The sequence below is a fragment of the Citrobacter sp. Cpo037 genome, from assembly GCF_030332945.1.
Lineage (GTDB): Bacteria > Pseudomonadota > Gammaproteobacteria > Enterobacterales > Enterobacteriaceae > Citrobacter > Citrobacter portucalensis.
Genome location: NZ_JAOWGW010000055.1, coordinates 57,672 through 115,342 on the forward strand (window position 1 = coordinate 57,672; position 57,671 = coordinate 115,342).

At 52.5% G+C, this 57,671-nt stretch carries 53 protein-coding genes, 1 other RNA gene, 1 pseudogene and 1 other annotated feature (2 of these 56 cut by a window edge); of the genes and pseudogenes, 20 read left to right on the forward strand and 35 right to left on the reverse strand.

What is annotated here, in order from left to right:
• Window positions 1-1,437, reverse strand: the 5' portion of a protein-coding gene (gene ushA / locus OGX94_RS10075) for a bifunctional UDP-sugar hydrolase/5'-nucleotidase UshA (RefSeq protein ID WP_003831055.1). It extends 216 nt beyond the left edge of the window; only the first 1,437 of its 1,653 coding nucleotides appear in the window; the start codon lies at window positions 1,435-1,437; its stop codon lies beyond the left edge, outside the window.
• A 174-nt stretch (window positions 1,438-1,611) separates the two neighbouring features.
• On the opposite strand from ushA, the gene fsr reads away from it, so the two are divergent.
• Window positions 1,612-2,832, forward strand: a complete 1,221-nt coding sequence (gene fsr / locus OGX94_RS10080) for a fosmidomycin MFS transporter (protein ID WP_003021788.1) — start codon at window positions 1,612-1,614, stop codon at window positions 2,830-2,832.
• Window positions 2,833-3,057: 225 nt separating this feature from the next.
• Entirely contained in the window at window positions 3,058-4,737 is a 1,680-nt protein-coding gene (ybaL, locus tag OGX94_RS10085) for a YbaL family putative K(+) efflux transporter (protein WP_003021783.1), read from the forward strand.
• Window positions 4,738-4,782: 45 nt separating this feature from the next.
• Here the strand turns inward: ybaL and gsk are convergent, their stop codons facing one another.
• Window positions 4,783-6,087, reverse strand: a complete 1,305-nt coding sequence (gsk, locus tag OGX94_RS10090; RefSeq protein WP_257661425.1) for an inosine/guanosine kinase — start codon at window positions 6,085-6,087, stop codon at window positions 4,783-4,785.
• Between the two features lie 152 nt (window positions 6,088-6,239).
• Here gsk and aes point away from each other — a divergent pair, with 152 nt between their 5' ends.
• Complete coding sequence (aes, locus tag OGX94_RS10095) at window positions 6,240-7,199, forward strand: acetyl esterase (protein ID WP_257661424.1); 960 nt, start codon at window positions 6,240-6,242, stop codon at window positions 7,197-7,199.
• On the opposite strand, the gene hemH is transcribed toward aes, so the two are convergent.
• From hemH to OGX94_RS10135, 8 genes are all read right to left on the reverse strand, one after another.
• Complete coding sequence (hemH, locus tag OGX94_RS10100; protein WP_257661423.1) at window positions 7,196-8,158, reverse strand: ferrochelatase; 963 nt, start codon at window positions 8,156-8,158, stop codon at window positions 7,196-7,198. The genes aes and hemH overlap by 4 nt on opposite strands.
• Before the next feature lie 162 nt (window positions 8,159-8,320).
• Window positions 8,321-8,965, reverse strand: coding sequence for an adenylate kinase (adk, locus tag OGX94_RS10105; protein WP_003021773.1), 645 nt, complete (start codon window positions 8,963-8,965; stop codon window positions 8,321-8,323).
• Window positions 8,966-9,196: 231 nt separating this feature from the next.
• Window positions 9,197-11,071 carry a molecular chaperone HtpG gene (gene htpG / locus OGX94_RS10110; RefSeq protein WP_032942554.1) on the reverse strand — a complete coding sequence of 625 codons (1,875 nt, stop codon included), beginning with the start codon at window positions 11,069-11,071 and terminating at the stop codon, window positions 9,197-9,199.
• A gap of 110 nt (window positions 11,072-11,181) precedes the next feature.
• Window positions 11,182-11,787, reverse strand: coding sequence for a recombination mediator RecR (gene recR, locus OGX94_RS10115; RefSeq protein ID WP_286569152.1), 606 nt, complete (start codon window positions 11,785-11,787; stop codon window positions 11,182-11,184).
• On the reverse strand, window positions 11,787-12,116 hold the full coding sequence (locus tag OGX94_RS10120) for a YbaB/EbfC family nucleoid-associated protein (protein WP_003021764.1): 330 nt from the start codon (window positions 12,114-12,116) through the stop codon (window positions 11,787-11,789). The genes recR and OGX94_RS10120 overlap by 1 nt, the downstream gene beginning before the upstream one ends.
• Before the next feature lie 57 nt (window positions 12,117-12,173).
• Window positions 12,174-14,102 (reverse strand): DNA polymerase III subunit gamma/tau, encoded by a 1,929-nt coding sequence (gene dnaX, locus OGX94_RS10125; protein ID WP_257661422.1) that lies wholly within the window; start codon window positions 14,100-14,102, stop codon window positions 12,174-12,176.
• Window positions 12,777-12,841, reverse strand: a sequence feature (DnaX frameshifting element). (Overlaps the previous gene by 65 nt.)
• A gap of 117 nt (window positions 14,103-14,219) precedes the next feature.
• Complete coding sequence (gene apt / locus OGX94_RS10130) at window positions 14,220-14,771, reverse strand: adenine phosphoribosyltransferase (protein ID WP_003021759.1); 552 nt, start codon at window positions 14,769-14,771, stop codon at window positions 14,220-14,222.
• 193 nt (window positions 14,772-14,964) lie between these two features.
• A complete protein-coding gene (locus OGX94_RS10135) occupies window positions 14,965-15,342 on the reverse strand; it encodes a DUF454 family protein (protein WP_032934350.1) in 378 nt (125 codons plus the stop codon).
• Window positions 15,343-15,411: 69 nt separating this feature from the next.
• Here OGX94_RS10135 and priC point away from each other — a divergent pair, with 69 nt between their 5' ends.
• Both priC and rsmS read left to right on the forward strand, forming a co-directional pair.
• Window positions 15,412-15,939, forward strand: coding sequence for a primosomal replication protein N'' (gene priC / locus OGX94_RS10140; RefSeq protein ID WP_286569155.1), 528 nt, complete (start codon window positions 15,412-15,414; stop codon window positions 15,937-15,939).
• Window positions 15,940-15,953: 14 nt separating this feature from the next.
• On the forward strand, window positions 15,954-16,115 hold the full coding sequence (gene rsmS, locus OGX94_RS10145) for a pleiotropic regulatory protein RsmS (protein ID WP_003021750.1): 162 nt from the start codon (window positions 15,954-15,956) through the stop codon (window positions 16,113-16,115).
• A 75-nt stretch (window positions 16,116-16,190) separates the two neighbouring features.
• On the opposite strand, the gene mscK is transcribed toward rsmS, so the two are convergent.
• Together mscK and acrR are read right to left on the reverse strand one after the other, a co-directional pair.
• Entirely contained in the window at window positions 16,191-19,556 is a 3,366-nt protein-coding gene (gene mscK, locus OGX94_RS10150; protein ID WP_126318998.1) for a mechanosensitive channel MscK, read from the reverse strand.
• Between the two features lie 128 nt (window positions 19,557-19,684).
• The gene (acrR, locus tag OGX94_RS10155; RefSeq protein ID WP_003831045.1) at window positions 19,685-20,335 is read right to left on the reverse strand and encodes a multidrug efflux transporter transcriptional repressor AcrR; all 651 of its coding nucleotides are present in this window, start codon (window positions 20,333-20,335) and stop codon (window positions 19,685-19,687) included.
• A 141-nt stretch (window positions 20,336-20,476) separates the two neighbouring features.
• Here acrR and acrA point away from each other — a divergent pair, with 141 nt between their 5' ends.
• From acrA to OGX94_RS10185, 6 genes are all read left to right on the forward strand, one after another.
• Complete coding sequence (gene acrA / locus OGX94_RS10160; protein ID WP_003831044.1) at window positions 20,477-21,670, forward strand: multidrug efflux RND transporter periplasmic adaptor subunit AcrA; 1,194 nt, start codon at window positions 20,477-20,479, stop codon at window positions 21,668-21,670.
• Between the two features lie 22 nt (window positions 21,671-21,692).
• Window positions 21,693-24,842, forward strand: a complete 3,150-nt coding sequence (gene acrB, locus OGX94_RS10165) for an efflux RND transporter permease AcrB (RefSeq protein WP_063941319.1) — start codon at window positions 21,693-21,695, stop codon at window positions 24,840-24,842.
• 488 nt (window positions 24,843-25,330) lie between these two features.
• Window positions 25,331-25,705 (forward strand): Hha toxicity modulator TomB, encoded by a 375-nt coding sequence (gene tomB / locus OGX94_RS10170; RefSeq protein WP_003021733.1) that lies wholly within the window; start codon window positions 25,331-25,333, stop codon window positions 25,703-25,705.
• A 27-nt stretch (window positions 25,706-25,732) separates the two neighbouring features.
• Window positions 25,733-25,951 carry a hemolysin expression-modulating protein Hha gene (hha, locus tag OGX94_RS10175; protein ID WP_002892050.1) on the forward strand — a complete coding sequence of 73 codons (219 nt, stop codon included), beginning with the start codon at window positions 25,733-25,735 and terminating at the stop codon, window positions 25,949-25,951.
• A 181-nt stretch (window positions 25,952-26,132) separates the two neighbouring features.
• Window positions 26,133-26,684, forward strand: coding sequence for a maltose O-acetyltransferase (gene maa / locus OGX94_RS10180; RefSeq protein ID WP_149334992.1), 552 nt, complete (start codon window positions 26,133-26,135; stop codon window positions 26,682-26,684).
• A gap of 116 nt (window positions 26,685-26,800) precedes the next feature.
• A complete protein-coding gene (locus tag OGX94_RS10185; RefSeq protein WP_063941318.1) occupies window positions 26,801-27,271 on the forward strand; it encodes a YlaC family protein in 471 nt (156 codons plus the stop codon).
• A 78-nt stretch (window positions 27,272-27,349) separates the two neighbouring features.
• Here the strand turns inward: OGX94_RS10185 and ykgO are convergent, their stop codons facing one another.
• Both ykgO and OGX94_RS10195 read right to left on the reverse strand, forming a co-directional pair.
• Complete coding sequence (ykgO, locus tag OGX94_RS10190; protein ID WP_005125190.1) at window positions 27,350-27,490, reverse strand: type B 50S ribosomal protein L36; 141 nt, start codon at window positions 27,488-27,490, stop codon at window positions 27,350-27,352.
• Between the two features lies 1 nt (window position 27,491).
• Entirely contained in the window at window positions 27,492-27,752 is a 261-nt protein-coding gene (locus OGX94_RS10195) for a type B 50S ribosomal protein L31 (protein ID WP_003831037.1), read from the reverse strand.
• 188 nt (window positions 27,753-27,940) lie between these two features.
• Between OGX94_RS10195 and pdeB the strand changes: the two genes are divergently transcribed.
• Entirely contained in the window at window positions 27,941-29,494 is a 1,554-nt protein-coding gene (gene pdeB / locus OGX94_RS10200; RefSeq protein ID WP_003831035.1) for a cyclic di-3',5'-guanosine monophosphate phosphodiesterase PdeB, read from the forward strand.
• 51 nt (window positions 29,495-29,545) lie between these two features.
• Here pdeB and OGX94_RS10205 read toward each other — a convergent pair whose 3' ends face one another.
• Together OGX94_RS10205 and yczE are read right to left on the reverse strand one after the other, a co-directional pair.
• Complete coding sequence (locus OGX94_RS10205; RefSeq protein ID WP_003831033.1) at window positions 29,546-29,899, reverse strand: DUF1428 domain-containing protein; 354 nt, start codon at window positions 29,897-29,899, stop codon at window positions 29,546-29,548.
• A 64-nt stretch (window positions 29,900-29,963) separates the two neighbouring features.
• The gene (gene yczE, locus OGX94_RS10210) at window positions 29,964-30,593 is read right to left on the reverse strand and encodes a membrane protein YczE (RefSeq protein ID WP_003831032.1); all 630 of its coding nucleotides are present in this window, start codon (window positions 30,591-30,593) and stop codon (window positions 29,964-29,966) included.
• Between the two features lie 87 nt (window positions 30,594-30,680).
• Between yczE and yczR the strand changes: the two genes are divergently transcribed.
• Entirely contained in the window at window positions 30,681-32,108 is a 1,428-nt protein-coding gene (gene yczR, locus OGX94_RS10215; RefSeq protein ID WP_003831031.1) for a MocR-like transcription factor YczR, read from the forward strand.
• A 59-nt stretch (window positions 32,109-32,167) separates the two neighbouring features.
• Here yczR and OGX94_RS10220 read toward each other — a convergent pair whose 3' ends face one another.
• The 3 genes from OGX94_RS10220 to ffs all read right to left on the reverse strand — a co-directional run bounded on the left by OGX94_RS10220 (window position 32,168) and on the right by ffs (window position 32,929).
• Complete coding sequence (locus tag OGX94_RS10220; protein ID WP_003831030.1) at window positions 32,168-32,386, reverse strand: hypothetical protein; 219 nt, start codon at window positions 32,384-32,386, stop codon at window positions 32,168-32,170.
• A complete protein-coding gene (locus OGX94_RS10225) occupies window positions 32,383-32,634 on the reverse strand; it encodes a hypothetical protein (RefSeq protein ID WP_003831029.1) in 252 nt (83 codons plus the stop codon). The genes OGX94_RS10220 and OGX94_RS10225 overlap by 4 nt, the downstream gene beginning before the upstream one ends.
• Before the next feature lie 198 nt (window positions 32,635-32,832).
• An RNA gene (gene ffs, locus OGX94_RS10230) (signal recognition particle sRNA small type) lies at window positions 32,833-32,929 on the reverse strand.
• Window positions 32,930-33,091: 162 nt separating this feature from the next.
• Here ffs and OGX94_RS10235 point away from each other — a divergent pair.
• A complete protein-coding gene (locus OGX94_RS10235) occupies window positions 33,092-33,403 on the forward strand; it encodes an MGMT family protein (protein WP_003831028.1) in 312 nt (103 codons plus the stop codon).
• 31 nt (window positions 33,404-33,434) lie between these two features.
• On the opposite strand, the gene OGX94_RS10240 is transcribed toward OGX94_RS10235, so the two are convergent.
• Window positions 33,435-34,004, reverse strand: coding sequence for a YbaY family lipoprotein (locus OGX94_RS10240; RefSeq protein ID WP_003021666.1), 570 nt, complete (start codon window positions 34,002-34,004; stop codon window positions 33,435-33,437).
• A 212-nt stretch (window positions 34,005-34,216) separates the two neighbouring features.
• Here OGX94_RS10240 and tesB point away from each other — a divergent pair, with 212 nt between their 5' ends.
• Window positions 34,217-35,077 (forward strand): acyl-CoA thioesterase II, encoded by an 861-nt coding sequence (gene tesB, locus OGX94_RS10245; RefSeq protein WP_003831027.1) that lies wholly within the window; start codon window positions 34,217-34,219, stop codon window positions 35,075-35,077.
• 50 nt (window positions 35,078-35,127) lie between these two features.
• Here the strand turns inward: tesB and amtB are convergent, their stop codons facing one another.
• The 5 genes from amtB to decR form a co-directional block, all read right to left on the reverse strand.
• Window positions 35,128-36,414, reverse strand: a complete 1,287-nt coding sequence (gene amtB / locus OGX94_RS10250) for an ammonium transporter AmtB (RefSeq protein WP_257661421.1) — start codon at window positions 36,412-36,414, stop codon at window positions 35,128-35,130.
• 31 nt (window positions 36,415-36,445) lie between these two features.
• A complete protein-coding gene (gene glnK, locus OGX94_RS10255; RefSeq protein WP_003021657.1) occupies window positions 36,446-36,784 on the reverse strand; it encodes a P-II family nitrogen regulator in 339 nt (112 codons plus the stop codon).
• Between the two features lie 248 nt (window positions 36,785-37,032).
• Window positions 37,033-38,811 (reverse strand): SmdB family multidrug efflux ABC transporter permease/ATP-binding protein, encoded by a 1,779-nt coding sequence (locus OGX94_RS10260; RefSeq protein WP_008783952.1) that lies wholly within the window; start codon window positions 38,809-38,811, stop codon window positions 37,033-37,035.
• Window positions 38,804-40,576 (reverse strand): SmdA family multidrug ABC transporter permease/ATP-binding protein, encoded by a 1,773-nt coding sequence (locus OGX94_RS10265; RefSeq protein WP_126319017.1) that lies wholly within the window; start codon window positions 40,574-40,576, stop codon window positions 38,804-38,806. Before OGX94_RS10265 ends, OGX94_RS10260 begins: the two co-directional genes overlap by 8 nt.
• Window positions 40,577-40,620: 44 nt before the next feature.
• Window positions 40,621-41,079 (reverse strand): DNA-binding transcriptional regulator DecR, encoded by a 459-nt coding sequence (decR, locus tag OGX94_RS10270; protein WP_003831023.1) that lies wholly within the window; start codon window positions 41,077-41,079, stop codon window positions 40,621-40,623.
• Between the two features lie 116 nt (window positions 41,080-41,195).
• Here decR and OGX94_RS10275 point away from each other — a divergent pair, with 116 nt between their 5' ends.
• Window positions 41,196-42,251 carry a PLP-dependent cysteine synthase family protein gene (locus OGX94_RS10275; protein WP_122984023.1) on the forward strand — a complete coding sequence of 352 codons (1,056 nt, stop codon included), beginning with the start codon at window positions 41,196-41,198 and terminating at the stop codon, window positions 42,249-42,251.
• Window positions 42,252-42,301: 50 nt separating this feature from the next.
• Here the strand turns inward: OGX94_RS10275 and cof are convergent, their stop codons facing one another.
• The gene (gene cof / locus OGX94_RS10280; RefSeq protein ID WP_048235970.1) at window positions 42,302-43,120 is read right to left on the reverse strand and encodes an HMP-PP phosphatase; all 819 of its coding nucleotides are present in this window, start codon (window positions 43,118-43,120) and stop codon (window positions 42,302-42,304) included.
• Between the two features lie 144 nt (window positions 43,121-43,264).
• Between cof and OGX94_RS10285 the strand changes: the two are divergent.
• Both OGX94_RS10285 and queC read left to right on the forward strand, forming a co-directional pair.
• Window positions 43,265-44,959 (forward strand): annotated as a pseudogene (locus OGX94_RS10285) (SgrR family transcriptional regulator); the annotation flags it as partial.
• Window positions 44,960-45,030: 71 nt separating this feature from the next.
• A complete protein-coding gene (gene queC / locus OGX94_RS10290) occupies window positions 45,031-45,726 on the forward strand; it encodes a 7-cyano-7-deazaguanine synthase QueC (RefSeq protein WP_257661420.1) in 696 nt (231 codons plus the stop codon).
• A gap of 105 nt (window positions 45,727-45,831) precedes the next feature.
• Here the strand turns inward: queC and fadM are convergent, their stop codons facing one another.
• From fadM to bolA, 9 genes are all read right to left on the reverse strand, one after another.
• Window positions 45,832-46,230: a long-chain acyl-CoA thioesterase FadM gene (gene fadM / locus OGX94_RS10295; protein ID WP_003021636.1), complete on the reverse strand. Its 399-nt coding sequence runs from the start codon at window positions 46,228-46,230 to the stop codon at window positions 45,832-45,834.
• A gap of 106 nt (window positions 46,231-46,336) precedes the next feature.
• The gene (locus OGX94_RS10300) at window positions 46,337-46,711 is read right to left on the reverse strand and encodes a helix-hairpin-helix domain-containing protein (protein WP_003831017.1); all 375 of its coding nucleotides are present in this window, start codon (window positions 46,709-46,711) and stop codon (window positions 46,337-46,339) included.
• 147 nt (window positions 46,712-46,858) lie between these two features.
• Window positions 46,859-48,733: a peptidylprolyl isomerase gene (gene ppiD / locus OGX94_RS10305; protein ID WP_257661419.1), complete on the reverse strand. Its 1,875-nt coding sequence runs from the start codon at window positions 48,731-48,733 to the stop codon at window positions 46,859-46,861.
• Window positions 48,734-49,001: 268 nt separating this feature from the next.
• A complete protein-coding gene (gene hupB, locus OGX94_RS10310; protein ID WP_219352570.1) occupies window positions 49,002-49,292 on the reverse strand; it encodes a nucleoid-associated protein HU-beta in 291 nt (96 codons plus the stop codon).
• A gap of 190 nt (window positions 49,293-49,482) precedes the next feature.
• Entirely contained in the window at window positions 49,483-51,837 is a 2,355-nt protein-coding gene (gene lon, locus OGX94_RS10315) for an endopeptidase La (RefSeq protein ID WP_003831014.1), read from the reverse strand.
• 184 nt (window positions 51,838-52,021) lie between these two features.
• Window positions 52,022-53,296: an ATP-dependent protease ATP-binding subunit ClpX gene (gene clpX / locus OGX94_RS10320; protein WP_003831013.1), complete on the reverse strand. Its 1,275-nt coding sequence runs from the start codon at window positions 53,294-53,296 to the stop codon at window positions 52,022-52,024.
• Window positions 53,297-53,422: 126 nt separating this feature from the next.
• On the reverse strand, window positions 53,423-54,046 hold the full coding sequence (gene clpP / locus OGX94_RS10325; protein WP_003021624.1) for an ATP-dependent Clp endopeptidase proteolytic subunit ClpP: 624 nt from the start codon (window positions 54,044-54,046) through the stop codon (window positions 53,423-53,425).
• A gap of 247 nt (window positions 54,047-54,293) precedes the next feature.
• Entirely contained in the window at window positions 54,294-55,592 is a 1,299-nt protein-coding gene (gene tig / locus OGX94_RS10330; protein ID WP_257661418.1) for a trigger factor, read from the reverse strand.
• Window positions 55,593-55,936: 344 nt separating this feature from the next.
• On the reverse strand, window positions 55,937-56,254 hold the full coding sequence (gene bolA / locus OGX94_RS10335) for a transcriptional regulator BolA (protein ID WP_003021619.1): 318 nt from the start codon (window positions 56,252-56,254) through the stop codon (window positions 55,937-55,939).
• Between the two features lie 306 nt (window positions 56,255-56,560).
• On the opposite strand from bolA, the gene OGX94_RS10340 reads away from it, so the two are divergent.
• Together OGX94_RS10340 and ampG are read left to right on the forward strand one after the other, a co-directional pair.
• On the forward strand, window positions 56,561-57,139 hold the full coding sequence (locus OGX94_RS10340) for a lipoprotein (protein ID WP_003831011.1): 579 nt from the start codon (window positions 56,561-56,563) through the stop codon (window positions 57,137-57,139).
• Between the two features lie 44 nt (window positions 57,140-57,183).
• Window positions 57,184-57,671 carry the beginning of a muropeptide MFS transporter AmpG gene (gene ampG, locus OGX94_RS10345; protein ID WP_257661417.1) on the forward strand. It continues 988 nt past the right edge of the window, so only the first 488 of its 1,476 coding nucleotides appear in the window; it begins with the start codon at window positions 57,184-57,186; its stop codon lies off the right edge, out of view.

Here is a 57,671-nt window from a genome sequence, read left to right on the forward strand (position 1 = left end):
TTTCAAATCGTTAAGCTTGCCATCTTTCGCCACAAAGCTGACATTAGCAAACTGCGGATAGGCCCCGGAGTCCGGCTTCATTTGTGCTACAGCGGTCAGATAGTCAATCACTTCTTTCCCACTCATGTCTGCATACACCACGATGTTTCCGAACGGCTGTACTTTCAGCACGCTCTTATAAGTGATATCGCCACCTTCGATGGAATCACGGATGCCGCCGCCGCTCATCACGCCAAAATCAGCGCTGGTTCGCGCCATTTGCGCAGCCAGCAGTAAATGTCCCATGTTGGTCTGCACGAAACGGACTTTGCTTCGGTCGCCTTCGAGGCGCGCATTGACGCTACCGATTTTCACGTCGAGCTGCGCTTTACCTTTATTCTGGAACGGCGTCAGCAGCGAAAGCATTTGCTGATTTTCAGCTATTTCCGGGGTGTAGAGTACGCGCTCACTTTTACCGTTGTCCCAGGTCACTTTTTTCTTCAGGTTGACGGGGATGAGCTGGTAGTTAACCATTTTCATTTCGCCGTTACGGAACTCAAAGTCAGCCCGGCCCACATATTTCCCCCACTCGTGCGCCTGCACAATCCAGATCCCATTTTGCTTGTCTGGCGCACACGGCGTACCCGGTACGTAATCAACCTGCTTCTTGTTCTCTGAAGCCATACACACCGGATCCTGCGAGTGACCACCGACAATCATCGCCAACGATCCCGCCGGCAGGCTACGCGCCATTTCGACATCGCCAGGGGCGTTCGAGCCGTGGTTGCCGTTGTCATAATGTCCCATATGGGTGGTTGCGATAATGATGTCTGGCTTTTCACCCATATTCAGTTCCTGAATAACCAGTTTGGCTTCATCAGCAGGTTTACGGAACTCAATATCGGTAAAGAACTCGGGGTTGCCTATTTTCGCCGTATCGTCAGTAGTCAAACCGAGTACGGCAATTTTTAAATCCTGGCGCTTAAAGATAGCCCACGGCTTAAACAAACGCTCGCCGGTGCTTTTCTGATAGATATTGGCCGAGAGAAACGGGAATTTGGACCATTTTTCCTGCTGGCGCAGTACGGTCATGGGATTATCAAACTCGTGGTTTCCGACCGCCATCGCATCATAGCCAATCAGGTTCATCCCGCGAAAATCAGGTTCCGCATCCTGCAGATCGGACTCCGGTACGCCGGTATTAATGTCGCCACCGGAAAGCAACAGTACGCTGCCCCCTTCCTCAGCTACCTCTTTACGAATACCGTCCACCAGCGTTTTTTGTGCCGCCAGTCCGTATTCTCCGTATTCGCTGCGCCAGAAGTGACCGTGATGATCGTTGGTATGCAAAATGGTAATTTTGTAGGTTTTATCTTTTTCGTACGCTTGTGCAGGCTGACCTGCCAGCGTAAATGCGGCTAATAACGCCAGCGCCACGCCCCGTTTTAAAAACTTCATATTTCTCTCCCTGAGCCAAAATCAACGACTGAAATTACAATGATATGAAATAATAGTCGAAAATGTTTTCAGAAATGAGACTTCCTTCAAACACCTTCCGCAGGTATGTTAGTCAGGTAATAATAACAAAATAGATTACCCTCATAATCGCAACCCAAACAGAAGTGACTTTCTATGGCAATAAGTGAACCAACCCAGCCTGTGGCTGGCGCGTCAGCGTCGGTTGCTAAAGCACGCACCTCATTTGGCATTTTAGGAGCGATCAGCCTCTCCCATTTGCTAAACGATATGATTCAGTCGCTGATTCTGGCGATTTATCCGCTATTGCAGTCAGAGTTCTCGCTAACGTTCATGCAGATCGGGATGATCACCCTAACCTTCCAGCTTGCTTCTTCGCTGCTGCAACCGGTGGTGGGTTACTGGACGGACAAATACCCGATGCCGTGGTCGCTGCCCATTGGGATGTGCTTCACGCTGAGCGGACTTGTTTTGCTAGCCATGGCCGGCAGCTTCCATATGGTGCTGCTCGCCGCGGCGCTGGTTGGCACCGGCTCTTCGGTATTTCATCCGGAATCGTCCCGCGTGGCACGCATGGCCTCCGGCGGTCGTCACGGCCTGGCACAGTCAATTTTCCAGGTTGGCGGCAACTTCGGCAGCTCTCTGGGACCTTTGCTGGCAGCTGTCATCATCGCGCCATATGGTAAGGGTAATGTAGCCTGGTTTGTTCTGGCTGCGTTATTAGCGATTGTCGTCCTGGCACAAATCAGCCGTTGGTACGCTGCGCAGCATCGGATGAGTAAAGGAAAACCGAAAGTCGCCATCGTAAATCCGTTACCGCGCAATAAAGTGGTGCTGGCGGTAAGCATCCTGCTGGTGCTGATTTTCTCCAAATACTTCTATATGGCGAGCATCAGCAGCTATTACACCTTTTATCTGATGCAAAAATTCGGATTATCGGTACAAAACGCCCAGTTTCACCTGTTTGCCTTCCTGTTTGCCGTCGCGGCCGGGACGGTGATTGGCGGACCATTGGGCGATAAAATTGGCAGAAAATATGTTATTTGGGGGTCTATCCTCGGCGTTGCGCCATTTACCCTCGTTTTACCCTACGCAACGCTGGAATGGACCGGGATTTTAACCGTGATCATTGGTTTTATCCTCGCATCGGCGTTTTCTGCTATTTTGGTCTACGCACAGGAACTGCTTCCTGGGCGTATCGGCATGGTTTCTGGGCTATTTTTCGGTTTTGCCTTTGGCATGGGCGGCTTGGGAGCCGCGGTGCTAGGGCTGATAGCCGACCATACCAGCATCGATTTGGTCTACAAAATATGTGCTTTCCTGCCACTTCTGGGGATACTGACCATATTCTTACCTGATAACCGACACAAAGCCTGATTTTCTGACGGCCAAAAGTAAATTTTGGCCGTCATTACTTGCAGTAGCCATCAGCCTTTACCTCTCACATATCACCGTACTTTTCCGATCCGTGCTTTTTTGCGCGTAAAATCCCGTTTTCTTCAAAATTCAATAATTATTCATAAACATAAACATTAAAATTGTCATAAACTATTACTCGTAGTTTGGGTTTTTAGGATCATCACAGCAACCAAAGGAGACGGAATGCATCACGCCACCCCGCTTATCACCACCATTGTCGGCGGCCTTGTGCTCGCTTTTATATTAGGCATGATTGCCAATAAACTGCGTATTTCTCCTCTGGTGGGATATCTGTTAGCGGGCGTTCTGGCCGGTCCATTTACACCTGGTTTTGTTGCTGATACTAAGCTCGCGCCTGAGCTGGCCGAGCTTGGCGTTATTCTGCTGATGTTTGGCGTGGGGCTACACTTTTCGTTGAAGGATTTGATGGCGGTAAAGTCTATCGCCATTCCCGGCGCGATTGCCCAGATAGCAGTGGCAACGCTGCTGGGTATGGCGCTTTCAGCCGTATTAGGCTGGTCGCTGATGGTGGGGATCGTGTTTGGTCTGTGTCTTTCAACCGCCAGTACCGTGGTGCTATTGCGTGCACTTGAAGAACGACAGCTCATTGACAGCCAGCGCGGGCAAATTGCCATTGGCTGGCTGATTGTCGAAGATCTGATGATGGTGCTGACGCTGGTTCTCCTGCCAGCCGTCGCCGGGATGCTGGAAAAAGAAGACGTCGGTTTCGCCTCGCTGGCCGTCGATATGGGCATTACCATCGGCAAGGTGGTGGCGTTTATCGCGATTATGATGCTGGTGGGTCGTCGCCTGGTACCGTGGATTATGGCCCGCAGCGCCGCAACCGGTTCACGCGAACTGTTTACCCTCTCAGTCCTCGCCCTCGCCTTAGGCATTGCCTTTGGCGCAGTAGAGCTGTTCGATGTCTCCTTTGCGCTGGGCGCGTTCTTCGCCGGTATGGTGCTGAATGAATCTGAACTAAGCCACCGTGCGGCGCATGATACTCTGCCGCTGCGCGATGCGTTCGCCGTGCTGTTCTTCGTCTCCGTCGGGATGCTGTTCGATCCGTTAGTTCTGATCCAGCAGCCGTTGGCGGTACTGGGCACGCTGGCGATTATCATCTTTGGTAAATCCCTTGCCGCCTATTTCCTGGTGCGCCTGTTTGGTCACTCCCAACGCACGGCGCTCACTATTGCCACCAGCCTGGCGCAGATTGGTGAATTTGCCTTTATTCTGGCGGGTCTGGGAATGGCGTTAAACCTGCTGCCGCAGGCCGGACAGAATCTGGTACTGGCGGGGGCAATCCTGTCCATCATGCTCAACCCGGTGCTGTTCGCGGTGTTAGAAAAATATCTCGCCAAAACAGAAACGCTGGAAGAGCAGACGCTGGAAGAGGCTATCGAAGAAGAGAAGCAAATTCCGGTGGATATCTGCAATCACGCCCTGCTGGTTGGCTTTGGTCGCGTCGGTAGCCTGCTGGGTGAGAAATTGATGGCTGCGGGGATCCCGCTGGTGGTGATCGAAACCTCACGTACCCGGGTGGATGAACTGCGCGAGCGTGGGATCCGCGCGGTACTGGGAAATGCCGCCAACGAAGAGATTATGAATCTGGCGCATCTGGATTGCGCGCGCTGGCTGCTGCTGACCATTCCCAATGGTTATGAAGCAGGTGAAATTGTCGCTTCCGCACGTGAGAAATGCCCGTCGATTGAGATTATCGCCCGCGCGCATTATGACGATGAGGTGGAATATATTACCGAACGCGGCGCCAACCAGGTCGTCATGGGTGAGCGTGAAATCGCCCGTACCATGCTGGAGCTGATTGAAACGCCGCCTGCAGGTGAAGTTGCTACGGCCAGTTAGTGTCCGTGCCGGATAGCGTTATCGCTTATCCGGCCTATGCAAGATTTAACGGTCCCAGTACGACTCTTCCAGACTGTCTTCACGTTCCGGCAAACCGCGCGTCAGGCGCGGTGAATGCTGGTTCAGCACCTGATAACTCACGCGATTAGCATATTTACACACCTGGGCTAACGACGAATAGGTCAGCCAGGTGAACTTGTGCTTGCTGGAGTTAGGCACGTTGCTGCGGTGATAGCTGTTGGCGGTAATATCATGCAGCAATGCCGCCAGCGCGCCATCACCTGCGCCGTTGGTGTTCATTATCTTTTCAGGTCCGCCCATATACGGTGCGATGTGCGAATACACACGCAGCGGATTGGTACAGTCTTTATGGCGCATGGCGCGGCTGAATTCGTACTGGTTAAATTCGGCAATAGCACCGGGCAGCAGCGGATGCTGGGTTTTACGTTTGACTTCTTCTTCCGTAAAGCCCGCCATATACAGACCCGCCGGACCCGCCGTGCACAGCACCAGATCCACCCAATCCAGCGCCTTGTCAGATGCCAGCAGCGGATCGTTCTCGCCAGTCAGCGCTTCAGCCTCTTCTTCATTCATCGCCAGAATAGAGACATGCTCTTTCAGGAATGCCTGCCACCACTGCGGGTTATCGGCAATGACGAATTTGGTGCCCAGGGTCAGAACCACCGGCACATTGTGTTTTTTGGCATATTCAATCGCCTTCATGGTCGCTTCCGGCATCGGCTCACCCGGCTCGCAGCGCACCAGATAAGACGTCAGCACCAGCGCGGATGCTCCGGCAATCACCGATTCAGGGATGCTATCCGCCCGTAGCTTATTCATATGCCCAGGGCTGATTGCGAAGGTACGCTCACCTGACTCGCCAATCAGCGTAAAGCAGCGGCCAATCGGTCCGTTAACGCCTTGCAGGTAATTCAGGTCGGTACGGCTGGAGGTATTGCATAAATAGCGGTACGCATAGCTGCCAATCTCGATATTGCTGCACATCACGCCCAGCAGCACCGAGCGATCATCCGCCAGCACAGAGTAGTTGTGCATCGTGTTACCGATAGTACCGCCCGCAAACTGATGGGTGATCAAATTTTCACGCACCAGTTCCTGGTAGAGCGCTTCTGCGACATCATCGGCAATCACCAGAGAATGCCCGGCGCTTAATCCATAACGTTTTACAAAGTCATCATCCACTTTGGCTTCAATATCCACCAGCGTCTGGTCGATGCCCACCACCCAGGCTGCGCTGGTTTCATTTTCTGGCTGAGTTTGTTGCAGCAACGGATCGCGCGCGCTGACGGGAAAATAGTGTTTGGATTTGCGTTTACCGGGAAATTTCATGGTCGATTTTACGGGTGGTTAACTGAGCGATGCATGGTAGCACATTCCCTGCCACGCATGCGATGCGGCGCTAAGTTTCAATATCAGACGGTGAGATCGCAGTTTAAACGGGATTAATTTCTACAATAACTCACCTTCACAAGGAGCGTTTTATGAAGCCGGAAAACAAGATCCCCGTACTCGACAGAATTTCGGATGAAATGAAAAGCGTGGTGAATTTTCATCGCGACGATCTGTCGCCGTGGCCCGCTGCAGATGACTTCGTGGCCCAGCGCCAGCACTACATTCATGAACGGCAGCTGTGGAATGCCGATGCCCCAGAGATGAATACCCGCGAATGCGTTATTTCTACCGCATGCGGCCCCGTGGCCACACGTATTTACTCACCGCAGCCCCATAGCCTGGCAACGTTGTATTATCTGCACGGCGGCGGTTTTATTCTCGGTAATCTGGATACCCACGACCGTATTATGCGCTTGCTGGCGCGCTATACGCAGTGCACGGTAATTGGTATCGACTATTCGCTTGCGCCAGAAGCCCGTTTCCCGCAAGCCATCGAAGAGATTGCCGCCGTCTGCCAGTATTTTCATCAGCACGCTGGCGACTATTCTCTTAATGTGAATCATATCGGTTTTGCGGGCGATTCCGCCGGAGCCATGCTGGCGCTTGCCAGCGCGCTGTGGCTACGGGATAAACGCATTGTCTGCGGCAAGGTGGCTGGGGTGCTGTTGTGGTATGGGCTTTACGGCCTGCAGGATTCACTGAGCCGACGGCTGATGGGCGGAGAGTGGGATGGGTTAACCCGCGAGGACTTGCAGATGTACGAAAACGCGTACCTGCGTAGCGCTGACGATCGCGAGTCACCGTATTATTGCCTGTTTAATAACGATCTGACGCGGGACGTGCCGCCGTGTTTTATCGCCGGCGCTGAGTTTGATCCGCTGATTGACGATAGCCGCTTACTATTCCAGACGTTGCAGGCGCATCAGCAGCCCTGCCAGTACAAAATGTACCCCGGCACGCTACACGCCTTCCTGCACTATTCGCGAATGATGAAAACCGCCGACGATGCGTTGCGGGAAGGCGCTCGTTACTTCAGAGCCCAGCTTTAACGGTAAGCGTCGGTCAGTTTAACCATCATTTCGATATGTTCCGGTGCGGCATTAAGCGCCGGAATATACTCATATTGCTTACCGCCAGCCTCAAGGAAAATTTCCCGGTTTTGTACCGCTATCTCTTCCAGCGTTTCGAGGCAATCTGCCGAGAAGCCCGGACACATAACCTGGATATGTTGTGTCCCTTTCTCCGCCAGCATTTTTAACGTTTCGTCGGTATATGGCGTCAGCCATGGTTCGCGACCAAAGCGAGACTGGAAGGTCATCATTACTTTTTCTGGCGGCAGGCCAAGCGCTGAAACCAACTCTCGGGTGGTATCACGACAGCGCTGCGGGTAGTCATCTCCTTCATCGGCGTACCGCTGCGGAATGCCGTGGTAGGAGAGCAGCAGCAAATCAGGTTCACCGTGTTGAGCAAATGAATCCCGGGCACTCTTCGCCAGCGCATCGATGTAGCTGCTGTCATCGGCGTAATCACGAATAAATGAAACGCCAGGAATACCGCGTTTACGCGCTAAGATACGCGCCAGTTCGTCCCAGACGGCCGCCACCGTCGAACAGGAATATTGCGGGTACAGCGGTAACACCACCATGTGTTCAACCCCGCTTGCCAACAGTTCATCGACCGCGCTTTCAAGCGACGGCGAACCGTAGCTCATTCCCAGCGCGACAGGGATATTTGGTAGGCGTTCTGCCAGGGCCCGCTGTTGTGCCTTGCTATAAACCATCAGCGGGGAACCGTCTTCCATCCAGATTGACTGGTACAGCTTGGCTACGCGTGGCGCACGCAACGGTAAAATCACCCCACGCAGCAGCGGCCACCACAGTGCAGGTGACGTATCAACTACGCGTGGATCGCTTAAAAACTGGCGCAGGTAGCGCTTAACGGCTTCGGGGGTTGGGGCATCGGGAGTGCCGAGGTTTGCCAGCAGGATACCGGTTTTCGTCTGACGCATTACCGCCTCTTATCGATTCAAATTGTTGATAATTGTAGCGGAAAAGCGATAAAGAAGAACTAATTGCTGTGAGAGGTAAGACGAGAATTTGCCTGATGGCGCTACGCTTATCAGGCCTACGCGATAATGGCAGGCCTGATAAGAGGTTTATTACGCGAAAAATTAGCCGAGGATTTTTTCCAGCGCTGCGCGCACGTCAGCAACGGCCTGAGTGCCATCAACTTTCGCGTATTTGGTGTTACCCGCCTGCGCTTCTTTAGAGTAGTAGCCGATCAGCGGAGCTGTCATCTGATGGTATTCCACCAGGCGCTTACGTACAGTTTCTTCCTGATCGTCTTTACGGGTGGTCAGCTCTTCGCCGGTCACGTCGTCTTTACCTTCAACCTTAGGCGGGTTGAATTTGATGTGGTAAACACGGCCAGAAGCAGCGTGTACGCGACGACCTACAATACGGTCAACGATCAGTTCGTCAGGAACATCGAACTCCAGAACGTAGTCCACGTTGATGCCCGCTTCTTTCATGGCGTCTGCCTGCGGAATAGTACGCGGGAAGCCATCCAGCAGGAAACCATTACGGCAGTCTTCCTGAGCAATACGCTCTTTTACCAGCGCGATCACCAGCTCATCAGTCACCAGCTTACCGGCGTCCATGATGTCTTTCGCTTGTTTGCCCAGCTCGGAGCCAGATTTCACGGCAGCACGCAGCATATCACCGGTGGAGATTTGCGGAATACCATACTTCTCCATGATGAACTGAGCCTGAGTTCCTTTACCCGCGCCCGGAGCGCCAAGCAGAATGATACGCATTACGAAAATCCCCTTAAAGGTTGTCGATATTTTTTAAAAAGCGCTAAACGATACCACCATCACGCAATTGGCTCAAGAAAGACGCCCGACGCTGAAACGGTTAACGGTGGGAAAATTAAAAATAAGGCGAGAAAATGCCGGATGGCGGTGGAAACACCGTATCCGGCATACTATTACGAGATGCTGTAGGCCGGATAAGCGTTAGCGCCATCCGGCATTACATTACGGGTATCAGGACACCAGCAACTGGTTCATACGACGGATGAACTGGTTAGGGTCTTCCAGCGTGCCGCGCTCAGCAAACAGCGCCTGATCCAGCAGCAGTTCGACCCACTCTTTAAACTGCGCTTCATCCTGGGTATCCGCAGTGCGTTTTACCAGCACGTGGTCCGGGTTGAGTTCAAAGATATATTTCACTTCCGGTACGGCCTGGCCCGCAGCGGCAAACAGTTTCGCCATCTGGGTGCTCATTTCATCCGCATCGGTGGTGACGATGGCTGGCGTGTCGGTCAGACGGTGAGTCAGACGCACTTCTTTCACGCGGTCGCCCAGCAGGGTTTTCACGCGCTCAACGAACGGCGTCAGCGCTTTTTCCGCTTCTTTTGCCGATTCATCAACTTCATCCGCCAGCTTGTCGATGGACTCGTCAGCTTTAGCAACAGACTGGAATGCCTTACCGTCGAACTCGGTCAGGTAGTTCATCATCCACTCATCGATGCGGTCAGAAAGCAGCAGGACTTCAATGCCTTTCTTACGCAGCAGTTCCAGGTGCGGGCTGCTCTTCGCTGCCGCATAGCTGTCTGCGGTGATGTAGTAGATTTTCTCCTGCCCTTCTTTCATACGCGACACGTAGTCTTCCAGCGACACGGTCTGTGCGGAGGAGTCAGTGTGCGTAGACGCGAAGCGCATCAGCTTAGCGATCGTTTCCTGGTTGGCGTGATCTTCCGCCGGGCCTTCTTTCAGTACCAGGCCGAACTGTTTCCAGAAGGTCTGGTATTTTTCCGCGTCGTCTTTCGCCAGTTTTTCCAGCATCTGCAGTACGCGTTTGGTCAGCGCGCTGCGCAGGTTACGGGTGACTGTGCTGTCCTGCAGGATCTCACGGGAAACGTTCAGCGGCAGATCGTTGGAATCTATCAGACCGCGCACAAAGCGCAGGTAGTTCGGCATGAACTGCTCGGCGTCGTCCATGATGAACACACGCTGGACGTACAGTTTCAGGCCATGCTTGTGATCGCGGTTCCACATATCCCACGGAGCCTGGGACGGGATGTACAGCAGGCTGGTGTACTCCTGCTTACCTTCCACACGGTTGTGGCTCCAGGTCAGCGGGTCAGTGAAGTCGTGGGCGATGTGCTTGTAGAATTCGTTGTACTCGTCGTCTTTGATTTCCGACTTGTTACGGGTCCACAGCGCCTGCGCCTTGTTGATCTTTTCCCAGGAAACCACGGTCTCGCCGTCTTTCTCTTCGGATTTTTCGATCTCTACCGGCAACGCGATATGGTCGGAATATTTGCTGATGATGGAACGTACGCGCCAGTCATCAAGGAACTCATCTTCGCCTTCACGCAGATGCAGGGTGATTTCGGTGCCGCGATCGTCTTTGGTGATGTCGGCAACGGTGTACTCACCTTCGCCCGCAGATTCCCAGAACACGCCGTTTTCCGGCTTATCGCCCGCAGCACGGGTACGCACGGTGACTTTGTCCGCCACGATGAACGCAGAGTAGAAGCCCACCCCGAACTGGCCGATCAACTGGCTGTCTTTCGCCTGATCGGAACCCATGGATTCGAGGAAAGATTTAGTACCGGATTTCGCAATGGTCCCCAGATGATCGATAACGTCATCACGGTTCATCCCCACGCCGTTATCGGCAATGGTCAACGTACGCTTATCTTTATCGAAGGAAACACGTACACGCAGCTCACCGTCGCCTTCATACAGGTCCGGGTTAGACAGGGCGCGGAAACGCAGCTTGTCTGCCGCATCCGAGGCGTTAGAGATAAGCTCACGCAGGAAGATTTCTTTATTGGAATACAGAGAATGGATCATCAGGTGCAGAAGCTGTTTGACTTCTGACTGAAAACCACGAGTTTCTTGTCCTTTCATGTAGATCTACCTCAACAAAGCCATTTTCAATGGTAAAAACACGTTGAGGGTGAAATGGGGACAAGCGGGAAGGATTTCAAGCGGAAGCCGCCGTCGCGGCCTCCGTTTGTTCAGAATTTAATCTTGTGTCGTCCTGCCAGAGAGTGCGACAGCGTAGTGCCATCGACCATTTCCAGCTCGCCGCCTACCGGAACGCCATGGGCGATACGGCTGGCTTCAACGCCATATTGCATGCAAAGCTCAGCAATATAGTTGGCGGTCGCCTCTCCTTCGACCGTGGGATTGGTCGCCAGGATCAGTTCGTTGATTTGCTCAGACTCCAGTCGCTGTTCGAGACGATCCAGCCCGATATCATCAGGGCCAATACCGTCCAGCGGCGACAGGTGTCCCATCAGCACGAAGTAACGTCCGGAAAACTGCCCGGTTTGCTCAATGGCGTAGATGTCCGCCGGACTCTCCACCACACAAATCTGACCGTTTTCCTGGCGACGCGGGTTCGAGCAAATGTTGCAGACGTCTTGCTCTGTGAAGGTGCGGCAATCGGCACAGTGGCCGATTTCCGACATCGCCTTCGTTAACGCCTGTGCCAGACGCATCCCGCCGCTGCGATCGCGCTGAAGTAGCGTGAACGCCATGCGCTGCGCCGACTTCGGGCCAACGCCGGGCAGACAGCGCAGTGCTTCCATAAGCTGTGTTAACAGCGAGCTGGTTTGCATCAGAACGGCATCTTAAAGCCAGGCGGCAGCTGCATTCCGGAGGAAACAGAGGCCATCTTCTCTTTCTGCGTCTCTTCAATGCGACGCGCCGCGTCGTTGAATGCCGCAGCAACCAGATCTTCCAGCATCTCTTTGTCGTCTTCCAGCAGGCTTGGATCGATCTCCACGCGACGGCAGTTGTGCGCGCCGTTAATGGTCACTTTTACCAGACCCGCGCCAGATTCGCCGGTCACTTCCAGCTTGGCGACTTCTTCCTGCATCTGCTGCATTTTTTCTTGCATCTGCTGGGCCTGTTTCATCAGGTTACCCAGACCGCCTTTACCAAACATAGGCTTCTCTCTCAATCACGTTAAGGGATGACGACCGTCAAACCATTAGGCTGACGATCAAATGGGGCGAATACTCTCTTCGTCCAGCTCCGCATCGAAAAAACGACGCAGCGTCTGGATGTTATTATCCGCAATAATCGACTCACGCGCCTGCGCGAGCTTCTCTTCATAAATGGCCTGACGCCACTCCAGCGGCGTACGCACCGCTGGATTATCATCTTCAACGATGGTCAATTCAACCGTTGACCCCGTTAAGGAACTCAGAGCTTCGGCCAGTTTTTGCTGCGCACCGCTGGAATTTAGGTGTCGCTGCGTGGAACGCAGATGCAGGAAAACTACGTTGCCATTCTCTTCTTTCCAGGCATTAAGCGCCACCTGCTCCACCAGTTTAGGCAGCGAGAGCTGACTCACCTGGGCGGCCCACGGGTCGCGTTCAATGGCTTCAGCCGCAAGCTTTGCCGCCAGTTCCGGCGTTTTTTCATGCTCAAGCGCTTTTTTCAGCGCTTTCGGCGTGGCAACGACTTCTTTAACTTCTGCAACAGGATTGGTCGCTTTCCAGCGATACGCTTCTTTCTTCGCCGGTGCTTTTTCCAGCGCAGAGACCGCCGGACGCGCCTGAACACGTTCCGACACCGAAGCCAGTCTTTCCAGCGCAGCATTATTCACCGGCCGCGCGCGGGAAGCGGCTGCCGGTTCACTCTTTTTTGCTTTGGTTGCTCCCTGAGCGCGTTGCAACTGGCTACGCGCCGCCAACACCTGACTGGTGGCATCGGAGAGCGGCACATTCTGTTGCTGTTGTGCAGGTGCAGGCTGCTGCTGCACCTGCGTCGGGGTCATCACCGCAGTGGGTGCGACCGGGGCAAACGACTGTCGTGGAACTTCAGGTTCCGGGAGCGGCATGCGCGGATGAAAAGCCAGCGCACGCAGCAGCGTCATTTCGACGCCCATTCGCCTGTCCGGCGCATATGGCAGTTCCTTGCGCCCGATTAACAACGTTTGGTAGTAAAGCTGCACATCGGTTGGCGGAACAATTCGCGCCAGTTCACGCATACGCTGTTCAATGGCGGCCATATCGCTGCCGAGCGCGGCAGGCGAAAGCTGAACCATGGCAATACGATGCAGCAAAGCCGACATCTCAACCAGCAGCGCTTCCCATTCGATACCGCGCGCGGCGGCGTCGTTTACCAGCGCCATCACGCGTTCGCCGTCCGCAGCTACAACCGCTTCAACGAGCGAGAGCGCCTGGTCGTCGTCCAGCGTGCCGAGCATAGTGCTGACCGCCTCGGTCGAGACCTGGCCATCGCCGCTGGCGATCGCCTGATCGGTCAGGCTCAGCGCATCACGCAGGCTGCCGTCCGCGGCGCGAGCCAGCAGTTGCAGTGCACGTGGTTCATGGGCGATATGCTCTTCTTTGAGGATATGCTCAAGCTGATGACGAATCTGTTCGACATCCAACGCTTTAAGATGGAATTGCAGACAGCGCGACAGGATAGTCACCGGCAGCTTCTGCGGATCGGTAGTCGCCAGCAGGAACTTAACGTGCGCGGGCGGCTCTTCGAGCGTTTTCAGCAAGGCATTAAAACTGTGGCGCGACAGCATGTGCACTTCGTCGATCAAGTAGACCTTAAAGCGACCGCGCGCAGGCGCATACTGGACGTTATCCAGCAGGTCACGGGTGTCTTCGACTTTGGTGCGTGAGGCGGCGTCGATTTCAATCAGATCGACAAAACGCCCCTGCTCGATTTCCCGGCAATTATCGCACACGCCGCACGGCGTAGCGGTGATGCCGGTTTCACAGTTTAATCCCTTCGCCAGCAAGCGGGCGATAGAGGTTTTCCCGACGCCACGGGTGCCGGAAAACAAATAAGCATGATGAATACGCCCTAACGACAAGCCGTTCGCCAGTGCCGTCAGCACATGTTCCTGGCCGACGACGTCAGCAAAGGTTTGTGGGCGCCATTTTCGGGCTAAGACCTGATAACTCATTGGCAGGCTCTGAAAGGCTGGAGGGTGGATTCACAGGGGGATAATGCTAACACAACCTCGCAGCGACGGCGAGGTTGTGTGTCTCGGTATTCGTCTACCGAGATAAGATAGCCCGACTTAGTGGCCCGGGAATGGAACCAGGCTATAACAGGTCAGCCCCTGTTTTTCCAGACGCTGTTCGCCGCCCAGATCAAACAGGTTAATGATAAAAGCAGCATCGGTAACTTCACCACCCAGACGGCGGATCAGCTTCACAGTCGCTTCAATCGTGCCGCCAGTTGCCAGCAGGTCGTCCACAACCAGCACTTTATCGCCAGGTTTGATGGCATCAACGTGGATTTCCAGCTGATCGGTGCCGTATTCCAGCTCATAGGTCTCAGCAATAACTTCACGCGGAAGCTTACGGGGTTTGCGTACCGGAACAAAGCCGACGCCCAGACCCAACGCTACCGGCGCGCCAAACAGGAAGCCACGCGCTTCGGTGCCAACCACTTTAGTGATACCCGCATTTTTGTAGCGTTCAACCAGCAATTCAATGCTGAGGGCGTAGGCTTTCGGGTCTTCCAGTAAACTGGTGACATCACGAAAGAGAATGCCCGGTTTTGGGTAGTCGTGGATGCTTTTGATGCTATTTTTGAGAAACTCAAGCTGCTGTGCTGTCGCGGTCATAAGTTTGTGCCTGATTAATACAGTATTACTTCACGGCGCACTAAACACTTCATCCTCGACGTATCTTGAATGATTTTGTGTCTATATAAGAGCCAAGGTTACACTTGCTTAACCTTTGACCACCTGCGCCTGTGCTCGAAAACGGTCGAATTTACTGGCTGTGAGAGACAATTGCAACAGCGATTATTGCGCTTTACTGCTTTTGTTGTTTTTCATCAATCACCGGGATCCGCCACATAAAAATCAGTAAACAGGCAAGAATAACCAGCAGCAGGCCGCGCACCCACATCATATTGACCAGCCACAGTGAAATACCAAACGTCACCAGGATCAACAAAACAGCGCGCGGTTTTGCTCCCGGCGGCATCGCACGGTGTTTTTGCCAGTGGCGCAAATACCCGCCGAACCACGAACGGTAAAGCAACCAGTCGTGAAAACGCGGCGATGAGCGGGCAAAACACCAGGCTGCCAGCAGTATAAACGGCGTCGTCGGCAACAGAGGCAATACAACGCCCAGCGTACCTAGCACTACCGCTATCCAGCCAATGATGATTAGAATAATGCGTTGCATAATATGAGTACTTAACACAGAGAATCGCTACTTTAGCATAACGGTTCTCATTTTCATCGGAGTGTTGTTGTGAAAACCGCCATGCTGTTACAGACGCTCGAAAACCAGCTTAACCGCCTGCGACAGCGTTGTGCTCCGCTGGCGCATCACACAACGCTTAGCGCCCGCTTTGACAGGCATCTGTTTCACACGCGCAGCACGTTGCTGCAGGCTTGTCTGGATGAGGCTGACGATAATCTTACTGCCCTGCGTCGTGCCGTTGAGCAGCAACAACTCCCGCAAATCACCTGGCTTGCGGAACACCTTGCTTCACAGTTAGAGGCGATTTCACGTGAAACCGCCAGTTGGTCCCTTCGAGAGTGGGACAGCGCTTCTCCAGGTCTGGCGCGCTGGCAGCGCAAGCGGGTCCAACATCAGGAATTTGAACGCCGCTTGGTTGAAATGACGCGTGAACGCAAAGAGCGTCTGGCTCAGGCTATCGGCTTTGAAGAACAGCAAAAACTGCATCGTGAAGTAGAAGCATTCGAGGCGCGACTGGCGCGCTGTCGCCATGCTCTGGCAAGAATAGAAAACGTGCTGTCGCGTTTAACCCGTTAATCCCCGGAGAATTTATGTCATTAGAGAACGCCCCGGACGAGGTCAAACTGGCCGTCGATTTGATTGTTTTACTTGAGGAAAATCAGGTTGCGCCTGAAACCGTACTGAAGGCGCTGGAGATTGTTAAACGGGATTACGAAAAGAAACAGCTCTCTTCTTCAAAAAACGCGCTATAGCTGAAATGCCTGAAAGCGTTGCACTTATCAGGCCTACGAATGAATCGAAGCTCGCAGGCCTGATGAGTTTTTCTATTAACCTACCGAAGGCGTCGGATCATCACCTTTAATGATGTCACGCTTAACCTCGGTCACGGTATCACCTTTCGCGTTATGCAGGTGCACTTCGAGCTGGTTAAAGGCGATATCAATGTCGTTTTCACGGCACAAACGATCGACCGCACGGTTCAGTTCATCAACCGTGTGGCTACGATCGCGCAGTTCACGCACGTATAAACGCAGTTCATGATCCAACGTGCTGGCGCCGAAGGCGGTAAAGAACACTGCAGGCTCTGGATCGTGCATCACTTTCGGGTGTTCCATCGCCGCCTGCAGCAGCACTTTCTTCACTTTATCCAGATCCGAACCGTAGGCCACGCCGATGCGGATCACCAGACGCGTGGTGGTATCGGAAAGCGACCAGTTGATCAAACGCTCCGTCACAAATGCTTTGTTCGGGATGATCACCTCTTTGCGATCGAAGTCGGTAATAGTGGTGGCACGGATACGGATCTTGCTGACCGTTCCTGAGAACGTACCGATAGTCACGGTATCGCCGATGCGGACCGGGCGTTCAAACAGAATAATCAGACCCGAAACAAAGTTACCGAAGATTTCCTGCAAGCCAAAACCAAGACCAACCGACAGGGCTGCTGCCAGCCACTGTAGCTTATCCCATGAAACACCGAGCGATCCGAAGACCGTCATCGCACCGATGGCGATGATCGCGTAGTTAAGGATCGTGGTGATCGCATACGAAGCACCCTGACGCATCTTCAGTCGCGACAGCACCAGCACTTCCAGCAGGCCGGGTAAGTTACGGATCAGCGCCCACGCGACCATTGAGGCAATAATCGCAAACAGCAGACTGCCCATGGTGACGTCTTTCACCACCGCAGCTCCCGCTTCGGTGCCGTTGTAATGCCAGAGCGTAATGCTATCGAGATAACTGAACACGGTGATTAGATCGGACCAAATTGCCCAGAACAGAATACCAAACAGGGCAACCATCACCAGCATTGTTATACGCAGCGTTTGCTGGTTAACCTGCTCAAGCGCAATGGTCGGTTCTTCCTGCGGCTCGGCTCCTTCCGCCCCTTCTTTCACCAGGTTCTGACGACGCGCTAAGGCACGGCGCCAGGCGATACGACGTGCCGCCACACTCAATCCACGCAGTACCGTCTGATACAGCAGGTTCCAAAGGATAACCAGATAGACCGTTTCAATCCAACGGCCGGCCAGGCGCAACGTGGTGTAGAAATACCCTGTCGCCGTCAGCACCATTAATGCAATCGGGATAATTGAGAGGACGGTAATAGTGACCAGACGCAGGCCATGTGACTCTTTGTCACGCCAGCTTTCGCGGCACATTGGCCATACCAGGAAGGCGATCAGCAGCAGGTTGAGGAAAATAACTACCTGACCCAGCACATCATCCATCAAATTAAGCGGCGACAGTTCAGCAATGACCGACCAGAAGTTAAGCGGCAACAGGGCCAGGCTAATACGCACGATCTGGCGGCGCCAGTGGCTGGTCTGCTGCGCTGGCATGCCAAAATGACGTATCGCCACGCCATCTTTTTCCAGCACCTTCCAGCACAGACCAAACACCAGCCAGAAGACTGTCATCTTCTTACTGAACGCCCACAGCAGGTCGCTGATATTCAACTGCATGGTAAGCAGAATCAGGCCCACGGCGAGGATAATCAGGCACGCCGGCAACGCTCTGATCAGATCGATCAGTATCGCTTTTGGGGTATTGAGCTGACTGTCATTACGCAGATTCCCTACTGCGGCGGCTAATTTCGCCTGATACTCTTTCAGCCATTTCAAACGCCAGCGGATTAACCCGGCAATAAGCAGCAGTGGCAGGCCCGCCAGGAACGCAATAAAGACCGCTGGCCAGGCTTTTTCCCAGTTCACTGTGATTTTCATCGACTTAAACTGGTCTTTGAGCGTTTGCGGGAAGGCTTTGATCCAGTCCCAGTCCATCGGACGGTTACTATTAACCCAGAAGATTTGCTGCGTGAGGATCCCTTTCAGGTTCTTCGACACGCTCATTAGCTGCTGTTGATTGATTTGCAGGTTAATCGCCATCATCAACTGGTTGCCCAGCTGCTTGTTCAGCTGATCCAACAGTTCACGGCGCATATCCACAACCTGCAGCAAGGCATCATGGACTTCACCATTCACTTCGTTGCTGTGCCCTTCTTCCAGTTTGGCGACAAACGCATCGTTCTGGAATAGCGCATCACGCTGCTGGTTGATTTCAAACTGCTCCAGACGCAAATCGGCGATCCGGTTGGTCATATCGGCAAGTTCATCCGCCGACGGCAGTGTTTGTTGTTGCTGATACAGAATACGCGACAGCAGCAGGCTGCCTTTCAGGACGGCGATCTGTTCTTTAATATTGCGTTCGGATTGCAGCGCGCGGTCAAGCCAGTTTTTGACTTTGATATTCTGCTGCATCAGGTTGTTGCCGTTTTCGGTCGCGGCAATCAGGCGCTGGCTGAGCTGATGGTTAACATCCAGTTCCTGCTTCACTAACGGATTTGACTGAATACGCTCGGCTTCATCCGGCGTTACCGCTTCCTGAGCCGTCTTTTCGGTTAACGTCAGTCGTTTGCTGTTCACCGCTTCTTGCAGGAGCTGGAGCTGATGTTCAAGCCGGTTACTGTTAGCTGTTACGTAATCACGTTGTTTTTGCAAGGTATCCTGCAAAACAGTATTGCCTTCCAGGCTCTTACGCTGTTGGTCGATCTGCGCATTCAGCAGCGCCTGCTGCGCCTGCAGCAACACCTGCTGGCTGGGGCGTAACGCCGCCTCTCCCACATTGGTGCCATCGAGTCGATTGCGGATTTGCTGCATTTGCTGCGACGCGGTGTACATCGCATTCTGCACACGCTCTGGCTGCGTCTGGAGCGACACCAGTTGGCTGTTGTAAGCGGCAAGATCGTTTTGCGCACTTTGCAGGTCATCCAAAACCTGTGCCACGCGCGACTCAAGCTGTCGCAAGGAGAGTGTACTCAGCGTCTTTCGCGTTTCATCGTCGTTATCGACATCGCTGAGCGAATTTAACGCATCCGTCGCCTGACGCATTTTCTCCGGTGCCTGGGCAACTTTCTGGCGAAGCTGTACGGTCTCATCTTTCACGCGATCGATTTTATCCAACGTGGCGATAGTATCGATGAGATCCTGTTGGACCAGCTTATCCTGCGCGGAGAGATCTTTTTGTTTACTCAGCGCGTCCAGTTGGCTCTGAATATCCGCTTTCGTCGGCAGTTCACCACTCTGTTGCGCCCGCGCAAAAGCAGACGACTGGCAAGATAGCAAGAGAATGAAGAAAAGAATGGTAATAGCAATAAGATGCTGTGAACGTTTATAGAGCTGCAACATAGTCATGAGAATGAACGTTTCTGAACCGGAAAAGTGACCGAAAATAGTCAAGCGGCAAGAATATCACGGCTGTGACCGGCAGAATAGCAGCAGGCAAAACGACCAGGAGAATTCCTGGTACAGGCCCAAAACGTTTAGTGGATTTCCGCCACGCCAAGCCGCAGAGTTGGGCACATAAGGCACATCTCTAGCAGCACAGCCACGTATTCCCGAGCTTCTTTTTTCAGATCAAACGATTCGGGGGCAAATAACCAGTTTTCTATGATTCCGGTAATGTAGCTACGCAACAGGACCGCCACGCGACGGGTGTTCAGGTTTTCCGGCAGCATATTGGCATCCATACAGTGCCGCAATGTTTGTTCGATACGATCGTAATTTTCAATACAAAGATGGCGTTGAGCTAACTGAACAGAGGCCATTTCCCCGACAAATTCGCATTTGTGGAATATAATTTCCAGCAACAAACGTCGGCGTTCTTCTGTCACGGTAGCTTCAAGAACGTAAATTAAAATTTCTCTTAATACTGATAGTGGATCGTCGGGGAATTTTGCCTGATACTCAGTCTCTAACTCATCAATGTTAGGTTTTGCTAGCTCCCAGATTTCACTGAATAAATCCGACTTGTTTTTGAAATGCCAATAAATCGCGCCGCGCGTGACACCAGCGGCTTTTGCGATCTCCGCAAGCGAGGTGGATGATACCCCTTGTTGCGAAAACAAATGCAGAGCAACATCGAGAATATGCTGTCGTGTTTCCTGTGCTTGTTGTTTGGTTTTTCGTGCCATATGTCAGTGAATTTACAGGCGTTAGATTTACATACATTTGTGAATGTATGTACCATAGCACGACGATAATATAAACGCAGCAATGGGTTTATGGGCTTTAAGCCATTGATCAATTTGAAATCGGACACTCGAGGTTTACATATGAACAAAAACAGAGGGTTAACGCCTCTGGCAGTCGTTCTGATGCTCTCAGGCAGCTTAGCGCTAACAGGATGTGACGACAAACAGGCCCAACAAGGGGGCCAGCAGATGCCAGAGGTTGGAGTTGTTACACTCAAAACTGAACCTCTACAGATAACAACCGAGCTTCCGGGTCGCACCAGTGCGTTTCGCATCGCAGAAGTTCGCCCTCAGGTTAGCGGTATTATCCTGAAGCGTAATTTCACCGAAGGTGGTGACATCGAAGCGGGTGTATCTCTCTATCAGATTGATCCTGCGACTTACCAGGCCGCTTACGAAAGCGCAAAAGGCGATCTGGCCAAAGCACAAGCCGCAGCAAATATCGCTCAACTGACGGTTAAACGTTATCAGAAACTGCTGGGTACTAAGTACATCAGTCAACAGGATTACGATAGCGCGCTGGCAGACGCACAGCAGGCAAACGCCGCCGTTGTTGCCGCGAAAGCCGCGGTAGAAACAGCACGCATCAATCTGGCCTATACCAAAGTGACGTCGCCGATCAGCGGCCGCATTGGTAAATCATCCGTTACGGAAGGGGCTCTGGTGCAAAACGGTCAAGCGACCGCACTGGCGACCGTTCAGCAGCTGGATCCGATCTACGTGGACGTGACGCAGTCAAGCAACGACTTCCTGCGCCTGAAACAAGAGCTGGCCAACGGCACGCTGAAGCAAGAGAACGGCAAAGCGAAAGTCGAACTGGTAACCAATGACGGCATTAAATTCCCGCAGTCCGGTACGCTGGAGTTTTCTGATGTGACGGTTGATCAAACCACCGGATCGATTACGTTACGCGCCATCTTCCCTAACCCGGATCACACCTTACTGCCGGGTATGTTCGTCCGTGCACGTCTGGAAGAAGGGATTAACCCAACTGCATTACTGGTTCCGCAGCAAGGCGTTACCCGTACACCGCGTGGCGATGCCAGTGCATTGGTTATCGGTGCAGACAACAAAGTTGAAACTCGCCAAATTGTCGCCGCACAAGCGATTGGCGACAAATGGTTAGTCACTGATGGACTTAAGCCGGGCGACCGCGTGATTGTTACTGGGCTGCAGAAAGTACGTCCTGGCGCGCAGGTAAAAGCGCAGGAAATCACCGCTGATAACAACCAGCAAGGCCAAAGCGGTAGCCAGCCTGAACAGTCCAAGTCTTAACTTAAACAGGAGCCGTTAAGACATGCCTAATTTCTTTATCGATCGCCCAATATTTGCGTGGGTGATCGCCATTATCATCATGTTGGCAGGGGGGCTCGCGATCCTCAAATTGCCGGTAGCGCAATATCCGACTATTGCACCGCCAGCAGTGACGATCTCTGCGACCTACCCTGGCGCTGATGCCAAAACAGTACAGGATACTGTTACGCAGGTTATCGAACAGAACATGAACGGTATCGATAACCTGATGTACATGTCCTCTAACAGTGACTCCACGGGTACCGTGCAGATCACCCTAACCTTCCAGTCTGGTACTGATGCGGATATCGCGCAGGTTCAGGTGCAGAACAAACTGCAGCTGGCCATGCCGTTGCTGCCGCAGGAAGTACAGCAGCAAGGGGTTAGCGTTGAGAAGTCATCCAGTAGCTTCCTGATGGTTGTCGGTGTTATCAACACCAACGGCACCATGACGCAGGAGGATATTTCCGACTACGTTGGCGCCAACATGAAGGACGCTATTAGCCGTACTTCAGGCGTGGGTGATGTTCAGCTGTTTGGTTCTCAGTACGCGATGCGTATCTGGATGGATCCGAACAAACTGAACAACTTCCAGCTGACGCCGGTTGATGTAATCAGCGCCATCAAGGCGCAGAACGCCCAGGTTGCAGCCGGTCAGTTAGGTGGTACGCCACCGGTTAAAGGCCAGCAGCTTAACGCGTCAATCATCGCGCAAACCCGTCTGACCTCCGCTGATGAGTTCAGCAAAATTCTGCTGAAAGTGAATCAGGATGGTTCCCAGGTTCGTCTGCGTGACGTGGCGAAAGTGGAACTGGGCGGTGAGAACTACGACATCATTGCGAAGTTTAACGGTAAACCGGCATCCGGTCTGGGTATCAAGCTGGCGACAGGTGCTAACGCCCTGGATACAGCAAACGCTATCCGCGAAGAACTGAAGAAGATGGAGCCGTTCTTCCCGTCAGGTCTGAAGATCGTTTACCCATATGACACCACGCCGTTCGTGAAAATCTCTATTCACGAAGTAGTAAAAACGCTGGCGGAAGCAATCATCCTCGTGTTCCTGGTAATGTATCTGTTCCTGCAGAACTTCCGCGCGACGCTGATTCCGACTATCGCCGTGCCGGTGGTGCTCTTGGGTACGTTTGCCGTCCTTGCGATTTTCGGCTTCTCGATAAACACCCTGACGATGTTCGGGATGGTACTCGCCATCGGCCTGCTGGTGGATGACGCCATCGTTGTGGTCGAGAACGTTGAACGTGTAATGGCTGAGGAAGGACTACCGCCGAAGGAAGCAACGCGTAAATCGATGGGCCAGATTCAGGGCGCACTGGTCGGTATCGCGATGGTACTGTCAGCGGTATTTATCCCAATGGCGTTCTTCGGTGGTTCTACCGGTGCAATTTACCGTCAGTTCTCCATCACCATTGTTTCTGCGATGGCGTTGTCTGTACTGGTGGCATTGATTCTGACCCCTGCCCTGTGTGCGACCATGCTCAAACCGATTGCTAAAGGCGATCACGGAGAAGGCAAAAAAGGCTTCTTCGGCTGGTTTAACCGCATGTTCGATAAGAGCACGCATCATTACACCGATAGCGTGGGCGGTATTCTGCGCAGCACCGGTCGTTATCTGGCGCTGTATCTGATCATCGTCGTGGGCATGGCCTATCTGTTCGTTCGTCTGCCAAGTTCGTTCCTGCCAGATGAAGACCAGGGGGTATTCCTTTCTATGGCTCAGCTGCCAGCGGGTGCAACGCAAGAGCGTACCCAGAAGGTGCTGGACGAAATGACGGATTACTACCTGACCAAGGAAAAAGCGAACGTTGAATCGGTGTTTGCCGTTAACGGTTTCGGTTTTGCTGGTCGTGGTCAGAACACCGGTATCGCGTTCGTTTCTCTGAAAGACTGGAGTGAACGTCCAGGCGAAGAGAACAAGGTTGAGGCGATTACTCAACGTGCGATGGGCGCATTCTCGCAGATTAAAGACGCTATGGTCTTTGCCTTTAACCTGCCAGCGATTGTGGAGTTAGGGACCGCGACCGGTTTCGACTTCCAGTTGATTGACCAGGCAGGTCTGGGCCATGAGAAGCTGACTCAGGCGCGTAACCAACTGTTTGGTGAAGTTGCGAAGCATCCTGATCTGTTAGTCGGTGTTCGTCCTAACGGTCTGGAAGATACGCCGCAGTTCAAGATCGATATCGATCAGGAAAAAGCGCAGGCTCTGGGCGTTTCCATTAGTGATATTAATACAACGCTGGGTGCAGCATGGGGCGGAAGCTACGTGAATGACTTCATCGACCGTGGTCGTGTGAAGAAAGTTTACGTCATGTCTGAAGCGAAATACCGTATGTTGCCGGAAGATATTGGAAACTGGTATGTCCGCGGCAGCGATGGACAGATGGTACCGTTCTCCGCCTTCTCTACCTCACGTTGGGAATACGGTTCACCGCGTCTGGAACGCTATAACGGTTTGCCTTCCATGGAAATCTTAGGCCAGGCCGCTCCGGGTAAAAGTACCGGTGAAGCCATGGCAATGATGGAGCAACTGGCCAGCAAACTGCCTTCCGGTATCGGTTATGACTGGACCGGTATGTCCTACCAGGAACGACTGTCCGGCAACCAGGCCCCTGCCCTGTATGCCATTTCACTGATCGTCGTGTTCTTGTGTCTGGCAGCGTTGTATGAGAGCTGGTCAATTCCGTTCTCCGTAATGCTGGTGGTACCGCTGGGTGTTATCGGTGCATTGCTGGCAGCAACGTTCCGCGGCCTGACCAACGACGTTTACTTCCAGGTAGGCCTGCTCACAACCATTGGGTTATCGGCGAAGAACGCGATACTTATCGTCGAATTCGCCAAAGACTTGATGGATAAAGAGGGTAAAGGTCTGATAGAGGCGACGCTGGACGCAGTACGCATGCGTTTACGTCCAATCCTGATGACGTCACTGGCCTTTATTCTGGGCGTAATGCCGCTGGTCATCAGCTCCGGCGCAGGTTCCGGTGCACAGAACGCCGTTGGTACTGGCGTAATGGGCGGGATGGTGACGGCTACCGTGTTGGCTATCTTCTTTGTTCCGGTGTTCTTTGTGGTGGTACGCCGCCGCTTTAGCCGCAAAAATGAAGATATTGAGCATAGCCACTCAGTAGAGCATCATTGATACATCTCTAAAGATAAGGCCGCGCAAGCGGCCTTTTTTCTGGAAAAATCATAAAAATCACTTATTGCCATTCCGTTTATTTTCTATCGGATAAATAAGCGATATAATCCTTGCAGCCTTAAAGGCTATTCTTAAAAAAACAGCGAGAGTTCTTATTTACTTTAATAAATATTAAGATTATTCCTATCCACTGGTTCACATTGTCGGTTGTTGCCTTTCGTTGCTAAACCTAAACAAGATAACCCGATGATTGCCCGAAGAATAAAGAAATTGTCCCATTTCGAATAGCGGCATTTATCTGTTAAAATGTAAAAGTGACGTAGCATCATAATTTTACATAATTGTAATTTTTCGTGATATGACGATGAAATCTTTTTTAGAGTAGATTATAGTTAAATCATCAGGAGTCGCGGGCAAGTTCCAGGTAGTTGTTGTATCCATCCCGAAAGGTGTTCGGTTAGTTTAAGCCACTAAGAAGGGGATGCGTTATGGATGAATACTCACCCAAAAGACATGATATCGCGCAGCTTAAATTTCTCTGCGAAACTCTGTATCATGACTGTCTTGCAAACCTTGAACAAAGTAACCATGGCTGGGTTAATGACCCTACCTCTGCAACCAGCTTGCAGCTCAATGAACTGATAGAGCATATTGCAACCTTCGCACTTAATTATAAAATTAAGTACAATGAGGACAATAAGCTGATCGCGCAGATAGATGAATACCTGGATGACACTTTTATGTTGTTCAGCAGTTATGGTATTAATACGCAGGATCTGCAGAAATGGCGGAAGTCAGGTAATCGACTGTTTCGCTGTTTTGTCAATGCCACCAGGGCTAATCCTGTTAGTTTGTCTTGTTAAAAATTATTACAATCATAGGTAAGAGTTATGTCCGATAAACCATTAACTAAAACAGATTATTTGATGCGCCTGCGACGTTGCCAGACAATTGATACGCTAGAGCGCGTTATTGAAAAAAATAAATATGAATTGTCCGACAACGAACTGGCTGTATTTTACTCAGCAGCAGATCATCGCCTTGCTGAATTGACCATGAATAAGCTTTACGACAAGATTCCAACTTCTGTTTGGAAATTCATTCGCTAATTGCACTCAAGGTTAAGTCAGGTATAGCGGTACCGTTGTCTGGCTGACCATTTTCGTATTTACAATGGTTATTTAATTCAAATCGCGTGACTATGATCACAGCAAAGAAGCGGGAACGTTCCCCTTGTCTGCATTACGTTTTACTGTGCTGAAATAACCTTCAGTACACAGGGAATTCGTAATGCGTAATGAAAAGCAAAAAATGATCGCCGGCGAATACTATCGCCCGGCAGATGAAACGCTGCGCAGTGACCGACTACGCGCTCGTCAGTTGATCCATCGCTACAATCTCACCGCTCCCGATGAAAAAAATGAGCGTCAGGCAATCCTGCATGATCTGTTAGGTCAGAGTGAGGGGGCCTATATTGAACCCTCTTTCCGTTGTGATTACGGTTATAACATCTATCTTGGTAAAGACTTTTACGCTAATTTCGACTGCGTTATGCTCGACGTCTGTCCAATTCATATTGGCGACAACTGCATGCTGGCACCTGGCGTTCATATCTATACCGCGACCCATCCGCTGGATGCTACCGAGCGTAACAGCGGCCTGGAGTTCGGAAAGCCCGTGACTATCGGCAATAATGTCTGGATAGGTGGCCGTGCAGTGCTCAATCCCGGCGTCACGCTGGGCGATAACGTGGTTGTGGCATCAGGCGCAGTGGTCACTAAAAGCGTTCCGGCAAACACCGTGGTTGGGGGCAATCCCGCAAGAATCATCAAAACGCTGTAATCTAAAATGTAACTGTTATGCTAAATTGCGGTTAATCTGTTACTTTCTTCAAAGGGTATCCCCTTTTAAAATAGGGCGATCCCTCCTGAATTTTGCAGATATCACGAAGGCAAGAGATGACAGAAATACAGCGCCTGCTTACTGAAACAATCGACGACTTAAATATTCGCGAGAAGCGCGACAACAAACCGCGCTTTAGCATCAGCTTTATTCGCAAACACCCAGGGCTGTTTATCGGCATGTATGTAGCGTGGTTTGCCACGCTGGCGGTGATGCTACAGTCAGAAACGTTAGTCGATTCAGTATGGCTGCTGGTGGTACTGTTCGTTGTACTCAACGGCTTTTTCTTTTTCGACGTTGCGCCACGATACCGCTTTGAAGATATCGACGTTCTGGATTTTAGAGTTTGCTATAACGGAGAATGGTACAACACGCGCTTTGTCCCCTCCTCGCTCATCGATACTATCCTGCACTCACCGTCCGTGGATAGCGAACATAAAGCACAGCTGCAAAAGATGATATCGCGCAAAGGCGAACTCTCGTTTTACGATGTCTTTACGCTTACCCGCGCCCAGAACAGCCAGTAACGGCATCTCAGCACAGATAAAAAAAGTGCGTTCCTGCGAAGGTAACGCACTTTAATCCCTGAAATGCTGGCAAAGAAACTAACGTCTTTTTTTACGCCCCTGTACTGCTTTAAAGCGCGGATTCGTTTTGCAGATAACGTACAAACGCCCTTTGCGTTTTACTATCTGGCAGTCAGGATGGCGCTGTTTTGCGCTGCGAAGTGAATTGAGTACCTGCATTTTAACCCCGCTTAACGCCAATAAAATGACCAAAACGTTTTTGGAAACGTGCTGCACTGCCTTCATTATCAAAGGTTTTTTGTTTCCCGGTATAGTACGGATGCGATTTGGAAGAGATATCAAGGGTCACGTACGGGTACATTTTCCCCTCAAACTCAATCTCACGCTCAGTCTTGATGGTCGAACCGACCTTAAAGAATTCATTGGCACTGGTATCGTGAAACACCACGGTACGGTAAAAAGGATGGATATCCGATTTCATGGCAACCTCAATTTGTTACGTTATAACATACCCAACAAAATACACCACTCTTGTACTAACCACAACCTGATTTACGCTATAGGGACTTAAATGGGATGATAAATGGCCGTAAATATATGATGCCAATCGAATAGCTTTTTGGGGTTTCGGATATACTTTCCCTACGCTGTGTAAATAAGGATATCACTGTGACAACACGACATCTGATAAGCCTGGTGACTGGGGTACTGTTCCTTTCCATCCTCGCGCCTGTAGGTTTAAGCCTGTGGCTGGCACATCGTCAGGTCGAAACGAAATTTATCGATGAGCTCGACATGTTCTCAACGCGGGTCGCATTACGTACGGAACGCGTAGGCGAGCAGGCGAAAAAAGCATTGCGCCATATTGAAGCATTTCAGGGGGTGCCTTGTAGTGAAGAGCATCTGCTGGAAATGCGTCGTTTGTCATATAGCTATCGCTATATTCAGGAAGTGCTGTACCTCAAAGATAACGTTCCGCAATGCTCATCTCTGGAAAAAAGAAGCCAGGCTGACGCATTTCCACCCGCAATGAAAGTCACTCCTGATGGATATCGCGCATGGCTTACCACGCAAAATGATTTGGGTATCAAGCGCTTTATGGCAGCATTAGGGAGCGAACATTATGTTGTGATGGTCGATCCGGGTTCTTTCATTGACGTCATCCCGTTTGGCTCATGGCCGATTGAAGTGACTATCATTGGCACCGTGCGCAACGTCGTGGTTGCCAGTAGCGCCGATTTGCCATCGGACGTTTTACAGCATGTACAGCAAGAACGATCGATTACTCATTTTAAAAAAGATGGCAGCATTTATAACGCCCGCCCCTTTCCTGAGTTGGGTATCACGATCGTAACCTGGGCATCTACCCTGCCGTTACAAAAAACCTGGCACCGGCAGGCACTGATCTGGCTCCCGGCAGGCATTCTTATCGGCTTGCTCACCGCCGCCTTTGTTTTGCGTATTTTGCGCCGCTTACAGTCGCCCCATCACCAGTTGCAGGACGCTATCCAGCATCGGGACATCAAAGTCCACTACCAACCAATTATCTCGCTCAAAACGGGGAAAGTGGTTGGGGCAGAGGCGCTGGCTCGCTGGCAGCAGGCCGACGGAAGCTATCTGTCGCCGGAAGTCTTCGTCGCGCTGGCGCATGAAACCGGGCTGACAGAGTCCCTCACCCGGTTGATTATTGAAAGCGTATTTGAAGATTTAGGCAAATGGCTGCGTCAGCATCCGGAGCAGCATATATCCATCAACCTAGAGTCAGCCGATCTGTCCTCCGAAACGCTTCCTGCCCTGTTAAGCCAGAAGGTGAACCGCTGGCAGCTTAAGCCTGCGCAAATCGCGCTGGAGCTAACTGAACGCGAATTTGCCGACCCAAAAAACAGCGCGCCGTTTATTGCCAAATACCGTCAGGCGGGTCATTCAATCTATATTGATGACTTTGGTACCGGCTATTCCAGCCTGAGCTATTTGCAGGATCTGGATGTAGACATCCTGAAGATAGACAAATCGTTCGTTGATGCATTGGAGTACAACAACGTCACGCCGCATATCATCGAGATAGCGAAAACGCTGAAACTTGAGATGGTGGCGGAAGGTATCGAAACCGAGAATCAGGAAACCTGGCTACGCAAGCACGGCGTGCAATACGGTCAGGGTTGGCTTTACAGCAAAGCGCTGCCGAAAGCGGAATTTATTCTGTGGGCAGAAAAACGGCTTTAACATGGCTGTTGATGTTGAGATGGCTGGCGGCACGCCGCACAGCCAGTCACATCACTCTTCCATAATGGGTGCAAATCCACCGTAGATCATTCGCTTGCCATCAAATGGCATAGATTCACCGAATTCCTTCATACGGGGATCGGACATCATCTTCTGATTCGCCGCATCGCGGACCTCTTTGGATGGATATTCAATCCAGCTGAATACCACTTCTTCATGATCCTGCGCTTTCACAGCCATGCGAAAATCGGTCAATTTGCCGTCGGGGACATCATCTGCCCAGCACTCCACCACGCGCAATGCACCGAACTCCTTGAAAAGCGGAGCTGCTTTTGCCGCCATCGCAATGTACGCCTCCTTGTTTTCAGCGGGTACGGCAACCACAAAGCCATCAACATACTTCATGAGAAAAACCTCCGAAGTGTACTGCGCGGCAAGCCGATTCCGGCCGCGTCAGTCGAGGTTAAGTTTAGTCGCCACCAGGCGATCGCGCCCCAGGCGCATTCCTGATACGTGTACGCGACTGCGGCTGATGCCGAAACCACGGTAGGCAAAGCTGAATCAACGGTCCGATAGCCAAGGCATACAGCACCGTACCAACTCCCACGGTTCCACCCAGCAGCCACCCGATAAGCAGCACCGACACTTCGATTGCGGTTCGAATTCGTCGTACTGGCCAGCCGGTACGCGCGTGGATACCGGTCATCAGACCATCACGCGGACCGGCGCCAAAACCGGCGCCAATGTACAGGCTGGTTGCTAACGCATTCAATATTACCGCTGACACCAGCAGCCCGCTGCGCGCCAGCAGAGATTCAAATCCAGGAATCACCAGCAGCGCGGCATCTGCCGCCAGCCCGATCATAATCACGTTACTCAACGTGCCAAAGCCAGGACGCTGGCGCAGCGGTATCCACGCCAGCAGCACCAACACGCCCACGGCAATAATCACCACGCCGATATTCATTGACAATAAATTGGCTACACCTAGGTGAAACACGTTCCACGGATCGGCCCCTAAATCAGCACGGACAAACATCGCCGTCGACACACCGTACAGCACCAGCCCGATAAACAGCTGAAGTAAACGACGCAGCATGCTTTTCCCCTCTCACTCTCAGATAACTTTCATCTTCATCGCAATTGGCACTATGATTAATGTCCAGTTTTCAAAAAGTGGACTGCTATGTCATCTCGCCGTTATGGAAGTCAGTCTTTGCAACGCCTGCTCGGACACTGGCTGGAAAGCCCCTCGCGAACGCCCATCTGGCGACAGCTGGCAGAAGCGTTACGTCTGCTTATTCTCGATGGTCGACTGGCGCTGGATAGCCGTTTACCGGGTGAACGCGAGCTCGCCGTCGTTCTGCAAGTAAGTCGAACTACCGTCGCCAGCGCTATGGCGCAACTGCGTGAAGAGGGATATCTGGAAAGCCGTCATGGTAGCGGCTCACGGGTGATCCTGCCGGAACATATTCGCCATGTGCCAACCCGGACCAGTACCGGCACAGCACTTGATTTGTCCACGGCGGCGCTAAGTGCCGGACCCGAAATTCATCAGGCTTACCAACAGGCGCTGTTCGCCATGCCACAGCATCTGTTGAGTTCCGGGTATCTGCCACAGGGACTGTCGGTATTGCGTGAATCCATCGCTCAGCATTATTGCGATCGCGGGCTCCCGACGCAGCCCGATGAAATCATGGTCGTGAATGGTGCTGTCAGCGGCCTGGCGCTGATCCTACGTTTGCTCACCGGCCCCGGCGATCGCGTAGTGGTAGATCACCCTACTTATCCGCTGGCGATTGCCGCGATTCAAGGCGCATCCTGTCGCCCCGTCGGCGTGTCGCTACCCGAGCACGGTTGGGATACCGCGGGTCTGGTCGCCACCCTCGCGCAAACCGCACCGAGAATGGCCTACCTGATGCCGGACTTTCACAACCCGACCGGGCGTTGCATGGACGCTGCAACTCGCCAGGTCGTGGCGGATATTGCCGAACGAACCCGCACTACCCTGGTGGTCGATGAGACGATGGTGAACCTGTGGTATGACGCCCCGCCGCCGCCGCCACTTGCCGCATTCAATCGCGACGCGCCGATCATTCTATTGGGTTCGGCCGGGAAAAGCTTTTGGGGGGGATTACGTCTGGGCTGGATCCGGGCGTCGGCACGAACCATTGCGGCGCTGGTACAAACCCGCGACACCTTCGATTTAGGCTCCCCGGTGCTTGAACAACTCGCCACCAGTTGGCTGCTGGATAACGCCCCTAACTTTCTTCCTGACAGAAGACGCCTGCTCACATCGCGGCGAGATCTGTGCTCGGACCTGATGAACTCACATTTCCCGGAATGGCAGTTTACCCAGCCACAGGGAGGACTCTCTTTCTGGGTTGAACTGCCCGATACGCTGGCGACGCTCTTTGCCACACGCGCCGAAAGTGCAGGCATTCAGCTGGGTACCGGTACGCGGTTTGGCCTTGATGGCGCATTCGATCGCTTTTTGCGTATGCCCTTCACGTTACCGGATGACACAGCGCGTGCTGCTTTCAGAGTGTTGCAACCCATTTGGGATAACCTGCGATTGCAGGCCAGCAGCGGAAAAATGCGCAAAATAATCTAAGCGACGAGTCAAAAGACCCGCCGTTGAATACCGTGATGGACAAGGAAGTCCCAGCAATATTACTGTTGAGGAGGAACCGGGAATCCCTTCAGGGAAATTACGAAATTCTCACCGTCTTTCTTAATTTTTGCCCCGGCATCACACCAGTCGGAGGCAATACGGAAGAACTCATCGCTGCCGACATTCCAGCTCAGACGAACATGTTTCACATAACCGGAACGCAGCATTTCACAAGCTTCGCCGTAATTACAGGCGGTTGAGAGCGGTTGTTGTTTCATTTTTTCTTCTTCAGTAGTCTGCGCAACGCTTTGATTTCTTTAGGAGTCAGTGCTTCAACTACGGACTCTTCCGTATGCTGGCTATCGATATCCTCAGCGGAGACTCCCGCCTCTTCAACGGCGGTAAACGCAATCAGCAGCAGTTTTTCCGTCGCAACACTTAAATTTTCGTTATGCACTTCAGCGTAATGGCGAAGCTTTTCTTTTAGCGCCTCATCAATTTTGACATTCAATACAGCGGTCGACATCGTAGAAAATCCTTGTGGTCAGCCAAAACACACCGAATGTAAGACCCTGTCGTTACAGCGCGATGGCGGCGGCAAAAGCATCAAATAACATCCCCGAAACACATTGACAGCATTTGATGACAATAAAATGACAATACGATGACAAAGAAAAGAAGATAAGCAGAAGGGAAATTGCCGGACGGCAGAATTGGGTGGGGGCCCTGCCAGCTACATCCCGGCACACACGTCATCTGCCTTGGCTGCTTCCTTCCGGACCTGACCTGGTAAACAGAGTAGTGTTGCGGGAGAACCAACAGAGCCCCCATTGAGAGCGTTGTTAACCAACGCGCAGGCGCATTATCACTGCTGCACCCTGTAATTGCAACCCATCCAGCATCGGATGCTGTTTTCTTGTGCAATGCAGCTTCACTCCTTCGCCATTCAGCATTATGCTGGAGGATTAGCGCAGGAATAAATAATGGATATACAAGACTCTTTCCCCCAACGCGTCTGGCAAATCGTCGCGTCAATCCCCGAAGGTTTCGTCACCACGTATGGCGATGTTGCCAGGCTTGCCGGTTCGCCGCGTGCTGCGCGCCAGGTAGGCGGCGTGCTTAAGCGTCTCCCCGAAGGCAGCACTCTGCCCTGGCATCGGGTGGTCAATCGCCATGGTACCATTTCGCTGACCGGCCCCGACCTGCAACGGCAGCGTCAGGCGTTACTGGCAGAGGGAATTGTGGTTTCTGGAAGCGGACAGATCGATTTACAGCGTTATCGCTGGGTGTACTAACCCTCTCCAGGCGGAGAGGGTTACGACTACCTTAGTACTGCGTGGGGGCAGGAACGGCAGAAGACGGATTCACCTGGGTTGGTGACGTTGACGGCACCGTGGTGGCAGCCCCACCGCTCGCCTGAACCGGTACTGCCGTTTGCTGTACAGGGACCAGCGTCAGGTCAGCTTTTGTACCACCCTGATTAATGACCGTCTGAACGGTATCAGTAATAAAGACCAGTTTGTCATTAACCGTAATTGCCGCACTCAGCAGAATACGAGCGTTAGGCTGAATATCTGCTGGATTAAACGGTAATACGAAGCTGAATGGCGCCTGCTTGCCTTCAGTACGGACCGCTTTTTGCGACAACACTTTTGACGGCGCATCGGCCAGCGACGCATCTGACAGCGTGACGGTCAGCACCGCATCGGGTGGCAAGGCCACTTTCTGGCGGATCCATACCGTACCAGACACATTTGGCTGTTGAATTTTAGACTGTGTGTCAGCAATTGACGTATTAGGGCTTGGCGCAGGTGTCTGAATATCTGCACTTTTATCAGCACAGGCCGCCAGAGCGACCGCAACCGCTAAACCACTTACCATGTGCACGAGTTTCATTAAATTCTCCTTATCATCTATGCACCAGCGAGAACTTTCCTCGCCAGAAGAGTGGTTAACAAAAACATAACGTGACTAAGTGTGGCACAAGACAGCTGTTTTTGCCTGTAATAGGCCTTTAATTCAGACAATTGCACCCATCGGACCACTTTCAAAATTGCGTTATACTCTGCCTACCTCGCTGCGAGAACGATATAACCTGGAGAGCACGTATGAGTCTGGCGCTGAAAAATTTGCTGACATTGTTAAATCTGGAAAAAATTGAAGAAGGACTCTTTCGGGGCCAAAGTGAAGACTTAGGGTTGCGTCAGGTTTTTGGGGGACAGGTTGTCGGTCAGGCGCTGTATGCCGCCAAAGAAACCGTACCGGAAGAGCGTCTGGTCCACTCTTTTCACAGCTATTTTTTACGCCCCGGCGATAGCCAAAAGCCCATCATCTATGATGTTGAAGTCTTGCGTGATGGTAACAGCTTCAGCGCGCGCCGCGTTGCCGCAATTCAGAATGGTAAACCCATTTTTTACATGACCGCCTCTTTCCAGGCACCGGAAGACGGATTTGAACATCAGAAAACCATGCCGGATGCGCCGGGTCCCGATGAGCTGAAATCAGAAACGGAAATTGCCCGTTCAGTGGCGCATTTACTGCCGCCGCTGTTGAAAGAAAAATTTATCAACGATCGTCCGTTGGAAGTGCGCCCGGTTGAATTTCATAACCCCTTAAAAGGTCACGTCGCACCTCCGGCGCGCCAGGTATGGATCCGCGCAAACGGCGAGCTGCAGGACGATCTACGCGTCCATCAATATCTGCTGGGTTATGCCTCAGACCTGAACTTCCTGCCTGTTGCGCTGCAGCCGTACGGGATTGGTTTTCTGGAGAAAGGGATTCAGATCGCCACCATTGACCATTCAATGTGGTTCCACCGTCCGTTCAATATTAATGAGTGGCTGTTGTATAACGTCGAGAGCACTTCGGCCTCCGGTGCCCGGGGTTTTGTACGCGGGGAGTTTTATACCCAGGACGGCGTACTGGTCGCCTCTACCGTGCAGGAAGGGGTAATGCGTAATCGCAATTGAGAATTACCGGATGGTGGCGCAAAAGCGTTGCCATCCGGCAGATTGAAACATCAAGCGTTGTAGGCGTTTTCGCCGTGACTGTTCACATCCAGACCTTCGCGTTCCTGCTCTTCCGGTACGCGCAGACCCACCGTCATATCTGCCAGCTTATAGCCAATGAAGGCCACCACGCCGGACCAGACGATGGTGATCGCCACGCTTTCCAGTTGCACCAGCAGCTGATGCCCCATGGTCACGCCCTCGGCAAAGCCCACGCCGCCCAGAGAGCTGGCAGCGAAAACGCCGGTCAGGATGCAGCCAACAATACCGCACACGCCATGCACGCCAAACACATCACACGGATCGTCCACGCGCAGAAAACGCTTCAGCATGGTCACACCCCACAGGCCAGCCAGCCCTGCAACGACACCGATAATCAGCGCTCCTCCGACACCAATGTAGCCACATGCAGGTGTTACGCCCACCAGACCTGCAATAGCACCAGAACAAGCGCCCAGCAGAGACGGTTTGCCACGCAGCGTCCATTCACCGAAGATCCATCCGAGGATGGCGGCAGCGGTGGCGACCACGGTATTAACGAAGGCCAGTGCGGCAATTTCATTCGCCGTTCCCGCTGAACCGGCATTAAAGCCAAACCAACCAATGTAGAGAATAGCGGTACCGGTGAAGACCATCGGCAGGTTATGCGGTTTAAAGGCTTCTTTGCCAAAACCGACGCGTTTGCCAATCAGATACGCACCAACCAGACCAGCAATCGCTGCGTTGATGTGCACGACCGTCCCGCCGGCAAAATCCAGTGCGCCGTGAGAAGCCAGTAAGCCGCCGCCCCAGACCATATGGGCAATGGGGATGTACGACAACGTTAACCACACCACCACAAAAATCAGCACTGCAGAGAAACGAATACGCTCAGCAAGAGCCCCGACAATCAGCCCAACGGTGATGCAGGCAAAAGATCCCTGAAAAGCAACGTGAATGTATTGGTAGAAGCTCCCCGTGACCGCCGTCAGCTCGATGTTCTTCAGCAATACCCAGTTGAAGTTGCCGAAGAAATTATTCCCTTCGCCAAAGGCCAGTGAGTAGCCATAAACCACCCATAGAATACAAACCAGAGCGAATGTCACCGTCACCTGAGTCAGCATCGACAGCACGTTCTTACCGCGAATCAAACCGCCGTAGAACAACGCAATGCCAGGGATAGTCATAAACAGCACCAGAGCGGTACAGATCATCATAAAAGCGTTATCTGCTTTATCCGCAACCGCCGGTGCCGCCATCGCCAGTCCCGGCAGTAGCGCCAGTGAAGCAATACCTGTTTTCATCGTTGCTATCTTCATTTTTTGGTTTCCTATCACTGTGTGCCAGAAGTTACAGTGCGGCTTCGTCGGCTTCGCCGGTACGAATACGAATCACACGTTGCAGCTCGGCGACGAAGATTTTGCCGTCGCCAATTTTTCCGGTGTATGCCGCCTTACTGATGACATCAATCACGCCATCCAGTTGGTCGTCGGCAATCGCCACATCAATCTTCACCTTTGGCAGAAAATTGACGCTATATTCAGCCCCACGGTACAGCTCAGCATGACCTTTCTGTCGGCCAAACCCCTTCACTTCGGTGACGGTCAGCCCCTGAATACCAATAGACGACAGTGCTTCACGGACGTCTTCCAGTTTGAACGGTTTGATTACCACGGTAACCAGCTTCATAGATCCCCTCCAGTCAGAATTCAGTAGTGGCTGCAGATACACGAGAGGAATATTGCAAGGGGTGTGCCAGGAATGAAAAACGCGGAATGATTCAGGTTCGCCGGGTGCTGCCGGGAGAGAAACAGAAAAAACGCACTATAACGGTGCATAGTGCGTTACATTTTTGCACCAGATTGTTGATTGCCGGATGGCGGCGTAAACACCTTACCCGGCCTACGATACCGCGTGGCCGGATAAGCACTGCGCCGTCAGGCGATAACAGAATCCTCTTGCGTGCTGGCGGCTAACTCTTCGCCCGCCAGCTGCAGCTGATACATCTGCCAGTAACGGCCTTGCGCCGCCAGTAATTGCTGATGCGTACCACGCTCAACCGCCTGACCGCGATGCAGCACCAGAATGGTATCCGCATCGACAATCGTCGATAACCGATGCGCAATCACCACCAGCGTAGTGTGTTCACGGACCGCCGCCAGCGCGTGCTGAATGGCCTGTTCAGTACCGGAATCAATACTGGCTGTGGCTTCATCGAGGATCAGCACCTGCGGCGTTTCAACCAATACCCGCGCCAGCGCCAGCAGCTGTTTCTGCCCAACGGAGAGATTATTGCCCTGCTCGCCCAGCCGGGTATGAATCCCCTCGCTCAAACCCCGAGCCAGTTCTGCCAGTTGCACAGTCTCCAGCGCCTGCCAGACCCGCTCTTCTGAGATATCGCGACCCAGCGTGACGTTTGCCAGGAAGGTATCCGCCATCACCACCGGATCCTGCTGCACCATCGCGATGCCCTGACGTAACGCACCGTGGCTCAGAGAAGACAACGGACGTCCGTCAAGGCGGATTTCCCCCTGCGTCAGCGGGTAATATCCCATCAGCAGGCTGGCCAGCGTGCTTTTGCCGCTGCCTGTGTGTCCGACCAAAGCCACAAAGCTGCGCGAAGGCACGGACAGACTGATGTTTTGCAGCACCAGATTGTCGTCGCGATAGGCAAATGAAACGTTATCCACCTCAATGTCTCCGCTTTTGAGCGGGCGATCGTCTTCACCATAGCGCTGACGAGGCCCGTCCATCAGTTCGAACACTCGCTCACCAGCGACAACCGCCTGCTGCAGCATTGATTGCTGGGTGGTCAGCTCGATCAGCGGTTCGTTCAAACGGCCGAGGTAGCTGATGAACGCGTACAGCACGCCAACCTCAATGGAGGTGCCAGAGGTAAAACTGAACAGCATCAGCAAGCCGCAGAGGATCAGCGCCGAGAAAAGGCTCAGCAGCGGACGCAGCAAAAAACCATCCAGTCGCAGGGTTTGCATGCGCGCCATATAGTGCGAGCGGCTGGCCTCGCCCATTCTCTCGCCAAACCTTGCCTGCTGGCGGAACTGCTGGATAACGCTCATGCCGTTGATGACTTCGTTAAAGCCATCGTTAATATCCGCCAGATAAGCGCGCACCCGACGCACAATCGGGGTGCTGTAGCGTTGGTAAATAACCATCACCACCAGCACGGCCGGGAAAATGGCCATCGCCACCAGCGCCATACGCCACTCGAGGCTGAACATCGCGACCAGCATGGCGCCAATTAAGGCCGCGCTGCGCAGAACCGTTGCGACCACCGTCACGTACAGGTCACGAATCACTTCGGTGTCATTGGTCACGCGGGAGATAAGCTGCCCGACGGGCTGAGTATCAAAGGCGCTGAGCGGCTGGCGCAGCGCAGCGTCCATTACGTCGGTACGTAACTGTTGTACTACGCCAACCGCCGCCTGGTTAAACAGTAACGACTGCGCGTAATGCAGCCCTGCCGCCAGCAGTTGCAGACCGACATAGGCGGCAACCAGCCCGGCAACCATCGCCAGCGGCAGATTGTTCTTCGCCACCATGTTATCGATAAAATAGCTAATCAGCAGCGGGCCGCTGACTTCCGCCGCAGCCGCCACCCACAACATGACGACCGCAATCGCCAGCTGTTTTCGCCATGGTGAACCGTATGCCAGTAACCTTTTCAGAGTTGGCCATAATTGCCCAAAACTACGCATTAGCCACCTCCTCGTTTATCTCTGGCGCATCAGACAGTGCCGCTTCCAGTTGCTGATAGCGGTACATATCACGATACCAGCCAGGCTGCTGCACTAAAGAATCATGCTCACCGCGCTGGGCAATATGCCCATGCTGCATCACGATAATCTCGCTGGCTTCCGTCAGGGCCGATAAACGGTGAGCGCTAATAATTACGGTTCGGCCTTCGCCCCACTGGCGCAGGTTATGCAGGATCTGATGTTCGGTACGACCATCTACCGCCGACAACGCATCATCCAGAATCAGGATTTCAGCGTTCAGCAGTAACGCTCGAGCGATAGAAATACGCTGTTTTTGCCCGCCAGACAGCATCACCCCGCGTTCGCCCACTTCGGTGTCGTAGCCCTGCGGAAGACGTAAAATATCCTCATGAACGCTGGCAAGACGCGCCACATGCTCGATCTCTTCCTGCGTGGCCTGCGGACGTCCTAAGGCGATGTTATTACCGACGGTATCGGAAAACAGGAATGGCGTCTGGCTGACAACCGCCAGTCGGCTGCGCCAGCTATCCAGCTGTAAGCGCGTTAATGGGATATCATGAAAGCGCACATCGCCCTGGGTGATATCAAAATGACGCTGGATCAGCGACAGCACCGTACTTTTTCCCGAGCCGGTCGGACCACAGATGCCCAGCATCTGTCCAGGTTTGAGCTGGAAATTCACATTTTCCAGCGCCGGGTGGGTGGTTTGCGGGTAACAAAATTCGCGAATCGCCACCGCCAGCTCGCCGCGTCCTTCCGGCACCGGTTCAGTACCGTCATCCACTACCGGCGCTTCTGCCAGCATGGCGCGAATTCGGCTATACGCGGCGCTGCCGCGTTCGACGATGTTAAACATCCAGGCCAGCGCCAGCATCGGCCAAATCATCAGACCGAGATACATCATAAAGCTGGTGAGCTGCCCGAGCGTCAGCGAGCCGTGTACCACCATCCAGCTTCCCCCGGCAATCGCCAGCAGGTTAGCCATACCAATGGCGATATAAATCGTGGGATCAAAGCGGGCGTCAATGCGCGCCACGCGCAGGTTTTTCTTACCGGTATCTTCAGCATCAGCGGCAAATAATGCCGACTGTCGATCCTCCAGACCAAAGGCCTTGATCATACGAATACTGGTCAGGCTTTCCTGAGTACGATCGTTGAGACTGGAAAACGCCGCCTGCGCCAGCTTAAAACGGTTATGGAGTCGATCGCCGTAACGTTTGATCATCAACGCCATCACCGGCATCGGCAGCAGCGCAATCAACGTCAGTTGCCAGCTTATCTGCGTTGACATCACGATCAGCACCGCACACCCCATGACCAGCGAATCCACCAGCGTCAGCACCCCTTCTCCGGCGGCAAATACGACGCGATCGACATCGTTGGTTGCCCGCGCCATCAGATCGCCCGTACGGTGCCGCAGATAAAATTCTGGATGCTGGCGACTCAACTGACGGTAATAATCTTCCCGCAGCTCAACCGCCAGTTGGTAGGATGCGCCAAACAGCAGCACGCGCCAGACATAGCGCAGCAAATAAACCACCACGGCAATCAGGGCAATTGTCCCCACCCACATCAGCAGCCGCTCGGTGGTGAAACGTTGAGTCGTCACGCCATCCACAATGATCCCGACCACTTTCGGCGGAATAAGCTGAAGGATAGCGATGATGATAAGCAAGGCCACTGCCCCGAGGTAGCGACGCCACTCCCGGCGGAAGTACCAGCTTAATTGAGCAAATAATCGCACGCGTTATGTCCTGACAAGATTTCCGGCAATAAGCGCCGGGAGAATTATTCAATAGGTAGAGCAGTTGTGTATTTAATCTGTTCCATGGCAAAGCTGGAGGTGACGTCAGACAGGCCCGGTACGCTATTCACCAGGCGCTTATAGAATTCATCATAGCTTTTCATATCAGCAACCTGCACTCGCATCAGGTAGTCATACTCCCCTGCCATACGCCAGAACCCCAGAACCTCGGGCATTCCGGTCACTTCAGTGACAAAGCGGCAATACCATTCGCTGCTGTGATGCTGAGTTTTGATCAGCACAAACGCGGTGAGTCCCAGCCCCAGTTTTTCTGGATCCAACAGGGCGACTCTGCCCAGCAGGATACCGTCATCCTCAAGTCGTTTGAGACGTTTCCAGCAGGGGGTGGTAGTCAGATTAACGGCATCTGCTAATGCCTGCAAAGAAAGGGTGCAGTCCTGTTGCAGCAAGCCGAGTAGCTTGCGGTCAATTTTGTCTAACATATCCACTCCACAGAGAAGAATTTTCTCCTTACATTCTATTTTAAAGGCTAAATGGCAACAATTTTTTCCGTGCTTTTCGCTATTCTGGGCACAAAATGACAAATGGATATCTATTAATGATGAATAGCTCCTGGGTTAAAAACGCCATCAATGAAATCAACGCGGATTATCAGCGTTCTGCGGATACGCATCTCATTCGCCTGTCGCTACCGGCGTTCCCGGGCATTCAGCTCTATTTAAAAGATGAGAGCACGCATCCGACCGGGAGTCTGAAGCATCGTCTGGCGCGCTCACTGTTTCTGTACGGATTGTGCAATGGCTGGATCAAAGAAGGCACCACCATCATTGAATCATCGTCCGGTTCAACGGCGGTCTCTGAGGCTTATTTCGCTCGACTGTTAGGGTTGCCATTTATTGCCGTCATGCCTTCCTGTACGGCAAAACGTAAGGTTGAACAGATTGAATTTTACGGCGGTCGCTGTCATTTCGTGGAAAGCGCCTGCGAAATCTATGCGGCCTCTGAGCAACTGGCGCGTGAGCTGAACGGTCATTACATGGACCAGTTCACTTACGCTGAGCGCGCCACCGACTGGCGCGGGAATAATAATATCGCCGACAGCATCTTTCGTCAGATGCAGTGCGAGCCCAACCCCGTTCCCCGCCATATTGTGATGAGCGCCGGAACCGGTGGCACCTCAGCAACCATTGGCCGCTATATCCGCTGTCAGGGCTACGACACTCAACTGATGGTAGTGGACCCGGAAAACTCGGTCTTTCTGCCCTTCTGGCAGGATCGCGATGCCACGTTACGCAGTCCGGTAGGAAGTAAAATTGAAGGCATTGGCCGCCCGCGTGTCGAACCGTCTTTCATTCCTGACGTGGTCGATGAAATGCTGCGCGTGCCGGATGCCGCAAGCGTGGCCACCGCACACTGGCTGGAAACGCAGTTGGGCCGTAAAGTCGGCGCCTCTACGGGTACCAATATGTGGGGAACGCTGCAACTTGCCGCCCGTATGCGCGATGCCGGAGAAAGCGGCTCACTGGTGACGCTGTTGTGTGACAGCGGCGAACGCTATCTGGAAACCTACTACAACCCACAGTGGGTCGACGCGCACATCGGTGATTTAACGCCGTGGAAAGCGGAGCTCGCCCGACTACTGAACACCCATTAATGGGATAAAAAAAAGCCAGACGCGAAGTCTGGCTTGCTGGAAGGGATCTCTCATTCGGGGGAATAAGGTAGATGTGGATTGTCCAGCCAATGCGTCAAAAAGTGTGACACTGCCTGATTACGGCAATGCCCAATCACCGATAAATGAGGCAGTTCAGCAATCAGTTGCGGCATCGCGTTACCCATAATCAGGCCGCGCCCAACGCTGCCTAACATTTCGCGATCGTTCATGGCATCGCCAAACGCCATACACTCGGCCATTGAATAACCTAAATGGTCGCTCAACACCGCCAATGCCGATCCTTTATTACAGCCCAGCGGCAGCACCTCAAGGCAATCAAACGCGGAAAAACAGAGATTCGCCTGTTCACCCAGCGCTTCATTCAGTTGAATTCGCAATTGGATCAAAGAGTCATGATCGCCGCAGAAACAGACTTTCGTGACCTGATGCGCCGGAATACGTTTCACATCGACGATCTGGTAGCGAAATCCGCTATACACATGCGCCTGCAGCAGCGAGGGGATCTCTTGTCCGGTGAACCAACCGTTGTCATTAAAGACATGCATGCTGGCGGTAGTGTCCCACTTCTGATGCAACACAATATCCGCGACATTCGGATCCAGATCCTGACGGTGTAACACATCGCCCTCAAGAGAGTGAATACGCGTGCCATTACCCGTGATCAAAAAGGCGTCCAGTGAGATCGAGCCTAAAATATGGCGCATCTCAAGCACATGTCGGCCGGTAGCAAATGTCAGAGTAATATCGCGTTCACGCAGGCGCGACAGCGTTGAAAGCGTTTCGTCACCTAAATGGTGATTCGGCATCAAAAGGGTGCCATCCATATCAAATGCAGCCAGACGAGCCATTTCTTTCTCCACACTGTGACGCGGTTAACTTGTGATCCAGTATCACCTGAGATATACGGAAGTAATAGTGAATAGATAAAATGAATTGTTCCGGGTTTCTCTACGCATAAACCGTTAACGGACATCCTGAAGGAAAAAGTATCAATGCGTCTGCTTAATCGCCTGAACCAGTACCAACGCCTGTGGCTGCCCTCGAACGGCGAACCGCAGTCGGTGACCGTCGGGGAACTGGCCGAACGCTGTTTTTGTAGCGAACGCCATGTGCGTACCCTGCTAAAGCAAGCGCAGGATGCGGGCTGGCTGGAGTGGCATGCCCAGTCGGGGCGCGGGAAACGCGGGCAACTGCGGTTTTTAGTGACGCCAGATTCACTGCGCAACACCATGATGGAACAGGCGCTGCAAAAGGGAGAGCAGCTTAGCGTACTGGAACTGGCTCAGTTGGCTCCGGGCGAATTAAGAACACTGCTACAACCGTTTATGGGCGGTCAGTGGCAAAACGACACGCCAACCCTACGTATCCCCTATTACCGCCCGCTCGACCCCTTGCACCCCGGTTTTCTCCCTGGTCGCGCGGAGCAACACCTCGCCGGACAAGTTTTCTCTGGCCTGACCCGGTTTGACAGCACTACGCAACGTCCTTGTGGAGACTTAGCCCACCACTGGAATATTTCCGCTGACGGCCTGCGCTGGGATTTCTATATTCGTTCCACCCTGCATTGGCATAACGGTGATACGGTAAGCAGCTCACAGCTACATCAGCAGTTGCTGAAGCTGTTAGAACTCCCCGCGCTGAATAAGCTGTTTATCAGCGTAAAGCGCATTGAGGTGACGCATCCCCAGTGTCTGACCTTTATTCTGCATCGTCCCGACTTCTGGCTGGCGCACCGTCTGGCAAGCTACAGCAGTCACCTGGCGCATCCTGAGCACCCGTTTGTGGGTACCGGCCCGTTCCGGTTGACGCTGTTTACTCCTGAGCTGGTGCGTATCGAGAGCCATGATCACTACCATCTGAGTCATCCGCTGCTAAAAGCCATTGAATACTGGATAACCCCACAGCTCTTCTCCCAGGATCTGGGCACCAGCTGTCGCCATCCGGTGCAAATTGCGATTGGTAAACCCGAAGAGTTGCCTATGCTAAGCCAGGTAAGCAGCGGGATCAGTCTTGGTTTTTGCTATCTCACGCTCAGAAAAAGCGCGCACCTGAATACGCAGCAGGCCCGTAGACTGATCAATATCATCCACCGTTCTTCCCTGCTACAAACGCTTGAAGTGGATGAAAATCTGATCACGCCAAGCAATGCACTGCTCCCCGGATGGACTATCCCACAATGGGATGAACTCGATGAGGTGGCATTACCGGAAAAGCTGACGCTGGCTTATCACCTGCCGGTAGAACTTCACGCTATGGCTGAACAGCTTCGCCAGGCGCTGGCGCTGCTCGGCTGTGAATTAACGCTTATTTTTCATAATGCTAAAAACTGGGATGGCGATCATCCCTTAGCCCAGGCCGACCTGATGATGGGCGACAGGCTGATTGGTGAGGCACCTGAATATACTCTCGAACAGTGGTTGCGCTGCGATCAGCTCTGGTCACATGTATTGAATGCGCCAGCATACACACATTTGCAAACGACCCTGGATGCCCTTCAAATCCAGGCCGATGAGGACGATCGCCACGCTGCTTTACAACAAGTTTTCGCCACGCTAATGCATGACGCTACCCTGACCCCACTGTTCAATTATCACTATCGCATCAGCGCGCCACCGGGCGTGAACGGCGTACGCCTGAATCCTCGTGGCTGGTTCGAGTTTACCGAAGCCTGGCTGCCACCTCCTTCAGCGTTAAGAAGCTGGTCGACGGCACGTCCAGGCGCTACCATAAGGGCTTCGTTATTTTGTCAGGAAAAGCCATGAAACGTGCCGTTGTTGTATTCAGTGGAGGTCAGGACTCCACGACTTGTCTGGCGCAAGCGCTGCATCAGTATGATGAAGTGCACTGCGTGACCTTTGATTATGGTCAGCGCCATCGCGCTGAGATTGATGTCGCACGTGACCTGGCCTTAAAACTTGGCGCGCGCGCGCACAAAGTACTTGATGTCACATTGCTCAGTGAACTGGCTGTCAGCAGCCTGACCCGCAATAACATTCCGGTACCCGATTACGAACCGGATGCGAACGGCATTCCCAATACCTTTGTGCCAGGACGCAATATTCTGTTCTTAACGCTGGCAGCAATTTACGCGTACCAGGTGCAGGCAGAGGCGGTCATTACCGGCGTTTGTGAGACCGATTTCTCCGGCTATCCGGACTGTCGCGATGAGTTCGTTAAAGCCCTGAACCATGCTGTAAGCCTGGGGATGGCGAAAGATATTCGCTTTGAAACCCCACTGATGTGGATCGATAAAGCCGAAACCTGGGCACTGGCCGATTATTGGGGCAAGCTGGACCTGGTACGCGAAGAAACGCTGACCTGCTATAACGGCATCAAAGGTGACGGTTGCGGTCACTGTGCGGCGTGTAATCTGCGTGCCAACGGCCTGAACCATTATCTGGCGGATAAACCGGCAGTGATGGCGGCAATGAAGCAGAAAACCGGGTTAAAGTGATTGTATTGCCGGATTGCGCTTTGCTTATCCGGCCTACAGGCAGTCGCAGCAACTCATGTAGGCCGGATAAGACGCTTGAGCGTCACCTTCCGGCAGTCGCAGCCACTACTGCACCATCTGCTCCAGTTTTTCGCGCAACTCCCCTTCCAGCGGCAACGCTTTTTGCGTTTTCAAATCAATACAGACGAACGTAATCAGCGCGTCTGCCACCACCTGCCCTTCCGGCTCCAGGGTAATGGTCTGGTTTAACACGCCACTTTTGCCATTTAACTGTTGAACCTGACTGGTGATGGTCAGCAGATCGCTCAGCACCGCAGGTCGCCGGTAGTTGATATTAATATTCACGACCACAAAAGCGATGTTGTGTGCGGTCATCCACTGAAAGCTGTCGCTGTTTTCCAGACCATCCCAGCGGGCCTCTTCCAGAAACTCCAGATAGCGGGCATTGTTAACGTGCTGATAGACATCAAGATGAAAACCACGGACTTTGATTTGTGTTTGCATAGCGCAGGAGCCTTACGTTGTTTTTATAGGAACAGACTTTTGAGTAAAGAGGTCATAACTGGTATGACCTCTACAGTCTGGCAAACTTTCAGCGCTCTGCAAGTTATTAAAGTGTTAAAACTGCCAGGTTACGCTCAACCAGTGAACTGCCCATGCCCGGCACCTGTTTTAAATCATCCACCGTTTTAAACGGCCCGTACTCCTCACGATAGCTCACAATCGCCTGCGCTTTCTTTAGACCCACGCCATTCATAACTCGCGCTAAATCCTCCGCAGAAGCGCTGTTGATGCTTACCCTGGTGCCCTCATCGTCGCTTGCTTTAGCGGGCAGTGTGGCTTTGCTTTGTGCCGCCCCTGGGTTTTCCGCTTTGGTTTGAGTCGCCTGGCTTTTGGCGACAGGCTCAGCCGCCAATGCGGTTTGGGCCATACCAGCGCAGGTCAATGAAAGAGTGATAAGCAGAGCTTTGATTCCATGTTTCATACTGTTTTCTCCTTGTTTGTTAACAGTGGAATCACGATAGCGAGGTGCAGAACGGCAGACAAACGGCAAATATCAGAAATGGAAAAGGCCGCGAAAGCGGCCTTTGGTAGATACAACTTTTTGCAATTTTTTTGCGAACTGCCTCGGTTATTGCTGCTGTTCCAGCGCATCACCGATTTTAATTTTTGCGGCTTTACGCAGGTTGCTCATCAGCGCTTCGAAGACAATCTGCGCGTTGTTCTGAGTGATCCCCTGAACCATCGCTTTCTTCTGCGCTTCAGGCATAGAACCAGCTTTCACCTCGTCCAACGCCAACAGAACAACGTTACCCTGCATGTCGTTCGCGACGCCGTAGCTCGGTTTGTCTTTCGCCGGCAGGCTCAGACCAAAGGCAGCCTGGCTCAGCGGATCCTGACCCGTACGGCTCAGCGTTTTCGCCTCACCAAAGCTCAGACCCGCCGCTTTCATCGCTTCATCGCCTTTACCGGCTTTCAGATCCGCCAGCAGTTTATCGGCATCAAGCTTCGCCTGCTGCTCTGCTTTATTGTGCTTAACGAGCGCAGTTACCTGCTCTTTCACTTCAGCCAGTGGCTTCACGGCTTCGGCTTTGTGCTCTGCAATACGCAACACGAACGCACGATCGCCGTCCACGGTGATGATATCGGAGTTACTGCCAGGCGTACCGTTCTCACCAACCAGACCACCATTGAAAATGATGTCAGCGACTGGTTTGAAATTCAGTTCTTCCGGCAGGCTGTCACGGCTAAACCAGCCCGTTTCAACCGCTTTCATACCCGCAGCCTGCTCTGCACCCGCCAGAGATTCGTTATCGTTGCTGGCCGCGTCGCTGACTTTCTGCTGCAGCGCATAGTAGGCATCCAGCGCTTTTTCCTGCTTCACTTTTGCCGCAATCTCGTCACGGGCTTCGCTCAGCGGTTTAACTTGCGCAGGCTGTACGTCGTCAAGACGCGCAACGAGGAAACCAACGGAAGACTTAATTACGCCAGACAGTTGGCCTTTTTCTTTCAGACCAGCATTTTTCAGCTCATCCGGGGTAGTGGAATCTTCCAGCCATCCCATATCACCGCCTTTACGAGCAGAGATGATATCGGCAGATTTTTCTTTCGCCAGCGCAGCGAAGTCACCGCCTTTGTTCAGCTCATCCAGTACCGCTTTGGCTTCATCTTCCGTTTTGGTCTGAATGATGCTGTAGCGGTTACGCTGCGGCTGAGTGAACTGATCCTGATGCTGGTCATAGTAAGACTGAATATCAGCATCGCTGGCCGTCTCCTGCATAGCAGCAGCGTCCAGCTTGATGTAGCTCACGCGGAACTGTTCCGGCGTCATAAAGTTGTTTTTATTCTGCTCGTAGTAGCTGGCAACTTCCTGCTCGGTAATAGATTGCTTCGCGGCCAGTGCGTTAACGTCAATCGTCGCCTCACGCACGATACGCTGCTGTGCGACCAGCGCCGCCAGTTCATCCGTTTCGCCTTTCAGCATGAAGTCCGTACCGGCAACACCGTTAATCAGCTGCTGTGTCGTGAGCTGATTACGTAATGCCTGTGCGTACTGGTCTGCAGTCATTCCCATTTGATTGACAATCGCGTTGTAGCGGTTGTTATCAAACTTGCCGTCCACCTGGAACGCAGGCGTGGCGAAAATGGCCTGTTTAACCTGATCGTCGCTGATGTTGAGCTTAAGCTCGCGGGAATACTGATCCAGCAGCGCTTCGTCAACAAGACGATTCAGCACCTGCTGACGCAGCGTTTTCATATAACCTTCGTTCGCGGCCAGCTCGGAGTATTGATCGCCCAGCTGTTGCTGCATGCGGTTACGTTCGCTGTTGAACGCATTCTCGAACTGCCCGCGGCTGATCTCCTGGCCATTCACTTTGGCGGCGAAGTTATTGCCCCCGCCAATCAGGTAACCACTCACGCCGGTCAAAATGAACGACACGATAATGATACCGAAAATAATCTTGAGCACGAGACTGTTAGCAGCCGTGCGTAAGCTGTCCATCATGGTGTAACCACACTCCGCTGTAGATGACTATACGCGTTATCCTCTCTGCTGCCCCCGCGTTGATGACAACAACGGCAACAAGGATTTTGAGTATATATGCTTCACGCAGCATAGCGTTTCCTGAACGCTGCGCACAAAGGTCTATTGTGACAAGAAACAGGGGCAATTGTCAGCCCACAACGCGTAGAAAGTACCGGAATTACAAATAAAAAAGGCACATCAGTCGATGCGCCCTTGTACTTCGTCACATCCCCAAAGGGGAAATCACTTAGTTTACCGCGTCTTTCAGTGCTTTACCTGCACGGAAGCCCGGTACTTTAGCCGCGGCGATGGTGATCTCTTTACCTGTTTGCGGGTTGCGACCAGTACGGGCAGCACGCTCTTTAACGGCAAAAGTACCAAAACCTACCAGCGCTACGTCATCACCTTCTTTCAGAGATTCGGTAACAGAAGCAATAATTGCATCTAACGCACGTCCAGCCGCAGCTTTAGAGATATCAGCCCCTGCAGCAATTTTGTCGATCAGTTGAGATTTATTCACTCTTCTCTTCCTCTTTATAATTTATATCGCACCTGAATCCTTCAAAGTGCGACCGCGCAGCAGTTATATCAGGCCTGCCATGCCCTTACAACACCCGTTAATGATGGCAAGCCTAATCCGTTATCTAAATTAGCTATACAAAAAAAGGCTGGCAAGCCCGAAATGGCCTGCCAGCCCTGTTTTTATTAATGCTCTTTGCGCGAGGTCACTATTTTGCCGTCACAACCTGCATTCCAGAGGGTTCATTTTGCAACGCAAGAGTCAGAACTTCCTCAATACGTTTCACCGGGTGAATATTAAGATCGGCAATTACGTTGTCCGGAATCTCTTCCAGGTCACGTTTGTTCTCATCGGGAATTAAGACCGTCTTAATGCCGCCACGGTGTGCCGCCAGCAGTTTTTCTTTCAAACCACCGATAGGCAGAACCTGACCACGCAGGGTGATCTCACCCGTCATCGCTACGTCGGCGCGAACTGGGTTACCGGTAAGACAAGACACCAGCGCAGTACACATAGCAATACCCGCACTTGGACCGTCTTTCGGCGTCGCCCCTTCAGGTACGTGAACGTGGATGTCGCGTTTTTCGTAAAAGTCCGGGTTAATACCCAGTTTTTCCGCACGCGCGCGCACCACAGTCAGCGCAGCCTGAATCGACTCCTGCATGACTTCACCCAGAGAACCGGTGTAGGTCAACTTACCTTTACCCGGTACGCAGGCGGTTTCGATAGTCAGCAGATCGCCGCCAACTTCCGTCCACGCCAGACCCGTCACCTGGCCAACGCGGTTTTCGTTATCCGCGCGGCCATAGTCAAAGCGCTGTACACCCAGATAGTCGTGCAGGTTGTCGCCATTGATCTCAATATGTTTCAGCGATTTATCCAGCAGCAGCTGTTTCACCGCTTTACGGCACAGTTTAGAGATTTCACGTTCCAGACTACGCACGCCTGCTTCACGAGTGTAGTAACGAATAATGCCCACAATGGCGCTATCGTCGACCGTCAGCTCACCTTTTTTCAGCGCATTACGCTCAATCTGTTTCGGCAACAGGTGACGTTTGGCAATGTTCAGCTTTTCGTCTTCGGTATAACCGGACAGACGGATCACTTCCATACGATCCAGCAACGGTGCCGGAATATTCATGGAGTTAGAGGTCGCAACAAACATCACATCGCTGAGATCGTAGTCCACTTCCAGGTAGTGATCGCTGAACGCCACGTTCTGCTCTGGATCCAGCACTTCGAGCAGTGCGGAAGCCGGATCGCCACGCATGTCGGAAGACATTTTGTCGATCTCATCAAGCAGGAACAGCGGGTTTTTAACGCCCACTTTGGCCATTTTCTGGATCAGTTTACCCGGCATAGAACCGATATAGGTCCGGCGGTGACCGCGAATTTCGGCTTCATCACGCACGCCGCCCAGCGCCATACGGATGTATTTACGCCCAGTTGCCTTAGCGATGGACTGCCCCAGAGAGGTTTTACCTACCCCCGGCGGTCCAACCAGACACAGGATCGGCCCCTTGATTTTATTTACACGGCTTTGAACCGCGAGATACTCAAGAATACGGTCTTTGACGCGCTCCAGACCATAATGGTCGGTATCGAGGATTTCCTGCGCCTGACGTAGGTCTTTTTTGACCTTGCTACGCGCATTCCACGGCACCTGTACCATCCAGTCGATGTAGCCACGCACCACGGTCGCTTCCGCCGACATAGGAGACATCATTTTCAGCTTCTGCAGTTCTGCTTCCGCTTTCTCTTTTGCCTCTTTCGGCATTTTCGCCGCATCGATTTTACGCTTCAACGCTTCGTTTTCGTCCGGTGCATCGTCCATCTCACCGAGTTCTTTCTGAATAGCTTTCATCTGCTCGTTCAGATAGTACTCGCGCTGAGATTTTTCCATCTGCTTTTTCACGCGGTTGCGAATGCGTTTCTCAACCTGCAGCAGATCGATTTCAGACTCCATCATCGCCATCAGATATTCCAGACGTTCGTTAACGTCGGACATCTCCAGCACGGACTGCTTGTCAGCCAGCTTCAGCGGCATGTGTGCAGCGATGGTATCCGCCAGACGTGCAGGATCGTCAATGCTGTTCAGCGACGTCAGCACTTCTGGTGGAATTTTCTTGTTCAGCTTGATATAGCCTTCGAACTGGCTGATAGCGGTACGCACCAGCACTTCCTGTTCGCGCTCATCAATAGCAGGCGAGTCAAGGTACTCTGCTTTCGCAGAGAAATGCTCGCCGTTGTCAGACAGCGCAGAAATACGCGCACGCTGTAACCCCTCGACCAGCACTTTTACGGTGCCGTCAGGCAGTTTCAGCATCTGCAAAATAGAGGCCACGGTCCCGACGGTGAAAAGATCGTTTACACCCGGCTCATCCGTTGACGCTTCTTTCTGTGCGACCAGCATGATTTTTTTATCATGGTCCATAGCCGCTTCCAGACAACGGATAGATTTTTCCCGCCCTACAAATAAGGGTATGACCATGTGCGGATAAACCACCACATCGCGCAACGGCAATACGGGGATTTCAATGCGTTCAGAACGCTCAGGATTCATAGAGCTCTCTCTTAGTTTAGTTTCCGCCAGGTAATCAGGTGGTACGACTGTGCTTCACACCACCTTTAACATGTATGTCAGTATATGGGGATGTTTCCCACACATTCAACGCCATGTTTACGGAAAAATAAAAGGGGAGATAAAATCCCCCCTTTTTAATTAAATGTCTGTATGAATTGATGAATTATTCGCCAGATGCCTGCTGCGCTTCCGGCTTACCGTAAATCAGCAATGGCTTGCTCTGACCGCCAATCACCGACTCGTCGATCACCACTTTTTCGACGTCTTCCATAGAAGGCAGATCGTACATGGTGTCGAGCAGCGCGGCTTCGACGATAGAACGCAGACCACGAGCACCGGTTTTACGCGCCATCGCTTTCTTAGCGATCGCATCCAGCGCTTCCTCACGGAATTCCAGATCGACACCTTCAAGATTGAACAGCGCCTGGTACTGCTTGGTCAGGGCGTTTTTCGGCTCTTTGAGGATCTGGATCAACGCTTCTTCGCTCAGCTCGCTCAGCGTCGCCACCACCGGCAGACGGCCGATGAACTCAGGGATCAGACCAAATTTGATCAGATCTTCCGGTTCGACCTGCGACAGCAGTTCACCTTCGCTGGCTTTATCAGACTGCGCTTTTACCGTTGCGCCAAAACCAATGCCGGAGCCGGTTTCAACACGGTTAGCAATTACTTTATCCAGACCGGCAAAGGCACCACCGCAGATAAACAGGATCTTGGAGGTATCAACCTGCAGGAATTCCTGCTGAGGATGTTTACGACCACCCTGCGGCGGAACGGCAGCAACCGTCCCTTCGATCAGTTTCAACAGCGCCTGCTGTACACCTTCGCCGGAAACGTCACGGGTAATAGATGGGTTATCAGACTTACGTGAAATCTTGTCGATCTCATCGATATAGACAATCCCACGCTGTGCTTTCTGCACGTCGTAATCGCACTTCTGCAACAGTTTCTGAATAATATTTTCAACATCTTCACCCACATAACCGGCTTCGGTCAGCGTGGTGGCATCAGCCATGGTGAACGGAACGTCCAGCAGGCGCGCCAGCGTTTCAGCCAGCAGTGTTTTACCGGAACCCGTTGGGCCAATCAGCAGGATGTTACTTTTGCCCAACTCGACGCCATTGCTGGTGTCGCCGTTGCGCAGACGTTTGTAATGGTTGTATACCGCGACCGCCAGCACTTTCTTCGCCTGCTCCTGACCGATAACGTAATCGTCCAGGTGGTTGCGAATTTCATGTGGCGTCGGCAGCGCACTGCGTTCACGGTGCGGTGCTACTTCCTTAATCTCTTCGCGAATGATGTCGTTGCATAAATCAACACATTCGTCGCAGATATACACGGATGGACCGGCAATCAGCTTACGCACTTCATGCTGGCTTTTGCCGCAAAAAGAGCAGTACAACAATTTGCCCGAGCCATCTTTGCGTTTATCTGTCATGGGTCAAAACCTCTTCTTTGTTCTTTGTGCCGCACACGACGACGCAAATGCCATTCTCAGGCGCAAGACGCTAGTCAGCGTTGTGCCGCTCCAGGTAATTATAGCGGCACACCTGCGCACTGGGCATTAATTACGATGGGTCAAAATCGAGTCGACCAGACCGTACTCTACCGCTTCAGAAGCGGAGAGGAAGCGATCGCGCTCGGTATCACGTTCAATCTGCTCAAGAGATTGACCCGTATGATGCGCCATAAGTTCGTTCATGCGCCCTTTTACCTTCAGGATTTCACGGGCATGAATTTCAATATCCGTTGCCTGGCCCTGGTAACCGCCCAGAGGCTGGTGGATCATGACGCGAGAGTTAGGCAGGCAAAAACGTTTGCCTTTCGCCCCGGCGGTCAGCAGGAACGCACCCATTGAGGCCGCCTGGCCCATACAAATGGTGCTGACGTCCGGCTTAATAAACTGCATGGTGTCATAGATAGACATCCCGGCAGTGATCACTCCACCAGGGGAGTTGATGTACAGGTAGATATCTTTTTCTGGGTTTTCTGCTTCCAGGAACAGCATCTGCGCCACGATCAGGTTAGCCATATGGTCTTCGACCTGGCCGGTCAGAAAAATGACGCGTTCCTTAAGTAGACGAGAATAGATATCAAAAGAGCGCTCACCACGTGAGGTCTGTTCAATGACCATCGGCACCAGCGCCATATGGGGTGCAAAGTTATCTCGTTCGCCGCTGTATGACATTTCCGTCTCCTGGATAAAATTTGAAAAAACCTGCTGTGCTGATTGTAACCTTATGGACGGATTATCAGCTAGTCCCTCAGTAATGGGTACGACATCGCCATAATTCAAGCATAACAATCTTTTGTTGTAACGCTAACACTGAAACGCTGTTTTCGCACTCTTCCCATGCAAAATGCGTGACAAAAAAAAACCCGCCACCAAAAGGTGACGGGCTTGCGTACGAAATTCGAGCTAAAAAAGCGACGAATTACGCCTGCTGATTCATCAGTTCGTTGAAGGAAGTGGCTTTTTCAGTCACTTTCGCTTTCGCCAGAACGGCTTCAACAGCCTGCTCTTCCAGAGCGACGTTACGCATGTTGTCCATCAGCTCTTTGTTTTTGCTGTAGAACTCAATAACTTCTTTCGGATCTTCGTAAGCAGAAGCCATCTCTTCGATCAGGCCTTTAACGCGATCTTCGTCAGCTTTCAGTTCGTTGGTACGAATCACTTCGCCCAGCAGCAGACCAACAACTACGCGACGCTTAGCCTGTTCTTCGAACAGTTCACGCGGCAGTTCCAGAGCTTGTTTCTCGTTGCCACCGAAACGCTGTGCAGCCTGACGACGCAGAACGTCGATTTCGCTGTCGATCAGTGCAGCCGGAACGTCGATGTCGTTAGCTTTTACCAGACCTTCGATCGCCTGAGACTTAACGCGGTTACGCACAGCGCCTTTCAGCTCGCGTTCCATGTTTTTACGGACTTCAGCGCGCAGACCTGCTACGGAACCATCTTCAACGCCGAAACGTTTGATGAATTCTTCAGTCAGTTCCGGCAGTTCGCGTTCTTCAACTTTCTTCAGGTTGATAACGAACTTCGCAGCTTTACCTTTCAGGTTTTCAGCGTGGTACTCTTCCGGGAAGGTCACGTCGATAGTGAACTCTTCGCCAGCTTTGTGGCCTTTAACGCCTTCTTCAAAGCCCGGGATCATACGACCCTGGCCCATCGCCAGTACGAAGTCAGACGCTTTGCCGCCTTCGAACTCTTCGCCGTCTACAGAACCGGTGAAGTCGATGGTTACACGGTCTTCTGCATCAGCAGCGCCGTCTTTGTCTTTCCAGGTAGCCTGCTGCTTGCGCAGGGTGTCCAGCATTACGTCAACGTCAGCGTCGGTAACTTCAACAACCGGTTTTTCAACTTCGATTGCTTCCAGGCCAGTCAGCTCAACTTCCGGGTAAACTTCGAACTCTACCGCGTAAGTAAAATCTTCACCCAGTTTGTATTCGCCCGGAACGTAGTTCGGTGCGCCAGCTGGATTGATTTTTTCTTTGATGATCGCGTCAACGAAGTTGCGGCTCATCAGGTCACCCAGAACGTCCTGGCGAACAGACGCGCCATAACGCTGAGCAACAACATTCATCGGTACTTTTCCTTTGCGGAAACCGTCAATACGCACTTTCTTCGCTACGTTGACCAGCTCGCTTTTCACAGCGGTCTCGATGCTGTCAGCAGCGATAGTAATCGTTACACGGCGGCCAAGGCCTTGAGTGGTTTCAACTGAAACTTGCATCTTGTTACCTCAAAAAATCACAGTGCTCGGTCAACTCTTCTCCGCAAGCACAGGTTGTTGGCTTCGCGGAACTGGGATGTTCTCATAAGCAATCACATTCCCTGTCGTCAGAATCATCCCGAAGACATTCCGAAAAATAAGACGCGCATTATAGCGGCATCACTTTTATGAGTCGAGAACGGTTATCGCGCGTTGCTGCGGCTTTTTTCACAATTCCCGGCTAATTTTTGTCTGAATACTGTACGACTGTCCCAGAATTCAGACAAAACAAAACGGCCCGCAGGCCGTTTTCACATAATCTGTAGCAACATACTGGAAAAGCGTCGGTTGTTGCAAATCCGTTTTTACGCGATGCTTCCCGCGCCACGACACGGAGGCGATGCAAAAATCGTATCCTGCAACGCTTCCCACTCCTTAATAGTGTAGGTATGCAGGGCAAGCGCATGAACGGTTGTGGAAAGTTCCGCCGTTAATGTGCTGTAAATCATCCGATGACGATTAAGAAAACGTTCACCTGTAAAGCGATCGCTAACCAGTACAACCTTAAAGTGGCTTTCAGAACCAGCCGGGACATTGTGACGATAGCTTTCATCCACAACTTCGAGGAACACGGGTTCGAACGCTGCCCTTAATTTTTCTTCTATTTGCTCACGAATCATCATGAAATTTTTCCTCCGACAACGCTGAGATGTCACCCATCCCTTTAAATACTAGCCGCTTTTACCGTTTTCATTACACCTTAGCAACAAAAAATTAGCGCTTGTCTGATTTTCTCATTCAAACGGATGAAGTTCACTGATTCCTCACTCCAATTTATTGCAAAAAGTCCGTTTATAGTCTCTACAAAGTCATAAAACGGACAACACAATGAATTTACATGCGTTACCCACTTCCCCTCATCGTTGGCGATGTTATGATGGCGGGAATTTTCTCTAACCATACAATTTAGATTCGCTGAGAGCCCTGGCATGTTTAAAAAAATCCTCGTCCCGTTTGTCGCACTGTTTATGTTAGCTGGATGCGCAACGCCGCCGACCACTATTGAAGTCTCCCCGAAAATTACCCTGCCGCAGCAGGACCCGAGCCTGATGGGTGTGACCGTTAGCATCAATGGTGCCGACCAGCGCCAGGATCAAGCGCTGGCAAAAGTCACCCGTGACAACCAACTGGTTACCCTGACCGCATCCCGCGATCTGCGTTTCCTGCTGCAAGAAGTGCTGGAAAAACAGATGACCGCACGTGGTTATATGATTGGACCAAACGGTGCAGTCAACCTGCAAATCATTGTTAGCCAGCTGTATGCTGACGTGTCTCAGGGTAGCGTGCGCTATAACATCGCCACCAAAGCAGACATCGCCATCATTGCAACTGCCGCCAACGGTAACAAGATGACCAAAAACTACCGTGCAAGCTATTCTGTTGAAGGTGCTCTGCAGGCCTCTAACAAAAATATCGCTAACGCCGTTAACAGCGTACTGACCGACACCATCGCTGATATGTCTCAGGACACCAGCGTTCACGATTTCATCAAGCAGAACGCTCGTTAATTTCTGCCCATATGGCCCGGCGTTCGTCGGGCCTATAGAAGCCCATGTCCAGTCATTACTTACGTATTTTTCAGCAGCCACGCTCAGCTATCCTGCTCATTCTGGGGTTCGCCTCCGGTTTACCGCTCGCGCTCACCTCCGGTACGCTCCAGGCGTGGATGACAGTCGAGAATATCGATCTTAAAACCATCGGTTTCTTTTCCCTGGTCGGTCAGGCCTACGTTTTTAAGTTTCTCTGGTCCCCGTTGATGGACCGTTACACGCCACCGTTTTTAGGTCGACGTCGCGGCTGGCTGCTGGCGACCCAGGTGCTGTTGTTAATTTCTATCGCCGCGATGGGCTTTCTGGAGCCTGGCACACAGTTACGCTGGATGGCCGCACTCGCAGTAGTGATCGCATTTTGCTCTGCATCGCAGGATATTGTCTTTGATGCCTGGAAAACCGACGTATTGCCCGCAGAAGACCGCGGCACCGGCGCGGCTATCAGCGTACTGGGCTATCGATTAGGGATGCTGGTTTCAGGCGGACTGGC

Bases quoted from the DNA above. Each gene is read 5' to 3' on its own strand.
- fsr (WP_003021788.1), top strand. From the start codon at position 1,612: ATGGCAATAAGTGAACCAACCCAGCCTGTGGCTGGCGCGTCAGCGTCG.
- ybaL (WP_003021783.1), top strand. From the start codon at position 3,058: ATGCATCACGCCACCCCGCTTATCACCACCATTGTCGGCGGCCTTGTG.
- gsk (WP_257661425.1), bottom strand. From the start codon at position 6,087: ATGAAATTTCCCGGTAAACGCAAATCCAAACACTATTTTCCCGTCAGC.
- aes (WP_257661424.1), top strand. From the start codon at position 6,240: ATGAAGCCGGAAAACAAGATCCCCGTACTCGACAGAATTTCGGATGAA.
- hemH (WP_257661423.1), bottom strand. From the start codon at position 8,158: ATGCGTCAGACGAAAACCGGTATCCTGCTGGCAAACCTCGGCACTCCC.
- adk (WP_003021773.1), bottom strand. From the start codon at position 8,965: ATGCGTATCATTCTGCTTGGCGCTCCGGGCGCGGGTAAAGGAACTCAG.
- htpG (WP_032942554.1), bottom strand. From the start codon at position 11,071: ATGAAAGGACAAGAAACTCGTGGTTTTCAGTCAGAAGTCAAACAGCTT.
- recR (WP_286569152.1), bottom strand. From the start codon at position 11,787: ATGCAAACCAGCTCGCTGTTAACACAGCTTATGGAAGCACTGCGCTGT.
- OGX94_RS10120 (WP_003021764.1), bottom strand. From the start codon at position 12,116: ATGTTTGGTAAAGGCGGTCTGGGTAACCTGATGAAACAGGCCCAGCAG.
- dnaX (WP_257661422.1), bottom strand. From the start codon at position 14,102: ATGAGTTATCAGGTCTTAGCCCGAAAATGGCGCCCACAAACCTTTGCT.
- apt (WP_003021759.1), bottom strand. From the start codon at position 14,771: ATGACCGCGACAGCACAGCAGCTTGAGTTTCTCAAAAATAGCATCAAA.
- OGX94_RS10135 (WP_032934350.1), bottom strand. From the start codon at position 15,342: ATGCAACGCATTATTCTAATCATCATTGGCTGGATAGCGGTAGTGCTA.
- rsmS (WP_003021750.1), top strand. From the start codon at position 15,954: ATGTCATTAGAGAACGCCCCGGACGAGGTCAAACTGGCCGTCGATTTG.
- mscK (WP_126318998.1), bottom strand. From the start codon at position 19,556: ATGACTATGTTGCAGCTCTATAAACGTTCACAGCATCTTATTGCTATT.
- acrR (WP_003831045.1), bottom strand. From the start codon at position 20,335: ATGGCACGAAAAACCAAACAACAAGCACAGGAAACACGACAGCATATT.
- acrA (WP_003831044.1), top strand. From the start codon at position 20,477: ATGAACAAAAACAGAGGGTTAACGCCTCTGGCAGTCGTTCTGATGCTC.
- acrB (WP_063941319.1), top strand. From the start codon at position 21,693: ATGCCTAATTTCTTTATCGATCGCCCAATATTTGCGTGGGTGATCGCC.
- tomB (WP_003021733.1), top strand. From the start codon at position 25,331: ATGGATGAATACTCACCCAAAAGACATGATATCGCGCAGCTTAAATTT.
- hha (WP_002892050.1), top strand. From the start codon at position 25,733: ATGTCCGATAAACCATTAACTAAAACAGATTATTTGATGCGCCTGCGA.
- maa (WP_149334992.1), top strand. From the start codon at position 26,133: ATGCGTAATGAAAAGCAAAAAATGATCGCCGGCGAATACTATCGCCCG.
- OGX94_RS10185 (WP_063941318.1), top strand. From the start codon at position 26,801: ATGACAGAAATACAGCGCCTGCTTACTGAAACAATCGACGACTTAAAT.
- ykgO (WP_005125190.1), bottom strand. From the start codon at position 27,490: ATGCAGGTACTCAATTCACTTCGCAGCGCAAAACAGCGCCATCCTGAC.
- OGX94_RS10195 (WP_003831037.1), bottom strand. From the start codon at position 27,752: ATGAAATCGGATATCCATCCTTTTTACCGTACCGTGGTGTTTCACGAT.
- OGX94_RS10205 (WP_003831033.1), bottom strand. From the start codon at position 29,899: ATGAAGTATGTTGATGGCTTTGTGGTTGCCGTACCCGCTGAAAACAAG.
- yczE (WP_003831032.1), bottom strand. From the start codon at position 30,593: ATGCTGCGTCGTTTACTTCAGCTGTTTATCGGGCTGGTGCTGTACGGT.
- yczR (WP_003831031.1), top strand. From the start codon at position 30,681: ATGTCATCTCGCCGTTATGGAAGTCAGTCTTTGCAACGCCTGCTCGGA.
- OGX94_RS10220 (WP_003831030.1), bottom strand. From the start codon at position 32,386: ATGAAACAACAACCGCTCTCAACCGCCTGTAATTACGGCGAAGCTTGT.
- OGX94_RS10225 (WP_003831029.1), bottom strand. From the start codon at position 32,634: ATGTCGACCGCTGTATTGAATGTCAAAATTGATGAGGCGCTAAAAGAA.
- OGX94_RS10235 (WP_003831028.1), top strand. From the start codon at position 33,092: ATGGATATACAAGACTCTTTCCCCCAACGCGTCTGGCAAATCGTCGCG.
- OGX94_RS10240 (WP_003021666.1), bottom strand. From the start codon at position 34,004: ATGAAACTCGTGCACATGGTAAGTGGTTTAGCGGTTGCGGTCGCTCTG.
- tesB (WP_003831027.1), top strand. From the start codon at position 34,217: ATGAGTCTGGCGCTGAAAAATTTGCTGACATTGTTAAATCTGGAAAAA.
- amtB (WP_257661421.1), bottom strand. From the start codon at position 36,414: ATGAAGATAGCAACGATGAAAACAGGTATTGCTTCACTGGCGCTACTG.
- glnK (WP_003021657.1), bottom strand. From the start codon at position 36,784: ATGAAGCTGGTTACCGTGGTAATCAAACCGTTCAAACTGGAAGACGTC.
- OGX94_RS10260 (WP_008783952.1), bottom strand. From the start codon at position 38,811: ATGCGTAGTTTTGGGCAATTATGGCCAACTCTGAAAAGGTTACTGGCA.
- decR (WP_003831023.1), bottom strand. From the start codon at position 41,079: ATGTTAGACAAAATTGACCGCAAGCTACTCGGCTTGCTGCAACAGGAC.
- OGX94_RS10275 (WP_122984023.1), top strand. From the start codon at position 41,196: ATGATGAATAGCTCCTGGGTTAAAAACGCCATCAATGAAATCAACGCG.
- cof (WP_048235970.1), bottom strand. From the start codon at position 43,120: ATGGCTCGTCTGGCTGCATTTGATATGGATGGCACCCTTTTGATGCCG.
- queC (WP_257661420.1), top strand. From the start codon at position 45,031: ATGAAACGTGCCGTTGTTGTATTCAGTGGAGGTCAGGACTCCACGACT.
- fadM (WP_003021636.1), bottom strand. From the start codon at position 46,230: ATGCAAACACAAATCAAAGTCCGTGGTTTTCATCTTGATGTCTATCAG.
- OGX94_RS10300 (WP_003831017.1), bottom strand. From the start codon at position 46,711: ATGAAACATGGAATCAAAGCTCTGCTTATCACTCTTTCATTGACCTGC.
- ppiD (WP_257661419.1), bottom strand. From the start codon at position 48,733: ATGATGGACAGCTTACGCACGGCTGCTAACAGTCTCGTGCTCAAGATT.
- lon (WP_003831014.1), bottom strand. From the start codon at position 51,837: ATGAATCCTGAGCGTTCTGAACGCATTGAAATCCCCGTATTGCCGTTG.
- clpX (WP_003831013.1), bottom strand. From the start codon at position 53,296: ATGACAGATAAACGCAAAGATGGCTCGGGCAAATTGTTGTACTGCTCT.
- clpP (WP_003021624.1), bottom strand. From the start codon at position 54,046: ATGTCATACAGCGGCGAACGAGATAACTTTGCACCCCATATGGCGCTG.
- tig (WP_257661418.1), bottom strand. From the start codon at position 55,592: ATGCAAGTTTCAGTTGAAACCACTCAAGGCCTTGGCCGCCGTGTAACG.
- bolA (WP_003021619.1), bottom strand. From the start codon at position 56,254: ATGATGATTCGTGAGCAAATAGAAGAAAAATTAAGGGCAGCGTTCGAA.
- OGX94_RS10340 (WP_003831011.1), top strand. From the start codon at position 56,561: ATGTTTAAAAAAATCCTCGTCCCGTTTGTCGCACTGTTTATGTTAGCT.